This is a genomic window from Vibrio crassostreae (assembly GCF_041439375.1).
Taxonomy (GTDB): domain Bacteria; phylum Pseudomonadota; class Gammaproteobacteria; order Enterobacterales; family Vibrionaceae; genus Vibrio; species Vibrio crassostreae_D.
On sequence record NZ_JBGONY010000042.1, the window covers coordinates 1 to 46,467 of the forward strand.

The window sequence follows — 46,467 nt, forward strand, 5'->3', positions numbered from 1 at the left end:
TATTACCAAACGTGTAAAATTACTTGCAAACTGGGTGGGTCCATATATGACGAAATACAGTTAGAAATCGTCATTCCAGAACTAAGGAACGAAGTATCTGGAATCTCTCTAAAGCACTACGATAAAAATGTGTGGAGACAATTACGATTTAGCGAGGTTCTTGATTTGCTCAACGATCGCTTTTAATCCATTACCGCGAGATGGGCTTAGGTGTGTGATTAGACCGATTTTTTCAAAGTAGCCGTCAATATCGAACGCTTGAATCTGCTCTGATGTTTTGCCGTCATACGCAGCCATCACTAATGCAATCAGACCGCGCACGATACGAGCATCAGAATCAGCACAAAAGTGCCAAACACCATCGATATTCTGAGAAACCAACCACACTTGGCTTTCACAGCCAGAGACAATCACCTGTTCACTTTTCAGTTCATCAGGCATAGTTGGCAGTTTCTTACCCCATTGAATGACTTGGCGATAACGGTCTTCCCAGCCGCTGAATGTCTGCATCTTCGCGACGATATCATCACTGGTAATTTCAGTGCCGAATGGAGAGCTTGGGAATGTGGTCATTTTAATATCCAGTCGATTATTAATTGAATAGAAGACGTTACTTAGCGTGCTTTTGAATCAGCTTTTCTACAATACGCGAAACAGCCACAAAACCAAAAGTCGCCGTTACTACGGTTGCCGCACCAAAGCCCGTAGCACAATCCATGCGCTTTGGACCTTCAGCTGTTGCTTTCGCAGCACATACACTGCCGTCAGCTTGAGGGTATTTCAGCTGTTCAGTCGAGAACACACAATCGATACCAAACTTACGCGCTGGATTCTTAGGGAAATTATGATGACGACGAAGGGTATCTTTTAGCTTCTTCGCTAGCGGATCTTGAATCGTCTTGGTCAAATCGGCCACTTTGATTTGCGTTGGGTCGATTTGCCCCCCCGCACCACCAATGGTGATTACTTTGATTTTGTTACTGCGGCAATACGCCAACAACGAAGCTTTAGCTTTCATGCTATCGATCGCATCCAACACAAAATCGAACTCTTTCGATAAGTATTCCGCCTGATTATCAGGACCGATGAAATCGTCAATCAGGTTAACTTTACACTCAGGGTTAATCAGCTTAACACGCTCAGCCATCACTTCGATTTTGCTCTTACCAACCGTGCCCGACATTGCATGAATTTGACGGTTGATGTTAGTCACACACACATCATCCATATCGATCAAAGTAAGCTCACCTAAACCAGTACGAGCAAGTGCTTCAACAGCCCATGAACCTACACCGCCAATACCGATAACACACACGTGTGCAGCTCTAAGTATGTCGACTTCACTATTGCCATACAGACGACGAGTGCCACCAAATCGTTGGTCATAGTTTTCTGAAGCTGGAGTGGTCAATTCACGCATTGTTGCCGCCAATTTATTTCTGAGAAAAAGAAAAGAGTGCGTTTTATACGCACTCTTGAATAAAAAGTCTAGGGGATTAGCGATTCGCTTTCAATGCCCTATTTTATTGTCGCTTACTCAACCTTTTCAGGAGGCAAAGCCCAAGGCGCTTCGGTTGCGCTGCCATCTAAGCCGAGCTTCCACACGCGACCAAAATGCTTGTAGTGACCCGCTTCAGTGCCTGCTCGCGGCCCCATACCATGGTAGAGATCCAAATGGTTCTGCTTAACCGCGCCGCCCGTATCCAAAACCAATAACAATCTTAATTGGTGCGCACCGCTCCAAGTACCATCCGCATTCAATAAAGGAACCTCAGCCAAAATTGGAGTTCCCATAGGCAAGATAGAGCGATCGCCTGCTACTGCAGCCATTGGCAATAGCGGAATCCCAGCACTGCCCATTACTGACAAGTCGTCTCTCGCTTCAAAAAACACGAAAGATGGATTTTGCTCAAGCAACTCTTTGACCACTTCAGGATCGTTTGCCAACACCCACTCTTTGATTGCTTTTAGTGACATTTTTTCGCGTGGAACTAAGCCTCGCTCAATCAAAACACGGCCAATGCTCACATAAGCTTTATTGTTCTTACCTGCGTAAGCGAAATACTGCAGCGTATCATCATCACCGAAGTGCACGAACCCACTGCCCTGCACTTCCATCATAAATGGGTCTATACGGTTTGCTGAGTAACCTAACTCAAGGCCTTGACCTTCTAATGCGCCGTTGTAAATCTCTTCGCGTGTTGGACACTCTTTTCCACACTCAGGAAGCCCGTAAACTGGGTAACGGTATTCTTCATTCGCTTCGTGGCGCAGTTCCATAACAGGAGAAAAGTAGCCCGTAAACAAAACATTGCCTTGTTTATCACCACCACCTAGTTGAGCAGTTTGAACGCCAAAATTAGCGAGCTCGCTTGGATCTCCACTCAGCATCGCCCACTCATTGAGTTGTTGATAAAGCGGCTCATAGATTTTAGCCATTGAAGGGGATTTAGAAACCACCATCTCAGCTTGTTCTGCAAATGCGGTATAGTCTCTTGGTTTATTGGATTCAACCTGATCGACCTTATTCAAGGTACGAGGAAATTCGTCATCAAGGTGTTGTTGAGCAAGATCAGTGGGTTGGGCACAGCCAAATAACAAAGAGGCCGCGACTAGGGGAAGCCATTTTTTAATCACAAGAGTCATCCTAAAAATTCTATGCATCGAGGATGACAAAAACAGTCAGATAACACAATCGTAGATTGTAAGAGTTTACAATAAGATAACCTATCGGACGGAGTTATCGATGTGACCTTTAAGACGGAAGATGGGATTGTAATGACTGTCAGAATCGAGCACCATTTCTGTATTGTCAGAGTTGGTCATGCGGAAGCGATAGGTTTTATCACCCGCCTTGTATTCAAAGTAGTTACCGTCAAAATCAAAGGTCGTCGAAACAACAGATCCACGAACTGACACACCATTAGCATTCAGTACAAACTCATCTGTCGCATAATGTGCAACATCCTGCTCTATCCAAGTGCCATATATTAGATGATCAGACGTCGCCGCATCTTGCACTCGGGAAAGCACATCACCAAATAAAGAAACCACAGCAAATGAACCCACCAAGGCTAAAACCATTAAGCAGCGCTCAATGATCTTACGCTTCAACTTAGATTGATTGCGCTGATCTGCTTCACTATAGAGGCCTTTAGTGATCTCATCGATCTTGTTCTTTGTAGCTGGAGCTTGCTGCATTCGTTTACGACTCATAAGGATGCTATGCGCATTCTACACTGAGACAGTTTATATATTGAAGCCTACATAAGAATAGTTTGCGCTTTATTCCAAAAAGGTGTTGTTTAGATTTGAATTTAAATGCTAAATTAACGAATAAATAAACGCAAATGGACTTGTTCTGTGAAATTAAGAAGTACAGCGCTAGTAAAAGGTTTCAGACAATCAACCCCTTACGTGAATGCTCACCGTGGCAAAACCATGGTCATTATGCTGGGAGGCGAAGCTGTTGCCGATAGAAACTTTGGTAACATTATTAGCGACATTGCCCTACTCCACAGCCTTGGCGTGAAGATTGTTCTCGTTCACGGGGCAAGGCCACAGATCAACCAACTGCTAGCAAAACAAGATTGCCATACGCCTTATCATAAGAACATTAGGGTCACTGATGAATATTCTCTGGGTGTAGCAATGCAAGCTGCTGGACAGCTGCAACTTGCTATCACCGCGCGCCTTTCGATGAGTTTGAACAACACTCCGATGGCAGGTACTCAACTCAATGTGATGAGTGGTAACTTCATTACGGCTCAGCCGCTAGGTGTGGATGACGGTACGGATTATTGCCACAGCGGGCGTATTCGTCGAATCGATATCGAAGGAATAAATCGCACACTCGACCAAGGATCCATCGTACTGCTGGGCCCTATCGCTAGTTCCGTGACAGGCGAAAGCTTTAATCTGCTTTCTGAAGAAGTCGCCACCCAAGTTGCGATTCGTTTAAAAGCCGACAAACTGATTGGTTTTTGCTCCGAACAAGGGGTAACAGATGAAAGCGGCACTGTACTCGCCGAACTCTTCCCTAAAGACGCCAAGCAAATTCTAGAACGCTTAACGGAATCTCAAAAGCCTGCCGAAGACATGAGCACAGGAACACTGCGCTTCTTGAAAGGAGCGATCTCTGCTTGTCGTGCCGGAGTGCCTCGTTGTCACCTCATCAGCTACAAAGTCGATGGCGCATTAATCCAAGAGCTGTTCTCTTTTGATGGTATTGGCACGCAAGTGGTCATGGCGAGTGCCGAGCAAGTCAGACAAGCTCAGATTGATGATATCGGTGGTATCTTTGATCTCATTCGCCCTTTAGAAGAACAAGGCATCTTGGTTCGCCGATCAAGAGAACAATTAGAGCAAGAGATCCATCGATTTACCATTATCGAAAAAGACGGGCTAATTATTGGTTGCGCAGCGCTATACGCCTACCCGGAAGATCACATGGCAGAGATGGCATGTGTTGCAATTCATCCTGATTATCGTGATGGAAATCGTGGACAATTACTGCTGGATTACATGCGCCACCAATCAAAATCTCGCGATATCGACCAAATATTTGTCCTAACGACACACAGCCTTCATTGGTTCCGTGAACAAGGTTTTTACGAGATAGCAGTTGATGAATTACCGATGGAAAAACAAGGGCTATACAACTATCAACGTAACTCAAAGATCCTAGCACTTAACGTATAAATAAAGTTTTGGAGCAAAATCTCACTTCAACATAAAAATAATTGTAAACGTAATCGTTTTCTATATGAGATTTATTAACTATGCACTTTAACTCACACGTAAAATTGTATAGAATTTGGTCGCTTTAACAAAATAACAAATGTTTTTATTGGAATTACCATCTCGGTTGTCATATCACATGCATTGAGGTGGTCACTGCACGGATTGCTATACCCGTTGACGGTCAGCACGCTAACATTAGCTCTGCTCGTTAATATAAACAGCAAAAAGAGCAACATTGATATGAGAACCATTGTTTGTAACTCGCTGCAAAGTTTTTGGGATATGGCTGATAACCAATTCTTAGAAGGGCTAGACGTACACTGCGTGTTCCCTGTGAGCGAGAATCTAAAAGAGTTTATTTTGAATTGCCAAGCAAAATACAAGATAAACCACATATCGTTTACTCGAGCGTTTTTAAGCAAAGAGTCTTAATAACGTTCAAAGCAACCAGGGATGGTTGCTTTGTGTTTATCTAGCTTAAGTTCAAGTCCTTTCTAACAGTAATTAACAACTAATTCGTTAAGCGACTGCCTAAACCACTCACTCGCTCTGTTTTCACCTTAATCCCACGCTTCAACACATTTGTGTCGCTGAACATCATCAGTCGTTTCTTGGCACGTGTAATACCGGTATAGATAAGCTCTCGCGTTAAAATAGGGCTGAAATCCGGCGGCAAGATCATTAAGGTCAGATCAAATTCACTACCCTGAGATTTATGTATCGTCATCGCATAAGCTGTTTCATGATCGGGCACTCGGCTTGGTAGCACAGCTTTCACGCTGCCATCGGGCAACTCAAAATAGACCTTCAAGCGAGGAGTTGAATCAGGTTGGCTTGAATCCGCCTCAAGCATACAAATACCAATATCACCATTGTATAATCCCAAGCCATGATCATTTCGCGTCACCATGACAGGTCGCCCGTGATACCACAGCTCGTCGTTGTGTGGGTTCACTAAACGTCTTGCGGCAAGCGCTCTTTCAATTCGGTGGTTGAGGCCTTTAACACCAAAATCACCTTCACGAATAGAACACAACAGTCGGCATTGACTGAACAAATCGAGTACCGATTTGGCTCTCGCGTCTTGAGTCTCTAACTCTTCCAATGGCACATTCATTCGGTTGAGATACGCACCATACTCATTAACCAAGGTACGTAGCATCAAGTTATAGCTGTCGCTCGATAGAGGATGGTTCTCAATATCGCCAAATCCTTTGCCGAACACTTGGTCGACTTGATTTGCAGAGCCGTTATTGATTGCTTTTGCCAACTGCCCAATACCAGAACGCGCATCGAAACGGTAACTCTTCTGCAGCATACACAGACTATCTGCAATCGCCGGAGAATTAACGGCTCCCGCTTTTGCCTGCTGTGTATTGGCTATCGCATCAAAACCCGTCATCTCCGCAATCAAGTTGCCTTGTGCACTGCTGTAACCCGCAGAGTTGAATGAACAGATATCACCTAACACCGCACCGGCTTCAACGGAAGCGAGTTGGTCTTTATCCCCCAGCAAGATAAGCCTTGCATGCTCAGGAAGCGCATCCACCAGCTTATACATCATCGACAGATCGACCATCGATGCTTCATCCACCACCAAGATATCAAGGTGAAGTGGATTGCGTCGGTTGTGTCTAAACTCAGCCCGGTTAGGAATCGCACCAAGCAATCGGTGCAAAGTGCTCGATTCCGTTGGTATGTTGGCTTTTACTTCAGGCGCTAAAGGCAGTTGCTCAATCGCTTTACCAATCGACTCAGTTAAACGCGCCGCCGCTTTACCCGTTGGTGCCACTAGCTTAATCGTTGGGGTTTTACCTTGGCTGAGTGATTGCTCGACCATCGCCGACAATAACTTGGTTACCGTGGTTGTTTTACCAGTACCCGGTCCACCAGAAATCACCGCAAAGCGACGACTCAGAGCTACTGCTGCTGCCACTTTTTGCCAGTTCAAACATGCCGATAGCGGTACCAAACTGTCTAGAACACCTAAGTCCGCTACCTGCTTAGCTTGGACGATCGCTTGATCGATTGCGCCCCAATTCAGAGATTGATCATCGACGATATCAAGATGATCACATACCAGCTGTTGACGCAGTACCTGAGACGTTTGTTGGTTTGCTTCAGCCTTGGCTAAAGCGTTAAACAGAAAGTGATAACTACGTGCAAAGAGCTGATTGAGTGTTTCCGTCAGCGCCTTTTTCTGTTCAGTATTAAACTCTACCGGCTTACTTAAACGGTTTAACGTGTTTGCCAGTACCACCTCGTAGTTCCAATAACGCTGTAAGTAGACACGCTGTCCATCAAACATCAGCGGCTTAACGCAGTCATTAGTTGTTCCAACTAGGTTAGATGATTGCAGAACAGTCGCCCAGTCAATACCTAACAATTTCTGGTTCAGTTGCAGTGCCGTTTCACCATACAACCCAAGTAATTGGGCTAGATCTACCGTTTGCTCAAGGTCTACCGTATGTATCTGTATAAGCTGAGTACAGATATGCCCCTTGCCTAATTCATGACTCACCACCCCAGCGAGAAAGCCGACCTCTTGAGGGTGACTTGTCGCTTGCTGAGCAATAAAACGAGCAAATTGATAATCCAACTGACGAATAGAACCCTTGTCCGCAAGAAACTGGAGTACATCCACAAGTTGCTCAGGGATAAGTGAAACTGGCTTTGCTGTGTTCGCAGTCTCTATGCTGGTATTAGTGGTCGTTGTTGTCATTATAAGAGCCCCATCTGTCCAGTTTCATCGTCATTCAATTGTGCTGAACGTCGGTCTATCACTTTACCGTCAATCAATTGATCCATTTCATCAAGTAAAGCCAATGTTGGTTTCGCCGAGAAAATCCCTTGCTGAGATTGGCCGTCCATGCCTCGTAAGAACAAGTAATAAACACCACCAAAATGTTGTTCGTAGCTGTAATTGGCAACACGACTACGTAAAAAGCGGTGCAGAGCCAATGCATAGATTTGATATTGCAGATCATAGCGGTGGTCGGCCATCGCTGATTTCAATGCTTCGCCATGGTAGACAGCAACATCATCACCTAAATGGTTCGATTTCCAGTCGAGTACATAGTATTTACCTTGGTGCTCAAACACCAAATCGATGAAGCCTTTCAGCATACCTTGCACGGTTTGGAAACCTAGGTCGCCGGCTTTAGCCGATAACGGGTCGTGATATTGAATGGTTTGATTCAGTTCAGATGCGGCCAACACTTCGATAGGCAACAAGAACTCCATTTCGACTAATCGTTGAGTCGAGTCTTTCTCACTTAGCTTTAGATTTTTGCCATCCAACGCGGTGTTCAGCACCGTGTCGACCAGTTGCTGAAGCACAGGTAGCCACTCTAATTCATATTGCTCTGATTCTAATAAGTGAGTGATTACTTGCGTGTTATGCTCACTGGTTGCTGGTTCGGTAAATTCAACCTCCTCAAACAAGGTGTGCAAGAAAGTACCTGGGCGAGCACCACGTGGGAACGTAAAGATAGATCGTTCAGGTTCAATCAACTCAGATTCATCCTGCTCATCAGCCGAGTCAATATCAAAGCCAGATACCTCAATGGTCGCGTCATGACTCGCACCGTGACTGCCTTGCTTTACAAGCCCCGAGTAACTGGTGATACGCCAAGCCCTGTCGATTGAAGCCTTTAGCTCGTTCGCATGTAAGTCTTCGCTCACTTGCTCTGTCTGTACAAACACTTGCTCGTGCGCGGTTGGAGTTTCGGCTAGCAGCACACTTGAGTTCTTGCCCTCAATGGCTGCAAGAGCCTGATGCAATTCGGCAATACCTTGCTCTTGACCGTTTTGAACCAAATAGCCCATCGCACTCAAATGCACGCCGGTCGGCTCTTTGGTTGAACGCCCTTTACGCAGTGGTGCCATGCCAATGAAACAGCCATAAACCGCACGAGTCAGCGCTACATAAATCAAACGCAAGTCTTCCGCGAGTCGCTCTTTATCGGCTTGAGCTAAGGCACTATCACTACCTGTAATATCCAACACCGTGGTGTCTGAATCATGGTCGTAGAATTTGCCCTCGCTCGCTTCTCGATAACTCGCAACAAATGGCAGGAATACTAAGTCATATTCCAAACCTTTCGACTTGTGAATGGTAACGATTTGAACCAAGTTTCTCTCCGATTCAAGACGCTGAATGTCATCTTCACTCCCGCCTAAACCATTTTGAGCATCGGAAATCGCTTCTGCTAGCCAACGCAGCAAGCCATAGTCGCTATCAAGCTCTTGCCTTGCCTGTTGCAGCAATTCGCCTATGTGCATCAAGTCGGTGAGTGAGCGCTCACCATTTTCTTCTTCCAATAAGCGTTCCGCGAGATGTCGCTTGCTGATCACACTGCGCAGCATTGGTAGCACGCCACGCTGTAGCCACAACTTACGATACTCACGAAATTCGTTAACGACATTTTCCCAAACCACTTCATCATTGTTGAGTTCATCCAATGAAGCCGCATCCAGAGCGAACAACTCAGAGGCTAAACTCGCGCGCAATGCACGATCGTTTTCTGGTGTCAGCACCGCTTGCAATAGGCGTTGAATATCTTGTGCGACCAAGCTAATGAACACACTGTCTCGGTTAGACAAATACACACTTGCAATGCCTTGTTCAGAGAGTGCATTCTTGATCAGACGACCTTCACTACCAGTTCGAACCAAGACAGCAATATCACCCGCATTCACGGCATGTTGTTTTTTGCCGTTATCAAAATAGGCTTGCTGGTTTTGAGAAGCGGTCAGAATAGTTTGAATTTGACTCGCCGTCGCCTCAGCCATTGCCTTGTGATATTCGCCCTTTGGTAACGGCTTGTCTTCAGCCTCTTGTAGCCAAAAGGTGAGTGCGTGCTGAGTTTCTCCGTTCATCACCCATTGGCGCTTATCAGCCGATGGACTGGCTGCAACAGGCAAAAATGGAATGTCTTGATCATAGATAAACGGACTGTCTGAATTCATAAACACTTGGTTTACTGCACTGACCATATCAGCACTCGAACGCCAGTTAGTGCCTAAGGTGTAGTGAGCACTAACTTGGTTTCTCGCCTTGATATAGGTAAAGATATCTGCGCCACGAAAGCCATAAATCGCCTGCTTCGGGTCACCGATCATAAACAAGCCGCACTGCGGATTATCGAGATAGATTCGGCTAAAAATACTGTATTGCAGCGGATCGGTATCTTGGAATTCATCGATCATCGCCACCGGGTAGAGTGTGCGAATTCTTTCCACCAGCAAGGATTGCTCATCGACATCTATCGACGCGGATAACTGGGTCAGCAAGTCATCAAACGACAACCACTGCTTCTGCTGTTTAGCCTTGGCTAGCATAGTTCGACAATGGGTAATCGCATGCGCCAATAACGGAGCTTTCAAGTCGGCAGGGTTATTTAAGAAATCTTCAATCGCTTCGAAAACGGCGTGCTGCGGTGCGGTGCCTTTCGGTGTTTTCTCGATTAACGTGGCTTGTGAAAACTTCTCTAATTTATCTGGGTATTGATAATCATGGGTGTCGCTTTGCGCCCATGCCGTCACCGCCTCTAGCCATGTCGGCAGAGACTTCTTGGTGTAGCTACGTTTGTTCACATCCGAACCAGAGATCAAAGCTAAAAAATCCGCTTCAGACTCACACCACAGTGCTTTAAGTTGCTTCACTTTATCTAGGTTCTGATTGTGTAGAGTTTGCAAATCACCCGACATCGCGTCGACGGTTAGCTTCAATGGAGAGCCCGTCAGATAACGATTTACGTCCGCTAATAACGCAGCAGGGGAACCCCAAATGTTACGAACCTCACCAGCCAATTGAATAGGTAGCGGGTAAAACTGCTTACGCCAATAGTCAGCAACCACTTGCGCTTTTAGGTGACTTTCATCGGTCACAAATTCATTATCAAAGCGGCTGCCAGACTCGAAGGCATTTTGAGTCAACATTCGCTGACAGAAGCCGTGAATGGTGTAGACCGCGGCTTCATCCATTTGTCTTTCAGCGTTAAGCAGAGTTTTAGCTGCGCCAGCGTGGTCTTCGATCTCTTGCAACAAAGGCGCAATCACTGGGTCGTCACTTTGCCCGCGAGCAAACGCAATGCGCGCATCATGGATTCGTGCACGGATGCGATCTCGCAATTCTGCGGTTGCCGCTTCGGTAAAGGTCACGACCAAGATTTGATCTACGGTTAACGGCTCATGGTGTCGGGTAGCTTCCGTCAGCTCACCTTGTGGTACTGCCGTACCGTGTCCGAGCAGTAAGCGTAAGTACAAGCCAGCGATGGTAAATGTTTTACCTGTACCCGCCGATGCTTCAATTAAACGCGCGCCATGAAGTGGAAACGTCATGGTATTGAGTGTCTGTGGAGCAATTACCTGAACACTGCTTGTGGTCGTCATGCCTTACTGCCTTCTGATAAATATGTTGTTACAAATGTGACCTAGCGTGGAAAACGTCATTCAATTTACGTCCTACGCTGATTTGTTAATAGTTAGTGCGATCTCTCTCACGGATCAATTCGGATCGCCTCGCTACTATGCGCCCACGAGTTCAGGAGAGCGATTCGAGTCTTATACTCATTGCCTACTTAGAACCACAGAATAATGGTCCCTCTGACCTGTGGCCGTACAGCGAACGCCCTACACTAATAATGATTTACTGGCGGCCACTTTATTTCCTGTACCTAGCTTCTCTTCACCTTGATTCCCTTCACCAGGAAAATAAGCATCCCAAATGCTTACCAGCGACTCTCTTTGGTCTTTCATTAATTCAGCGCATCCGCCATTGATCTTGTCGATCACAGTCAGTTACTCCTGATCTTCCAGATCGGCAGCAGCCAACCTTGCCGCCTGTAACACAAGCGTTGAATACATGCGTGACTCAGCAGCTAGTTCATCATCCCACTTAGGCCAAATACGTGAGATGTAGGTATCTCTGCCCTCGCCCGTAAAGGCGAAGCTGTCGTTAAAGGTATCGGCCATTTTCTTGAGTGACTTCTCTTCATCATCGACCCATTTACCACGGCTAAAGCCCGCTTCAACACCAGCTAATGCCGTTTTCGGGAAGTAAGGCAGCGGTGCAGTCATGCCCTGATAAAATAATCGCACTAACTCAGCCAATAAGCTCTTCGCCTGCTGCGCATCAGCAATCGGTTGTAACGTTTGGTGAACCACGCCCTCTTTTCTGTCGTAGCCAATAATATGAGTCGTTTTTCCGTGCCCCATAACAGCGCAGGATAGATGATCAATCCACGCAGCCAAGTAATCTTGAGAGCGTATTTTGCCGCTACGGAAACGCACCAACCCTGATTGATAGTTTTGAGTAAGCCACCCCATCAAACGAACAGGTTTGCCCTCGCCTAGCACGTCAAATTCAATATTTACCTCAAGATCTTGTTGTGGCTGCCCACTTACAAATCGAATCTCTTTAGCTAAGTCTTCCGCTTGAACGCGGTTGGTTTCAAATTCAATGTCACCAAAAGCGCCAACCGGTAATCGACCTTGGGCTTTTTGTTCAGAAACAAACAAGCTAACCGCTTCGTCCGCCCCTTCAGGGTGATCAAGCAACACTTGCAACAAAGCATCTTTAAGCTGGAAGCTCTCCAATCCATTCAGCACAAACGGTTCATCGTCTTCCATTACCGGAAGCGGTGGTTCAAACACCACTTTTAGGCGGCGATTAAAGAAGTATTGCACCGGCAAGCGCCAGAAACGCTGCAGCTCAACCAAATCCAATTCCAGTGGATAGGTCGCACCAAGCAAATAGTCGCCCAACGCACGATTAAATTCACCACTGCGTTCACCAGAACGGTTAGCCGCAGGAAGCCACTCTTTGGCGTAGCTCAATACATGGCTTGCGTCACCTTGTGTAAAGGCTGTTGGGCTAAATGGTGTCATGGTGTGTTCAAAGCTGATCGCTTGAGTCAGCTTGATGCCTGAATCATCATTTGGTAGCGCTTGGTCTTCACTTAAACAGTAGTTCTGCTGGCAGTATTCAATCAACTCTGAAACCAATACCGACGGCACTCGCTCAGTATTATCTTGAATCGAGCGACCGACATAACTGATGTATAAACATTCTTGCGCCGACAACATTGCTTCTAAGAATAGGTAGCGGTCATCATCACGACGAGAACGGTCTCCGGGACGAGTGCGCCCGTTCATCAAATCAAAACCTTCTGGCGGCATTGAGCGCGGGTAAACACCATCATTCATACCTAACAAACAAACCGTTTTGAACGGAATAGAACGCATCGGCATCAGCGTACAGAAGTTAACTTGTCCCGCTAAGAAACGCTGACTAATACGCGCGCCCGACAGTTTATTATTCAAGTACTGATAGATAATGCTTGGCGATAGCTCTTGTTCGTACAAGGCATCATCAAGCTGTTCATTCAGTTGAGAAAGTGCATCGCGAATCGACTTAAGCACCACCTCACCTTCTAACTCAACCGCAAAGAAATCATCAATCATTTGCAGCAAGGTTTCACGCCACATGTCGATAGATTGCGTCTCAGCAAGGCGTTGACGGTAATGAGCAATGCGGTCAATAAAATGCGCTAACTTACCTGCAAGTTCGGCGTTAATGCCCTGAACTTCGTTATAAGCGGCAATTGGAGAGTGTTCAGTTTCAAACAAACCTGCAGAATCCGACATCGCATAGCCCAGTAGCATTCGCTGGATACCAAATAGCCAGGTATTTTGTTCAGTAGCAGGTAAGTCAAATTCAGTTGCGGTAGAAGAATCGACACCCCAACGGATACCCGCTTCTTCAACCCACTGCTTAGCTTGTTCAAATTGAAATTCATCAATACCGAAGCGTGCCATCATCGCTGGGATTTCTAATAACTCTAGAAGTTCAGAAGCTAAACAGCGCGTGTTTGGTAGCGCGACTAGCTGCATGAACGCCGTCAAAATTGGGCTCTCTTGATCTGCGGTTCTATCCGAGATCGAGTAAGGGATGTAACGCTCACCCGGAGCATTGCCAAATACCGCCTGAATCGCAGGGCTGTAGGCATTGATATCTGCCACCATCACGATGATATCGCGTGGCTTTAGTGTCGGGTCAGCGTCAAACATTGCTAACAGCTGATCATGAAGAACTTCAACCTCACGCATTGGGCTGTGACAAGCATGTACAGTCAACGAGCGATCGCCCAGCTCAACCACTTGTTTATGGTTGCTGGAGTCTAAGATGTGATCGTCTTGGTGCTCTTCTAACTCAAGAATATCAGCTTGCAGTTGATGCAGCAGGCTGTCTCTCTCGACATCAATAAAGAACTCATGCTCTTCGCTGTCTGATTGAGACAGCAAGAACAGGTTATCTCTGCCCAGTTTACCCATAGACGCAAGTAAGCTATTACCGACCGCTTGGCTGGTATGCAGTTCGTCTTCAATATTGGCTTCAATGCCATCTTTTAATGGTGAGACTTCGCCTTCTAGCTGAGGTAAACCATCAACCAAAGCAAACTGCTTACGACGCTGCGCTTCCACTCTCGCCAAGTATTTACGGTCACGAATATCGCCCCAGTAATGTTGGCAAGGGTTGGTAAACATCAGGTGGACATCAATCTGTTCGCCAAGTGCTTTCAAAGCATCCATGTAGCGAGGAGGCAGTGACGAAATACCAAACACAAACAAACGTTTCGGCAGGTGTTGTAACTGGCCTTGTTGATTAGCTAACGCTTCAATGAAGTCGTGATACAAGTTGCCACGGTGATACTTTGATTGGCCTTGAGAGAGCGTTTGCTCGTAGAGTGCCTTCCACAAAATTGGCTGCCAAGGGTGCTCTTGTTGCCCTTCACTATCAATCAATTCTGCAACGGGTTCTCCCGCTTCCCACATCGCCATCCACTCAGGTCGATACACCAAGTAACCATCGAAGATATCGGCAATTTTCTCTGCCAATTGATACAGCTTAGAGCCATCTTCGTCGTTTTCAAGATAGCGCTGTAGGGGTAAGAAATCAGGATGGTCAAGCTTCGCGGGTAGCAAATTCATTAGCTTCCACGTCATCGCTTCTTTATTAAAAGCACTGCGTTTCGGTACATCAGGAAGCACTTGGGTAAACATATCCCAAATAAAGGTTGCTGGGAGAGGAAAATCGATATTTGCTGCTACACCAAACTCTTTGGCGAGTTCCATCTTAAGCCATTGAGACATACCAGGGCTCTGAACCAAGATCTGCTCTTTTTCGAAAGGATTGGCTAAAGGGTCACTTTTGATTAAGTGAACGAGAAGGATTTTTAAAGTATCAACTTTATTGGAATGATAAACAGTAAACAAAGTGCACTCACGCTAATCTTGCCACAATATACAGCCAGATTAGCATAAGTGCTGAGTTTGGATGAGGAATATAAGCTTATGAAATACCGAAAGCTTAAGCTTCGTTTATCTTTTGAACTATTGCCTCTTACAATCTACCCGCTACCGCGCCTAAAACACGATGAGGTTTGTAGTTCATGTAGTAACGAACAGCGACATAACCCACAACCAACGTAGCCACAATCAATTCAAGATACGCTAGGCCAAACACTTGATTGATGTAATGCGCTTCAATACCTTGTGCTTGCATCCACGCAGCCAGTTTAAACAAGGCTGTTGCACCAATCACGATTGGGAAGGTAAACGCTGCATAACCAGGGCTAAATGGAAGACGAAGTAGTTTGAAAAACGCCATATAGATAATGAACGTCATCAACACTGCAATACCAAATAGTAAACCAATGATCACAGGTGAAGGGCTAGCAGTAACGGTTAAGTAACCCGCCAAAGATAGGCTTGCCGGTGCTGCCATAATCGCAATCGTTGGTTTTGCAGCATCTGGCACTTCGTGAGAGAAGATCAAACGGTAAACCATGATTGGTAGCATTACTGCGTAAACCAATAAGCCGAATACCAAAGTCGCGTTAGCTACTGGCTCTAAAACTGGATTACCAGAGAAAGAGACGTCAGCGACGATAATACCGATCGGTGGCACAAACCAGCTTGGCACCATGTGGTGAATCTCAAAGTTTTTAGCTCTGTGGTACAAAAAGCTCATTAGAAACACAACGTGCAAAGCCACAGAAGCCAACCACATAGCTTCTTGTAAGAATTGAGAGATTGGCGCCAAAGACGCTGACACCACCATGCACCCCATTGCAAATGTTGGTACCACACTGCCGACAACAGGGTGAGCAAGATCTTCACGCAATAGATGACCATGAATCAAAAATTTCACAGCTAAAACAAGAAGCAATACCGCTGCAATAGCTGCACTGATCCACTGCACTAAGCCTGGGGTGTGCAAAATACCTTGTGCGACTAAAACGCCATCCCAGCACCAGCCTAAGCTTGCGATTGCTAGCGCTAACCCTGCCATGGGTGTTGGAGCTCCTGTTAATCTATATTTAATACGTTGAATCATGTCAGCCTCTCTTAAACTTAATTCACTAAACTTGTGAACTCATCAGCTTGTTGAAGCCATAATACGCTTGCGCTTCGTTAAACAATATCCAATTATATATAACAAGTGTTCATTAATACTGAACAGAACCCGTTTTCACCAGCAGAGCAAAACTAGGAATCTGATGGCTAATATTTCAATTAAACAACTCAAAGTGTTTGTCACTATTACCCAGCATTCGACGCTTACCGCAGCATCAGAAGCGCTATTTTTGTCTAAAGCTGCGGTCAGCATGGCACTAGGCGAAATGGAGAAACAACTCGGCCACTCTCTATTTGACCGGGTCAACAACCGATTAATTCTCAACCAAGAGGGACATAAGTTACTTCCTTTGGCTGATGAAATACTTCACCGAGCTGCGGGTATTGATGTTTTGTTCCGTGACGACCAGCCTTTAAGTGGCAATTTAAAGGTCGGCGCGAGTGACACGATTGGTAATCAGGTCGCACCGTTTATTTTGTCAGGTTTTCGTAAACGAACTCAGCACCAGGATCAAAGCTTGTTCATTTCAAACAGTGCACTGATCTGTCAAAAGTTGGTGGATTATGAACTTGATATCGCGCTAATTGAAGGAAAAACATTACACCCTGAACTCATTTCGAGTCAGTTTAGCAGCGATGAAATGTGTATTATTGTTAGTAATCAACATCCTCTCGTTTCAAAAGAAAAAGTAACTTTAAGCGATTTAGAAGGCAGCCATTGGATTCTACGTGAATCAGGCTCAGGGACTCGCGAGTTTTTCCTTCGTGCCGTCGCACCACGTATCGAACACTGGTATGAATCTTTTGAACTCAACACGACAGAGGCGATCATCAATTCGGTTTCTGCCAATCTTGGATTCGCGTGTTTATCACGATTGGCGGCGCAACGAGCGATTGATTCAGGCCGGGTGAAAGCGCTCGATGTGCCACTCGACATGAAACGACGTTTCTGGATGCTGGTACATAAAGACAAATACCAGAGCCCGCTGCTGAAATCTTTCATGAGTTATTGTGAAGACTGGGCTACACATCAAGATTGAGGCCGCATAGTTGGGGCTCCAACTGGACTTTTAACATCAGAAACTGTATAAAAAGCCAGTAAAATTTATCAAACTTAGAGGATTAACCATGGCTGTTATCGTCAAGTACGTGGTGGAACGCAACGGAGAAGAGAAAATGACTTTTACCTCTAAAGCCGAAGCTGACGCATACGACAAAATGCTGGATATGGCTGATGAGCTTTTTGAACTGTTAGGCAAAAGCGATTTAGTTGAAGATGAAGGCAAGCAAGAAGAACTTGCAATGTACCTAGCGAAGAACAAAGAAGAAGTTCTTTACGCATTAGGTGCTAAGCGTAAGCCAGCTCCGAAAAAAGCTAAGAAGCTTGAAGCTGTTGAAGACGCAGAAGAAGATGCAGCATAACTAGCTGATCGCTTTCTAGAAAACGTCAATAACGCCTCTAATCAGAGTTCGTTATTGGCGTTTTTTTTATACTTATCGAAATATAATGAAGCTTGTTTATAGTCGAAATTGCTCTAAACATTCGCTTGCATGAAAGTGTGATAAAGATCTAATCTATAGCCATCAGGTGATGGGGTTCCACCTAAGCTTTTGCTTCAACCGCCCGTTCTTTTCGAACAGTGCTAATGACTCCTACAGAATCGAAAACAGGTAATACTGTTGGACGTATCGCTATTCTTCCATTTTGAAATGGACTTAGTCTATTAAGACCAAGATCCAAAACACCTTTGGATTATCGATACTCAAGATCTGTAGTGAATTAGCCGCACCTCTTCCAACACGTCCTGTTTTCTCAACGCCCTAGGTCTTAAATGGCTCTACAAGTGAGAAAACATTATGCACTACTCTTCAGAAATTCAATCAATGTGCCCTATTCAAAGGGGTGACCTTCACAATTCAGCTCCAATTCCAGTTGAAGGCGCAATGGTTAGCCCAAAAGATGTCATCGCTATTTCTGGCTTAAGCCACGGTGTTGGCACTTGTGCACCACAACAAGGTGCTGCAAAACTGACTCTTAACGTAAAAAATGGCATCATCGAAGAAGCATTAATCGAAACGATTGGTTGTTCAGGTATGACGCAATCTGCCGCAATGGCTGCTGAAATCCTCACAGGAAAAACCATTCTTGAAGCGCTTAATACTGACTTAGTATGTGATGCTATCAACGTAGCGATGCGCGAAATCTTCCTGCAGTTTGTTTACGGTCGAACTCAGTCTGCTTTCTCTGAAGGTGGTCTAGAAATTGGCGCAGCGTTAGAAGACTTAGGTCAAACACAACGCAGCCAAGTCGGCACCAGCTACTCAACCTCAGCAAAAGGTGTTCGTTACCTAGAGCTTGCAGAAGGTTACGTGACTAAGCTTGCACTTGATGATCACAGCGAAGTGATTGGCTATGAATATCTCAACCTCGGCAAAATGATGAAGGCGATTAACCAAGGCGTACCTGCGAACGAAGCTGCTGACCTTGCGACTGGGACTTATGGTCGCTTCGACGAAGCCGTGACCACGATTAACCCACGCCAACAATAATTTTTGCCAATTTAGAGGAAAGATATGATGAACACTCAATTTAATGAATCAGTAACTCGCGTATTGGCAGAAATGAACTTCGACTCTTTAGAGCAAGCAAACCAATACTGTCTATCACACAATGTCGATCCAAAAGCGCTGGTGATGGACACTCAACCTATCGCTTTTGAAAGCGCCGCTGACGCCTACACTCTTGGTGCAGCATTGGCTCTGTTCCGTAAAGCGAACAACGCTGAACAAGCAGCGAATATTATTGGTGAAGGTCTTCAAGCATTCACAAAACCCGGTAGTGTTGCGGAGCAACGTCAAGTCGGTATCGGCCATGGCGCACTGGCTGCACGTCTACTAAATGAAGAGAGCCACTGCTTTGCTTTCCTTGCTGGCCATGAGTCTTTTGCTGCTGCAGAGGGAGCAATCAAGATTGTACTGAACGTCAATAAATCACGCAAAACACCATTGAAAGTGATCTTAAATGGCCTAGGTAAAGATGCGGCTTATCTTATCTCGCGCATCAACGGCTTCACTTACGTGCGCACTCAATACGATTACCAAACAGGTGAACTTGTTGAAACTGAACGTCGCCGTTTCTCACAAGGCCCTCGCGGCGACATCTTGTGTTACGGCGCTGATGATGTACGTGAAGGTGTGGCTATCATGCACAGAGAAGAAGTGGATGTCAGTATTACGGGTAACTCAACCAACCCTACTCGCTTCCAACACCCTGTAGCGGGTATCTACAAAGCAGAACGTACTCGCCAAGGTTTGCCATACTTCTCAGTAGCTTCAGGCGGCGGTACAGGTCGAACATTACACCCAGATAACGTAGCAGCAGGCCCAGCGTCTTACGGCATGACAGATACCATGGGCAGAATGCACGCTGACGCTCAATTTGCAGGTAGCTCTTCTGTTCCAGCTCACGTCGCCATGATGGGCTTCATCGGCATGGGTAACAATCCAATGGTCGGTGCTACAGTTGCATTGGCTGTCGCTGTGAGTGAATCTCAAAACGCATAGCGCCAAAACGATCTCCACCGTCGGCCTGTTGTATAGAGGCAGTTGTGTCGAGCTTAATAATTGAGAAACTCGCAATAACGCGCGACCAAAACTCTACACCTATCACTAAAATCAAACAGCCAGCCTTATGCTGGCTGTTTTTTATTCACACTTGCTCTACTATCTATTTCTAATAATTATTTGTATCTAAGATTAAATACACTAGCCATTAGTATTTAACTGCATCTTTTCAAAGGAATAATATGAAAGAGCTCATCATTCATACCATTACCGTGTTCATGGGCTTTTTTGCCATCATGAACCCAATCGCTAATACGCCAATCTTTCTTGGATTAACCGGTGACAATGACAGGGAAACGGTCAAGTCCATCGCCTTCCGTTCAGTGTTTATCGCATTCGTCATCGTCAGTACGTTTGCACTCTCTGGCAAACTGATCTTTGACCTCTTTGGTATCACGCTTTACGCACTGCGTATCACGGGCGGTATTCTGGTCTTTTTGATTGGCTTTCACATGCTACAAGGCGACTCAACACACGCCAAAGCGAAAGAGAAGGTCAACTCAGATGCCCAACGAGACGCGGCGCTAAGTATCGCAGTTTCACCTTTAGCTATGCCAATACTGGCCGGCCCGGGCACCATTGCCACTGCGATGAACTTTGCCAGTACCGAGGGGATTTACGAGACCATCATCACCATCGTCGCCTTTGGTCTACTGTGTACTTTAACCTATGTATTATTTGTATTCGGCGAACGCTTCGTGAAAGCCGTTGGGCCAAGTGCACTGAATGTGATTACTCGAATGATGGGTTTGATACTAGCGGTAATCGGTATGCAGATGTTGATTGAAGGTATTGAACAAGCTCATAAGGCGCTGTTTGTTTAAGCTCAGACTACAAAAATCTAAAACAAAAATAGCCAGCGATTCGCTGGCTATTTTCTTTTACTGTTAATCTATACCCTTGTCTTTTAAGGCTTTGAATAACAATAAATAACGCTCCGACAAGTGCGGTATCAGTACTATTTATATTCCATCGTTGTTGTTTCAAACCCTAGTGGTTCTAGTACTTTCTTATGCTCAGCCCAAGAGATAAATGATTCAGCATCAGTATTACATATGTCACCTGAGCCTTCCGCACATGGTTTAATACCACCGTCATAGATGACGCTATACTTCTCGGTACTTCCATCGTATGACAAGTTGTTAACTTTGTAAGTTTTAAAACTATCGCCTGAAATAACTATGTCTTGACGATCTGTTGATGTTAATTGAGCATCGCCTAATACATTCCAACCATCACTACCGCTTGCATTATAGTTATTAACGATAACAGTGTAGTCAGCGGCATCGTTCATTGTCGCCCATACTGGGTTTACTTCTGTTCCAGTATTTACCTCTAGATTCGTAACTGTACCTGATACACCTTTCACATCTTCTGTAAACGTGTAACGCATACCCGATACATACGGGAACTTACCAGCATGAGCACCTTCAGCAAGCGTCGGCTCAATTGTGCTGTCAATAAGGTTTCGAATCACCTCGCCTTTCACTGTTAAAATCGACAGGTAGTTCGAGAATGGTAATAATTCTAGCGTAGCGTTACCTTCCCTGAAATCACCTGACGCGATATCCGTTCGAACACCACCAGCTCCCACCAAACCAATCTGGACATTTTTACCGGTAACAGTTGCTACCGACGCTTGATTTGCCCAATAAATCATACCTTGAGCTATCATAGGTGCAACATCAGAACCGTGCACATCTGTTCCAGCATCACCAGGACGACGCTCATGACTGATTTCAGTCGGTGCGGCTGCAACAACATCACCATATGCAGCTTCAAGAGCAGGCTTATAAGTCGCGTCGATACGGGTTCTTAAATCAACATCTTCATTTTTAATCGTGATTTTATCGTTATCATCAATAAACGAAGTTACATCATCTTTATCAGAGCTAACCATTTGATGTTCTCGATGAGAATCATGATAAAACTCATCATTTGATAATAAAGTATTATTCCCAACACATGATAGGAGGTTGCCATTTATATCAAATGCTACATCAACGTCTCCGATAGCTTCGGCATACTGACCAGCTTGAACCACACAAGTATTTTGTGCCTTATCTTTTTGCGGGATCATTTCGGCGTAAATACCATTATTACCTTGGTCAAGGTCGGTAAAATCACCAAGTAAAGTATGAGAATGACCGCCAACAATAATATCGATACCCGTTGTATTGGCAGCTAGATCCTTATCGGCAGCATTTCCTATATGTGATAGAACAATGATTTTATTCACACCCTTGGTTTTTAAATCATTTATAGTGGCTTGAGTTGCTGTAATTTGGTCACTAAATGTCACATCACCAGTCCCGGTAGCTATCGTTGGCATATCCCCCAAAACAACACCGATTACCGCAACAACTTTCTCATCATCACTTGCATCAGAAACAGAGGTAATTGCTCTTTTTTCTGAGCCTTCAAATGCAAACAGTTGATAAGGGTATAAATTATCTACATTACTTAAAGACTGATCTTTTGATGCATCCATATTATTTGCTAATATCGGAAAACTAACCGTATTGATGAACGATGCGAGCTTGTCGGTATCTAAGTCGAATTCATGGTTCCCAAGTACCATTGCATCTAACCCCATCTGGGACAATAAGTCTGCGTTTGCAGCACCTTCATTTAGCTTAAAGTAAGCGGTACCTTGCCATGCATCACCACCATGCAAGAATAACAAAGGTTCTTTGTCTGCTTTAGCCCCTGCTTTGATATCGTCAGCGGCTTTCAATAGGCGAGGATAGCCGCCAAATTCGTTATAAACCTTCTTGCCATCAGCACCCATAGTAAAACTGGATTTTACAGGATCAAAATTTGAGTGAGTGTCATTCACATGTGCTATGCGCAATGTCATATCGGGAACAATAATATCGTCACTGTCCGAGCCACAACCAACCATCGCTACGCCGATAGAGAGCACCAGTAAAGACTTAGTAAAATTCATAGAAGATCCTTTATTAATCGTTTTAATGTCGTTATGGCTGGAAATATACTTATATCCTTAAGTGTTTTAGTGATCGCTTTCTTAATTACACAGCGGAAAAACTGAGTAATTACTCAGACTGTAGGCACAAGCGATTAATCAACAGAACTCGATTAATTCCGATACTAAACAGATATTTATAAAGAATTTGTGACTAGCTCTATTGATATAGCGAACAAGAGACTTCTTTCTAAGTGCAGATTTGGGATGAGAATGGAGCGGTGCAAAGCAGCTTAAGCAATGATCAATACAATAAGCTCAGAGAGTAATATCCGGATAATGAAAACTATCGCCAGAAAGACAAGCAATATCATTTTACAGACTTTATCCCGATACGCCCTTTCATAACGAGAGCGCTCTCTTTATGATGAACGCAATTAAATTAACTTTGCTAACGGCAGCGCTTGTTATTCGAGCCGCTGTTATGAAATAGCAAAATCAAGACTCAACACATGGAGATTCAACATGGCTTACTTTTCACTAGCCTTCGGTACGGCAACCAAAAACCGCGACAATAAAATCATTGAAGCGTTCTTCCCTAACCCACTTCTAAACCCAAGTGACGCTCTTGTTGCGGCTGTTGGTGAAGTTGCAGGTTACACTGAAGGCAACCAAGCTATCGAAATCTCTGCTGCACAGAGCGCGGAACTAGCGAAAGCATTCGCAGCAAACGACGATTCAGCAAACGCATCTTTAGCAGAAAAAGCAGCAGCATCTGAACAGCCACTTGTTCTTGTTGTTCTTGCTACTGACGAGAAGCCAGCATCAGTTGCTGAAGGCTTCCTAAAACTACAACTTATCTCTAACCGCCTAGTACAACCACACGGTACGGTACTGGACGGCATCTTCGGCCTACTGCACAACATCGCATGGACTAACGAAGGCCCAATCGACCTTCCTGAGCTGGCTGAGCGCCAAATCGAAGCTCGCCTTGCGGGTCGCGCTCTGTCTGTAGATTGCGTAGACAAGTTCCCTAAAATGGTAGATTACGTGGTACCAACAGGTATTCGTATTGCTGATACTTCTCGTGTTCGTCTTGGCGCACACGTAGGCGAAGGCACAACAGTAATGCACGAAGGTTTCATCAACTTCAATGCAGGTACTACCGGCGTGAGCATGGTTGAAGGTCGTATCTCTGCGGGTGTTGTTGTGGGTAACGGTTCAGACATCGGCGGCGGCGCTTCTATCATGGGTACTCTGTCAGGTGGCGGTACTATGGTTATCTCTATCGGCGAAAACTGCCTACTAGGCGCAAACGCTGGTCTTGGTTTCCCAATGGGCGACCGTTGTACGGTTGAGTCTGGTCTTTACGTGACTGCGGGTACTAAGGTTCGCATGTTAGATAAAGAAGGCAACGAAGTAGAAATCATTAAAGCTCGTGACCTTGCTGGTGTTTCTGATCTTCTGTTCCGTCGCAACTCGATCACTGGTCAAATTGAGTGCCTAGCGAACAAGTCTGCTGTTGAACTGAACAGCGAGCTACACAGCAACAACTAATCTATGCGCTAGATGCTAGATGCTAGATGCTAGATGCTAGATGCTAGATGCTAGATGCTAGAAAATACGAAGCCGCTGGAGTTGAATCCAGCGGCTTTTATTTTATTGGTATATTACTAGAAGGATTACGCTTTCTCTGCGGCTAGCTGTTCAAGAGCTTGAATCGAAGTCTCTGAAACCAATGTTCCATCCATGTAGTAACTGACCTTGTCACCATCACGAACCCCCGTCAGAACAGCCTTCTGGCCATCGTTATAGGTGATGTCCATTTGAATGGTGTTCTCATCGATCTGCTGCATCTCACCCCATTCAATATGGCGATTATTGAACCCAAGTGGGGCATCTTTCAATGAGTCGTCAAGGCTATCGTTCACATCAATCATAGTATCGACTTTACTATCGAATATATGAGGCGCGCCAGTCAGTGGGTTTTTTCCTGCCCAGAATTCGATCGAGTTAAATACGATGTAATCGGCTGCGAATGTTAAAGCGTAAACTGGAGCAAGCAAGAAGTTGACCCCTGCACGAGCGTAACGGTTATCTACAACCTCGACGTTGAACTTCATTAATTTACCAGTAACGGCATTACTACCGACACACCCAGCTAACGACATGACAATCGCTGCCACTGCAACTGCTTTTGTGATTGTTGTTTTCATAGATCCCTCTTATGCCACGATGATTGATTCAGTTTTTGAACGGCCAAATTGAATTGTTCTTGTATGAATACAAGAAATGATGGCCTAACAAATTGATTCCATAACATTTAGCGTAGTGGAGATTTTTAGAACAGCAAACTGCAAACCAAATTATTTAGCCTTAGTTCCTAAAATTTTGTGCAATAAAAAAGCGCAGACCTTTCGATCTGCGCTTTTAGCTTTTTAGCTTTTAGTTAATCCAATCTAGATTAACGCGGCATGTAAGTAAGTGATTAACCCACATTCTTACGTGCGTTTTGGAACATACGCATCCAAGCGCCGTTCTCGCCCCAACCTTCTGGAGACCAAGAGTTTGCAACCGTGCGGAATACACGCTCTGGGTGCGGCATCATGATAGTCACGCGGCCATCGGTCGTTGTTAGACCTGTGATAGCGTTTGGCGAACCGTTCGGGTTGTTCGGGTATTGCTGCGTTTGGTTACCGTTGTTATCAACGTAACGTAGAGCAACCGTACCTGAGTTTTCAATCGCGTTTAGGTGGTCGTTGTCACGCACTTCTACGCGGCCTTCACCGTGAGAAACAGCGATTGGCATACGAGAACCTTCCATGCCGTTGAAGAATACAGAATCAGACTTCTGAACTTCAACTAGGCTGAAACGAGCTTCAAAACGTTCTGATTCGTTACGAACGAAACGTGGCCAGTACTCTGCACCAGGGATAAGTTCACGCAGGTTAGACAACATCTGACAACCGTTACACACACCTAGAGAGAAAGTATCTTCACGCTTGAAGAAGTTTTCAAATTGGTCACGAGTAGAGTCGTTAAATAGAACCGACTTAGCCCAACCTTCACCAGCGCCCAGTACATCACCGTAAGAGAAGCCACCACATGCCACAAGGCCATTGTACTCTTCTAGTACCGCTTGACCCGTTAGGATGTCGCTCATGTGAATATCGGTTGCTTCGAAGCCTGCGCGGTCGAATGCTGCTGCCATTTCAACGTGAGAGTTAACACCCTGTTCACGTAGAATTGCCATCTTAGGCTTAGCGCCTGTATTTATCATAGGAGCATTGATGAATGGTGCTGCAATGTCTTCGTTTACGTCAAAGCTTAGTTTCACGTTCAGACCAGGGTCTGAGTTGTCTTTCTTCGCTTCATGTTCTTGATCTGCACAGATTGGGTTATCACGTAGACCTTGCATCTTGTGCGTCGTCTCAGCCCAGATAGTACGTAGTTCAGTACGATTACGTTGGATTACAACATCTGCGCCTGACTTAATCACTACTTCGTCTGATGCTTCCCCTTCACCAACAACGCTGCCAATCACATGAGAACATGCTTCTAGGCCGTTTGCTGCAAGAGTAGAAAGTACTGCGTCTAGGTCATCGTTGCGAACTTGGATTACCGCACCTAGCTCTTCGTTGAATAGTGCTGCTAGCGTGTCTTCACTGTTCTCTGATGCAGATAAAAGCGCTTCAATGTTTGCGCTAACACCACAGTGACCTGCGAACGCCATTTCAGCTAGCGTTACGAATAGACCGCCATCGCCTTTATCGTGGTAAGCGACAACTTGGTCATTCGCTACAAGTGCTTGAACGCCTTCATAGAAACCTTTTAGCTGTGCTGCGTTGTCTACGTCAGCTGGCTTATCACCAAGCTGCTTGTAAACCTGTGCTAGTGCCGTTGCACCTAAACGGTTTTTGCCATTACCTAGGTCGATAAGAGCTAGTGAAGTATCACCTTTGTCAGTGCGCAGTTGAGGCGTAATCGTCTTACGAACATCTTCAACACGTGCAAACGCAGTGATAACAAGAGATAGCGGAGACGTTACTTCTTTCTGCTCGCCATTCTCTTCCCACTTCGTCTTCATCGACATTGAGTCTTTACCCACAGGGATAGTTAGACCCAGTGCTGGACATAGTTCTTCACCCACTGCTTTCACCGCTTCGTAAAGACCTGCATCTTCACCTGGGTGACCCGCAGGTGACATCCAGTTAGCCGACAGTTTAATGTATTTGATATCGCCGATGTTAGTCGCTGCAATGTTTGTGATTGCTTCACCAACTGCTAGACGAGCCGATGCGCCGAAGTCTAGTAGAGCTACTGGCGTACGCTCACCAAGAGACATCGCTTCACCGTGGTAAGAGTCGTAACTTGCTGCCGTTACCGCACAGTTAGCAACAGGAACCTGCCATGGGCCAACCATTTGGTCACGAGCAACAAGGCCAGTTACCGAGCGGTCACCGATCGTGATTAGGAATGTTTTCTCTGCGACAGTTGGTAGGCGAAGAACACGGTCAACCGCTTCGTTCATTTCGATACCAGAGCGGTCAATCGCTGGGTTGTTCGCTTTTAGCGTTTTCGCGTCACGGTGCATCTTAGGTGTTTTACCTAATAGGATGTCCATAGGCATATCGATTGGCGTGTTGTCGAAGTGTGAATCTTCTAGTTTAAGTTCACGCTCTTCCGTTGCTTTACCAACCACAGCGTAAGGTGCGCGTTCACGCTTACAAATAGCGTCGAACGTTGCCATGTCTTTGTCAGCAACCGCCATTACGTAACGCTCTTGAGATTCGTTACACCAGATCTCAAGTGGGCTCATGCCCGGCTCATCGTTTGGCACGTCACGTAGGTTGAAGATACCGCCACGCTCACCGTCGTCTACTAACTCAGGAAGTGCGTTCGAGATACCGCCCGCGCCCACATCGTGGATGAATGCGATTGGGTTCGCATCACCTAGCTGCCAACAACGGTCGATAACTTCCTGACAACGGCGTTCCATCTCTGGGTTTTCACGTTGAACAGAAGCGAAATCAAGATCTTCAGAAGAAGAACCAGAGTCCATTGAAGATGCCGCCCCGCCACCAAGGCCGATGTTCATTGCAGGGCCACCAAGAACGATTAGGCTTGCACCTACTGGGATCTCTTTCTTCTGAACATGCTCGTCACGGATGTTACCAAGACCACCAGCCAGCATGATTGGCTTGTGGTAACCACGTATTTCTTCACCCGCGTGAGAATTTACTTTCTCTTCGTAAGTACGGAAGTAACCTAGTAGGTTTGGACGACCAAATTCGTTGTTGAATGCCGCGCCACCAAGAGGACCTTCAAGCATGATATCCAAAGCAGTAACGATACGGCTTGGCTTGCCAAAGTCAGTTTCCCAAGGTTGAACGAAGTTCGGGATCTTAAGGTTAGATACAGAGAACGCCACCAGACCAGCTTTTGGTTTACCACCAATACCTGTTGCGCCTTCATCACGGATTTCACCGCCTGAACCTGTAGATGCGCCCGGCCACGGAGAGATTGCCGTTGGGTGGTTGTGCGTTTCAACTTTCATCAAGATGTGTGTTTTCTCTTGGTGGTAGTTGTACTGGCGAGTTTCTGGATCAGGGAAGAAACGACCAACTTCAGAGCCAGTCATAACTGCTGCGTTATCTTTATATGCAGAAAGTACGTTATCAGGAGTAACTTCAAACGTATTTTTGATCATTTTAAACAGTGATTTTTCTTGTTTAACGCCGTCGATAGTCCAGTCAGCGTTGAAGATCTTGTGACGACAGTGCTCTGAGTTCGCTTGTGCAAACATCATTAGCTCGATGTCAGTCGGGTTACGACCTAGCTTCTCAGTGAAGCTTTCAAGAAGGTAATCAATCTCATCTTCTGCAAGAGCAAGACCTAGGGTAACGTTTGCTTTTTCAAGCGCTTTACGTCCGCCAGCTAATAGGTCAACTTCCGCATAAGGAGCAGGCTCAGCAACAGTGAAAAGCGCCGCCGCTGATTCGAAGTCAGTGAAAACGACTTCCATCATACGGTCGTGCAGGATTGCTTTCAGCTCAACAAGTTGAAGCTCAGAAAGTTCAGCAGAGGTTTCAATGTAGAAAGCAGTACCGCGCTCTAGACGTGACACTTTAGCCAGTCCACAGTTATGTGCGATATCTGTTGATTTTGAAGACCAAGGCGAGATAGTGCCCGGGCGTGGCGTTGCAAGCAGCAGTAAACCTTCAGGTTCATGCTCTTCAATCGTTGGACCGTAAGTCAGTAGCTTTTCTAGCTTCTCAACTTCAGACTCATCTAGGTCTGCCGTTAGATCAGCAAAGTGGGCAAACTCAGCGTAAATACCTGTTACAGGTAAGCTTAATTCACGACAAAGCTCTAAAAGCTTGTTAACACGAAACTCAGATAGAGCTGGGGAGCCACGCAAAATTCTCATGTGCTTACGTCTCTTATGCAGTTGATTAAGGTAGTATTGGAATAAATTCAGTGGGTTATAGGAGCAACCTAACTGTTTTCTTCGAAGCTATTCCCGAAGGTTGCCAAACCTATGCCGATTCCACCTCTTCAATGCGAGCGCATTATAAAGCATTTCTTTTTGTGACGTAACACCAAAAGCAACCGTTTGCGTGATTTTTTTTATCTTTCTCCGTAAATGGTACTTTTGCTGCATTTATCACCACTTTTACAACTGTTTAATTAAACCTGCTTTGCCAGCCTTGCGGGGTTTGGTATAAAGGGGCTTCCACTTTTCGAGATTTCATTTTGATGCCTAAATTTACGCTCATCTTTTCGTCTAAGTTCCTTCTGCTCACCATCGCCCTATTTGGGTTGGCTGGATGTCAGATTGAATCTGAACCTAAAAGTGTCCTTGAGCAGATACGAGATCGTGGCGTTCTTCGTGTCGGCACCCTAAATAACCAACTCTCTTATTACATCGGTCCTGATGGCCCTGCCGGCTTAGATTACGAATTAGCTCGTGAGTTTGCGCAAGAGCTTGGTGTAAAGCTTGAGGTTAAACCCGCTTACCGTTTGTCTGGCTTGTTCCCTGCACTGCAGAAAGGTGAGATCGATCTTATCGCGACTGGCTTAACGCAAAATAACAACCTGACACGCGCTTATCGCGCCGCACCTGCTTATTACTATGTAAGCCAACAAGTCGTGTACAAGAAAGGTCAATGGCGACCAAGAAACCTCGATCAACTGATCAAGTTTGAGAACGAGCGTCAGGCCGAATTTGTAAAAGAACAATCTGAATCAGAAGAAACGGCATCAAATGAAACACTGACGCCATCTTTAGTTGTGGTGAAAGACTCACACTTTGAACCAACACTAAAACAGCTTCAGAACATACACGATGACTTTATCTACGATGCGGTCGGTAATGCGGACATCAATGACCTGCTAAAAGAAGTATCAACCGGAGAGCGACTGTTTACCGTTGCAGACTCCATTGAGCTCTCGTTGGCGCAGCGTTTATACCCTGATGTAGCTTTGGCTTTTGAACTAACAGAAGACCAACCTATCTCTTGGTACTTAGAGCGTTCAGAAGATGAGAGTCTGTATGCATTGCTGATTGAGTTCTTCGGTAACCTTAAACAGTCTGGTGAACTGGCTTCACTGGAAGAGAAATACATCGGCCACATTGGTACCTTTGACTACGTTGATACTCGTGCCTTTATCCGCGCATTGGATAGCAAGCTACCTAAATGGTCACCACTATTTCAGCAATACTCGCAAGAATTTGATTGGCGCTTGATTGCTGCTTTGGCATACCAAGAGTCACACTGGAACCCAGTCGCGCGTTCTCCTACTGGTGTTCGAGGCATGATGATGTTGACGCTGCCAACTGCGAAGAGCGTAGGTGTTACCAATCGTCTTGACCCGAAACAGTCAGTACAAGGCGGGGTCGAGTACCTGCGCCGTATCGTTAACCGAGTTCCAGACTCTATTACTCAACATGAAAAGATCTGGTTTGCCCTCGCGTCATATAACGTAGGTTACGGTCACATGATGGATGCTCGCCGCTTAACCAAAGCACAAGGCGGCAACCCTGACGCTTGGGGTGATGTAAAAGATCGACTTCCTCTGTTGAGACAGAAGAAGTACTACGGCCAAACTCGATACGGCTATGCGCGTGGTGATGAAGCAAGGAATTACGTTGAGAACATTCGCCGCTATTACCAGAGCATTATTGGCCATGTAAATCAGCGTAATAAAGAACAAGAAGCAAGCCTTGAAGGTTTGGTGGTGATCCCACCTTTAGAAACCTCAGGTGCTGAATCAAGTATCAGCGCAGCTCAATCGACAGTAAGCAGTTCTGAGCCTTCGCAGTAAAAACCAAAAGAGCAATGCCATCTAGCATTGCTCTTTTTTATTGCTTTTTTCGACTCTTCTTTCGTCGCTACGGGATAAGGGACGCAAGCAGGAAAATAATGGTGAGATCTCGAGTGTCATATTGCAGTAACAATCGAACCTTATAACGGCACACCACAATCAAGATTAAGCTCTGCTGCACTGCGATGCTAGCTTTAGACTAGAACAGCTATTCTAAGTAAGCCAAGTGTGCGACAGGCCAAACAAACGAATAACACTATAATTAAATCGTTAGTCCAAACTAAAAAGTCAGACGACACATAGGAAATCATTGAAATGATGAAGAAACTGAAATCGAAACGCCTTGATAAGACCGTTGCTGCAAACCGTCGTAAGCGTATGCTTTCAAATAATAAGAAGAAGATCATTTGGCGAAATCGCGCTTTCATGCAGATGATTGCTGAGTAAATGTAATTACCAAGTCAGTTTGCTTGGCACTCGTGCGATTGAGAGTGCCGATAGCTCACTGCTACTTCTTGTTACCAGCCTTCATATCTGCTTCTACACGCTGCTCTTCCAGCAGACGTTCTTGCTTGCGCTTCTCTTTTATCTCTTTTCTACGACGCTTGAAAAACGATTGTAATTGCTCACGGCACTCTTCCTCTAACAAGCCATGTTCAACGTCGGCATAGTGGTATGAGGCCTGACTTTCAAACAAATTCAACACTGTACCTGCAGCGCCCGCTTTTAAGTCTGGAGCGCCAAACACAATGCGCTTTACTCGGCTGTGTAGCAAAGCACCTGCACACATTGGGCAAGGCTCGAGCGTGACGTATAAAGTGGTATCGAGCAGGCGATAGTTTTCTAAGGTTTGGCCAGCTTTACGCAAAGTTTCAATTTCTGCGTGTGCCGTTGCATCATGGCTGCCAATCGAACGGTTCCACCCTTCAGAGATAATCTCCCCATCTTTCACTAATATAGCACCCACAGGAACCTCTCCCTCACTCTCTGCTTGCTTAGCTACCTCGATGGCGCGTCGCATGAAGATTTCATCTTGAGGGGTGAATTGATGGTCTGACAAAGGAAACTCCAGAAAACAAAGGATTAAAACGAAATTAGGTATGCGGTGAAGCATACCTAATCTTCGTGATAATGAACAATAAAGAGATAATAGACAACAAGAGACAATGAACGATTGCCGCTTGCTAGTTGGTCGAACTGTTAGCTATTAACGTCTTCTATGCTATCGGCTATTGGCGTCGCTTTGATGCTCACAATGCGATTGTTCTCAACAGAGATAATTTCAAACTGCCACTGTTGGTATTGAACAACCTCGCCTGCATCAGGTAATCGTCCTATTAGCCAAGTCACAAGGCCATTCAACGTTTGGAAGCTCTCGCTTTCACCCTCAGAATCCGACAGCTCTAAACGGTTTTTCAGTTCACTGATCGGAATCAGTCCATCCACCAGCAAACCGTCTCCCACTTGCTCAGTCCAAAGATCTTTCGGGTTATTCGATAGTTCGCCAGCAATCGCCTCAAGAATATCGTAATGAGTCACAAGACCTTGAACATCGCCATACTCGTCGACAATGAATGCCATCTCAGTACCCGACTCTTTAAAGTAGCCAAGTAAACGCAGAGCTTTCATCGATTCTGGAACATAGATCGGTGAGCGAGACAGCCCCATGATCACTTGAATGCTTAGATTGCCTGCCTGATTCAGCAAGGCTTTGGCTGACACCGTACCCACCACTTTATTGAGGTGGTCTTGGCACAATGGAAACACACTGTGCTTTGATGAACGTAGTTTCTTTAAGATTTGCTCTACTGGTTGGTCGACATCCAAAAAGTCGATGTCTCGACGCGGAGTCATTAAAGAGCTCACAAGGCGATCATCAAGCTGCAAGATATTACGAATCATCTCTTGTTCGCCGCGTTCAATCACACCCGATTCAGAACCCTCTTTCACAAGTGCATGGATATCATCTTCAGTTACGCTATCTCCTTCACCACCTCGCCCCATCAACTTGAGAATGCCTTCCGTAGAAGCCGACAGCGCAAACACAAACGGCGTCGCGATTTTAGATAACCAGAAGATTGGCAGCGCGACTAACACAGCAATGTTTTCAGCTTGAGATTGAGCAAAACGCTTTGGTACCAACTCACCGACAACGATGGCGAAATAAGTAATACCCACCACCACAACCGCAGTAGACAAGATATTCGCTTGTGTTGGATCGAGTCCCCATAGTTCAAGTTGAACGGCCAGTGGAGCCGATAGCGTTGCCTCGCCCACAATACCGCTGAGCAGGCCGATTACTGTGATACCGATTTGAATAGTCGAGAGGAAGCGGGTTGGGTTTTCTTTGAGCTCAAGAGCAATCTGAGCGGAACGGTGTTTTTCGGCTAAGCGTTTCAGCCGACTATTTTTTGCTGCTACCAATGCAATCTCTGACATGGCAAACAGACCATTTAAAACAATTAACCCTACTAAAAGCAGAATTTTCATGTGGCTTGGATTTCCTAAATTTACCGGCCAACAATTAGCCGTAATCCGGAGTATAAGCTGAGTGCCTTTATTTGGGATATAAAAAGTTTTGGATATAAGAAATCTTGGACATAAACAGAAGTAGAAAAAGATAGCAAAAAAAAGCCCGCACATTTCGGTGCGGGCTTCGATGATTTAATCTTACTGACTTTTGCTTTAAGTACTTAGCTTACATTGTGTAAGTGTAAGGAGCTTGGATACCTAGTGGGATACCAAGAGCCCAGTAAGCTAGCAAGAAGATAGACCAACCGATTAGCATAGCAATCGAGAATGGCATCATTAGAGAAGCTAGAGTACCGATACCTGTCGACTTAACGTAGCGCTGACAGTAAACAACAACCAGTGGGAAGAACACCATTAGTGGAGAGATAATGTTAGACACTGAGTCTCCTACACGGTAAGCCGCTTGAGATAGCTCAGGAGAGATACCCACAACCATTAGCATTGGAACTAGGATTGGACCGATAAGAGCCCACTTAGCTGAAGCCGAACCTACAAGCAGGTTAACTGAAGCCGTTAGTAGAATCATACCAACAACCGTTGCTTCACCAGGAAGGTCCATCGCTTTCAGGCCTTCAGCACCGTAAAGCGCAAGCATAGTACCGATGTTCGATTGACCGAATGCAGATAGGAACTGTGCACAGAAGAACGACATTACAATGTATGCGCCCATCGTAGCCATTGTCTCTGACATTGCTTTGATTACGTCATTGCTGTTCTTGAAAGTACCCGCTACACGGCCGTAGACGATACCTGGAATGATGAACAGGATGAAGATCAGAGGAACGATAGACTTCATAACTGGAGCAGAGAACGCTGTTAGCTCACCTTCAGGTGAACGAAGCGCTGAGTTTTCAGGAACTAGAGCCGCGATAAGCAGACCAATACCCGCAACCATTGCCCAACCAGCGTAACGGAATGCTTTAGATTCGATTGCAGTGAACGTACCAAGATCAGGTGCCGCTTCTGCATCTTCATCAACTGGCGTATTAGCAAGACGAGGCTCGATAATTTTCTCAGTTACGTACCAACCGATAGCAACAATAAGAACTGAAGATAGGCCAGTAAAGAAGATGTTCGCTAGAGGGTTAATCACGTATTCAGGGTCAAGAACGTTTGCCGCTGTTTGAGTGAAACCAGCTAGTAGCGGGTCAATACCTGAAGGGATGAAGTTCGCAGAGAAACCACCTGATACACCAGCAAACGCTGCTGCAATACCCGCTAGAGGGTGACGACCCGCAGCGTGGAAGATGATACCGCCAAGAGGGATGACTAGAACGTAACCTGCATCTGCTGCTGTGTGAGACACGATAGCAACAAGGATTAGCATTGGCGTTAGTAGCTTAGCTGGCGTGAAGTTAAGCATCTTCTTAAGGCCAGTCGTAATGAAGCCTGAAGAGTCAGCAACGCCTACACCTAGCATAGCAACAAGTACGATACCTAGAGGTGCGAAGCCTGTGAACGTGGTAACCATATTCGCTAGGAAGCTAGCAAGTGCTTCACCAGTTAGTAGGTTGTTTACTTCAAGAGCAGCACCCGTTTGAGGGTTGATTAAGTCGAATGAAAGATTCGATAAAAGTGCAGATGCTACCCATACAATAACTAGAGCCCAGAAGAACAGAATTGCAGGATCTGGAATTTTGTTGCCGGCGCGTTCAATGAAGTTTAGAAAGCGGTCCATACCACTGATCTTCTCAGTCGATGGTGCTTTTTTTACGGCTTGGTTACTCATTGTAACTCCATATGTGATGTTGTTTTGTTTAGGCCTAATATAAGTTTTGACCACGGCCTATTGGTACAGCACATATTCTATTAAAGTCGTTGTTAAAAAGCACAAGATTCCACCTAATTTTCCATAAATGGAGACATATTTTGCAAAAATACCATACAACCACAACAATATAAAAACACAAAAAACACCATTCCATATACAGAGTTTTAACTAGCACGCAAACAATGTCCGAGGAGTGAAAATTATCAGTAAAAGAAGTAGCATGAGCCTTGGCATGCAGTAAACGTTTGCTTGAAGGTCAATCAAACTCACTGTATTTGGAGAGCATAGTTTCGAGGTAAATACTTTGCGCATGGTTCATACGATCTCGCCATGCAATTGTGACAGTAATATTTTTTAACGCATCGGACAAAGCACCTCCTGCATTAGTCACTTCACAGGTCATGGCATAGGCAGAACCCGACAAACCGGATAAAGGATCTGAACTGCCTCTATTGAGACAGTGACTCGCCTGATTTAGTTCCGAAAAAGGAATTAAACCTACCGCCCCACTCGCATTAGATACCCGAGTTCGATAATACTCCATCTGACTTTCAGCAAAATGCAGCGCCTCTACGCTGTGGAGCGCAAAATCCGATTTTTGTTCAGCGTAGACCTGCAATTTAACCAGACCTAACGAGGCAACGCCAATCAACAGAAAAGAGATAAGAACCTCTATCAAGCTAAAACCTGAGTTCTTAGAAATCATTCCATGATCCTCGCTTCCACTGATAAGTTGAAGGCAGATCAATCGGATTAGAATCCGCACGAAAATCTAAGTCCATGTCACCAACAATGGTCGTCACACCTGCAGGTGAATCAAAAATAAGGCCACCAGAAGGCAAACCAGATGCAAACTGAATCCCGACACTTTTTTTGACGACACTGGCGTTATCTATGTCTTTGATAAAAGGTGCAAATACATTAGGAGTAACAAGCGCTTCCCAGAAGTCATCTATACGAGTTTTAACATGACTCTTTTGATAATCGACCAAATGATAAATCACACCGTTGTAAGTCATGGCACCATTTAACGCGAGCACACCATCTTGAATCACTAGAAGTTGAGATTGATTGTTGGCGGCGGCAACCGCTGAATTGATATAGCAATTTCCCTCAACCCACAATCCCTTGGTTTGCCCAGGAGTAAAATGGTCCATGATTTCGGTGCCACACTCTGTCGCATTCAGTATCTGTACGTGCTTAAAAAGGTCAGTGTCTTGAGATAAGTCGACAATATTTTGCTCGGTTTTAACAATACCAAAAAAGGTATAAAACGGGTTCATATTAGGATCAGGATTAAAATCTTTTTTGAAGGGAAGCGGATTCGTTCCTTGATAGGAATCAGGCGCATAGATTGAATAACTACTTCCCGAACTGCCTTTAGGGATCTCCGTCTTATAGTCGCTATCACACACGCTATCAAAACCAGAAAACGGACCATCCGCACTTGGGTCAAGCACTTCTAAGCCTAACGTTTGTCCTGAATCACCATGTGTTGAATCGTATTGGTAAGTAAAAAGGTCGGCAAAAGTAACACTAACACACTCATATTCATTACCGCTGATTGGTTCTTCTTTTACTGTCGGCTTCAGGCTTAATGTACCAATGATCTCAATCGGCCCTGTTGATTGAATCGCGCCACTTCCAAGTTGGGAGCTTTCTCTTATTGTCTTAAAAAGAGACTGCGCATTCGAGGATGACGCCACAACGTAAGCGCTAGAAATCGCACTATCAGAGATTTCAATTTGCGGTTGATTTTCGTATGGGGAACACCAATCAGAAAAATCTGTAGGACGGGCACCCGCGTCTTTGATATCAGCAATGGTTTTATCTAATTCAAGTAAGTAGGAGTAGGTACATTCTAAGCCGCCTTCCGAACGCCAATGTTCTTTACGTGCCAGAACTTCATTTTGTGCTCGCTTGATTTGATAGAAGAGAACCTTAAAATTTCCAAACGAAGCGATTAATGTCCCTATAAGAAGAACACTAACCAACAACAGAGTGATAAAGCCTCCTTGCTTACACCGCTTCATTGCCAGTTCCTCTGAACGACGGAAGTTCTCACTTTATGACTAACATCCGCATTTACTAAAGACGCCTCTAACTCAATATCTACTTTTTGAGAAGCCGAAGATCCTGTTGAAAGCTCTGCAACCGCAACAAATAAAGCATCAACTTGAATTTGACGATCAAAGAACACGTTTTCACACTTCATTGAAACTGCGCCACTAGCCGTCCCAAATGGTTTTTCATTAATTGCCAAGAGCTGACCGGACTCTCCTAAGCAATAATTGAGTTTGTTTTCTTTGAATTGATAGACAATGTTTCGATACGCCGACGATCCACCATCCCGCAAATAAGCAAAACCAATATACACCTCATCAATACTTACCTGATTAACATAAATTGTATTTGTAGCTCCCGATAACTTAACCGATATTCCCGAATCTGAGTCATAACCAGCGCGCCAAACTTCCTCTTTCATCATTTGAGTTGCGGAAAATAAGTTTTGTGATAACAAAAGCTCTAAGCTATTTTCTGAAGCGATTCGTTGATTAGTAATGAATACCGAACCTATAGTCCCAATTGCGATGATTCCAATAACTGAAGCCACCATCATTTCGACTAGTGTGCTTCCCTTAACATACGAGTTAACAGATCTCATAACCGTGGTGACCTATACTGTTACGTCCATTGTCATTGGGATCGCTACTACAAACCCTAATCCTCCCCGAAACATTCGATGCTTTTATTGACAACACCTCCGTTAATTTACTTGTAGATGCTATCGAAATATTGCCATTGCTGAAGCGACCTCTTACACCCTCGATCGATATTGAATTTTGATTGAAGAAGTTAAAGGACACTTCTATATCCTGATAGGGAGAGCCATCCAACAGCATAAGAACATTTGTAGGGTCATAAGATGCAGAACTACTTAGTACCAAATCCCAATCACCATCAGAGTTATTAACAGCCCCTGAGTTGCCGGATACTAAAAAGAACAAATAAACGTCTTGATTCCGAGTAATGGCTTCTGACCTCGCAGCAATTAATAAGCCATGAACCTCAGGTGCAAGCCTCTTGATTTTCGTTGAAGCTAGCACCGAACTAAAACTCGGGGCAGCCGTCGCTATCAGTATCGACAGTACCGATACCGTTATTAACAGCTCTAACAAAGTAAACCCGCGAGTCATTTCCCAAATTCCTATGTAACTCAATGCGTAACCGCATTTAATCTTGCAGCGATGCTACCACCGGAGAAGAATGGGCTGAGCTATGAAAGGAAACTACTCGCGATGATTCGAAAAAATATATGCAACAGCAACAACTTAAGCATGAGAGGGATGACATTGATCGAGTTATTGCTCGCTGTCGCTATCGTGGGGATACTCGGTGCAATTGCTTACCCAAGTTATACAAACCATGTCATCAAAGCGCATCGAGTCACAGCAATGGCCGATATGACCAAGATGCAACTGGAGATGGAGACCTTGTACACGGGGAACTATGCATCGGCAGCAGAGAGTATAATTTCAGGAGGGACATGCTTGTTTTGTGATACCGATACTAACCGGTACACGCTAGCGATATCTGCGAGTAGCTCCACCTATTCAATTCAAGCTGAACCACTCTCACCACAAACAAACGATGATTGCTTAGATTCGACGACCGATATTTTGGAGCTACACCATTCTGGCGTTTCAGAGCCAGAAGCGTGTTGGAAGTAACAAGAGCAACCACCAAAGGGCTCTAGAATTTATCTGTGCAACCTCAATTCTTTCCTCTATGAGCTTCTTTTCTCTAACCTACAAACACAAAAAAGCCTGCTACATGAGCAGGCTTTTCTACTGTTATCAAAAACTTAAAGTATCAACAACCTAAAGTATCAATAATCTAATACATCAATGAATTGATTACTTAGTTAGGTCATCGAAGAAGTTTTTAACGCCGCTGAAGAAACCTTCAGATTTTGGCTTGTGCTTGCTTGCCGCTTCGCCACAACATGTTTCTTCGAATTCACGCAGTAGTTCTTTCTGACGAGAGCTTAGCTTAACTGGCGTTTCTACCACTAGCTTAACGATTAGGTCACCCACACCGCCGCCACGAACACCTTTCACGCCTTTGCCACGCATACGGAACATACGGCCCGTTTGTGTTTCTTCTGGCACTTTAAGGTTTACACGACCATCCAGTGTTGGAACTTCAACTTCACCGCCTAGAGCAGCCATAGAGAAGCTTACTGGAACTTCACAGTAAAGGTTGTTGCCGTCACGCTCAAAGATGTTGTGCTCTTTTACGTGTACTTGTACGTACAGGTCGCCAGCTGGAGCACCTTGCTCTCCCGCTTCGCCTTCGCCAGATAGGCGAATACGATCGCCAGTATCAACACCAGCAGGGATCTTAACGTTAAGTGTTTTCGTCTTCTGTTTGCGACCTTGACCATGACATGAGTTACATGGGTCTTTGATGATCTTGCCTTTACCGTTACACGTAGGACAAGTCTGTTGAACCGCAAAGAAACCTTGGCGCATTTGTACTTGGCCGTGGCCATGACAAGTGCCACATGTTTGTGCAGAAGAGCCCGCTTTCGCGCCGCTGCCGTCACAAGTATCACACTCTACAAGTGTTGGTACTTCAATTTCTTTAGAAACACCACGAACCGCTTCTTCTAAAGAAAGTTCCATGTTGTAACGTAGATCTGAACCACGTTGTGCACGCTGTTGACCGCCACCACGACGACCGCCGCCGAAGATGTCACCAAATACGTCACCGAAGATATCGCCGAAGTCACCTTGGCCACCGCCGCCGAAACCGCCGCCGCCGCCCATGCCGCCTTGTTCAAAAGCTGCGTGGCCGTATTGGTCGTAAGCTGCTTTCTTTTGAGAGTCAGTTAGGATCTCGTACGCTACTTTTACTTCTTTAAACTTATCTGCTGCGGTCTCGTCACCCTGGTTACGGTCCGGGTGGAATTTCATCGCTAAGCGTTTGTACGCTTTTTTAATATCGCGCTCTGATGCATCGCGGCTTACGCCTAATACTTCGTAAAAATCACGTTTTGACATGTTCTAGGTCACCAAAATAATTGCTACTACCGAATGATCACTTCAGTAGTCTGTGTATCAATCTAGATAAAAGTTCTGCCGGCTGAAATGCCGAATAAAGCTATTATCTAGATCGACAAGTCTAAATACAAATTTACGGGCGTGAGAGTTACCTCTGACGCCCGTATTAATAAGTCTTCGAGACAAATTTCTAAGCAGATAGCTTGAGTTCTAGGAGGAAGCGCGGAGCCTACGCTAGTAGGTGAGCACTTCCGACAACGAAATCAGGCTACTCTGCGACGAAATTATTTTTTGTCGTCTTTAACTTCTTCAAACTCTGCGTCTACCACATCGTCGTCTTGCTTAGGTTGTTCACCAGCGTCAGCACCAGCTTGTTCAGCTTGAGCTTTCTGTTGAGCAATTTCCATTAGCTTCTGAGCTGCTTGCATAAGTTCTTGAACTTTAGCGTCGATAGCTTCTTTGTCGTTACCAGACTTAACTTCTTCTAGTGCCGTGATAGCCGCTTCGATTTTAGCTTTCTCGTCTGCAGGTAGAGCTTCACCAGCTTCTTCTACTTGCTTCTTAGTGCCGTGAATCATTTGGTCAGCTTGGTTACGTGCAGTTACTAGCTCTTCGAACTTTTTGTCCGCTTCTTTGTTAGCTTCTGCTTCTTGTACCATTGCTTCGATCTCTTCCTCAGACAGGCCGCCTGATGCTTGGATAGTGATCTTCTGCTCTTTACCTGTTGCTTTATCTTTAGCTGATACGTTCAGGATACCATCAGCATCTAGGTCGAATGTTACTTCGATTTGTGGCATGCCACGTGGTGCTGGTTGGATACCTTCTAGGTTGAACTGACCAAGAGACTTGTTGTAAGTCGCTTGCTTACGCTCACCTTGAAGAACGTGGATAGTTACTGCGTTTTGGTTGTCTTCAGCTGTAGAGAACACTTGATCCGCTTTAGTAGGGATAGTTGTGTTTTTCTCGATAAGCTTAGTCATCACGCCACCCATCGTTTCGATACCGAAAGATAGAGGAGTAACGTCTAGTAGTAGAACGTCTTTAACGTCACCAGCTAGTACACCACCTTGAACAGCAGCACCCATTGCAACAGCTTCGTCAGGGTTCACGTCTTTACGTGGCTCTTTACCGAAGAATTCAGTTACTTTAGCTTGAACCATAGGCATACGAGTTTGACCACCAACTAGGATAACGTCAGTGATTTCGCCTACAGATAGGTCAGCATCTGCTAGAGCTACTTTTAGTGGTTCAAGAGAACGTTGAACTAGGTCTTCAACTAGAGACTCAAGCTTCGCACGAGTCACTTTGATGTTCATGTGCTTAGGACCAGTCGCATCAGCAGTAACGTAAGGTAGGTTTACGTCAGTTTGAGTAGTAGAAGAAAGCTCGATTTTCGCTTTTTCTGCTGCTTCTTTAACACGCTGCATTGCTAGTGGATCAGCTTTAAGGTCGATACCTTGCTCTTTCTTGAACTCATCTACTAGGTAGTTGATCATGCGGTTATCGAAATCTTCACCACCAAGGTGAGTGTCACCGTTAGTTGAAAGAACTTCGAAAGTTTTCTCGCCTTCTACTTCATCGATTTCGATGATAGAGATATCGAATGTACCACCACCAAGGTCGTATACAGCGATAGTGCGGTCACCACCTTGCTTGTCTAGGCCATAAGCTAGAGCAGCAGCAGTTGGTTCGTTGATGATACGTTTAACATCTAGACCAGCGATACGGCCAGCATCTTTAGTTGCTTGACGTTGAGCATCGTTGAAGTAAGCAGGAACAGTAACAACTGCGCCAGTTACTTCTTCGCCTAGGAAGTCTTCAGCTGTTTTCTTCATTTTCTTAAGAACTTCAGCAGATACTTGAGGAGCAGCCATTTTTTGGCCTTGCGCTTCAACCCATGCATCACCGTTATCAGCTTTAACAATGTTAAAAGGCATGATTTCGATATCGCGTTGAACTTCTTCATCTTCAAAACGACGACCGATTAGACGCTTAATTGCGTATAGCGTGTTTTGAGGGTTAGTAACTGCTTGACGTTTCGCAGGTTGACCAACTAGCGTCTCGCCGTCAGTGTATGCGATTACCGATGCTGTTGTGCGTTCGCCTTCAGCATTTTCTAGTACGCGTGGTTTGTCGCCGTCTAAAACAGCAACACAAGAGTTAGTAGTACCTAAATCAATACCAATGATTCGACCCATCAGGCTATCTCCGAAATATAATCTATATTAGTTTTTTGCTATACCCACATATGTGGGGGGCGGTAATCAGGGATTCAACCCTAATACACAAAATTTAAGTGCAAATGTAATTTGCTTTCGTATGCACCATAGATAAGGGCTCACGAAGCCTTTTCAAGGGTGAAAATGGATTTTTTTACATTTATTTTAATAAAAGGAATGATTAGGCACGAATACATATCATTACCGCCTATATAAGTCCCATAACTGGGTTTATTCACCCTCGACTATCCTTTCTTGTAGCAAAGTCTTGTTTCTGTAAACGGGCTCTCAAAGAGGCTCCCTCACACAACAATTAAGGCCGCACTATCGTTTGTTGAGTAAAAGTAGATAAAGTGACCTTCTCACCCAATAAAAAACGGAGCCACTTGGGCTCCGTTTATCTACTCAGGGTTTCAGCTCAGATTAAATCTATAGCGGAAAGAGTCTCTGAATTAAGCTTCTGCTTTCTGTAGCTCAGCTTCTTCATTAGCTTCAACGCCAATTTCGTTTTCAGATTTAGCAACGATAGTGTTCACCGCTGTATCACCTACTACGTTTGAAGAAGTACAGAACATGTCACAGATACGGTCAACAGCAGCAACAATCGCTAGACCTTCTGGTGGTAGACCTAGTTGGTGCAATAGAACACCTACCATTACTACACCGCCACCTGGAACACCACCAGCACCGATAGAAAGAAGCAGGATAGTTAGACCTAGAGTGAAGATATCAGCAGTGTTGATTGGCTGACCAAATGCGTTTGCTACGAACATAGTTGCCAGTGCGATGTAGATAGATACACCAGACATGTTCATTGTTGCACCTAGTGGTACACCGAAACCTGCTACTGACTTAGATACGTTTAGTTTGTCAGTAAGAGTACGCATAGTTACTGGGATTGTTGCATTCGAACTTGCTGTAGATAGTGAGAATAGAACTTGCTCACGCGTTGCACGTAGGAACTGCTTTGGAGAAATACCAGTGAATGAACCAACCATCATTGGGTAGAAGAAGAAAATCCAGAACACTAGCATTGCAACCACAAGCGCCACATAGCCAGCAACTGACATTAGCGTGTCTGCATCCAGTGTTGCGCCCAGTTGAATCATCAGAGCAAATACACCGTAAGGCGCCAAGCTCATTACTAGGCCGATAAGCTTCATCATGATTTCGTTAGCCATCTTGAATGTCTTGATAGCTGGGCCACCACGAGAATCAAGCGCTTGAATAGCAAGACCTGTCAAAATTGCCATGAAGATGATTTGTAGCATGTCGCCGCTTGCAAACGCTTCTACAGGGTTGCTAGGAACGATGTTAACAACAAGAGAGAAGATGTCTGGTGTTTCAGTTGTTGTAAGCGCAATTGTCTCAGAAACCGTACCCGCCAGATTCGCACCTGCACCTGGTTGGAAAATAAGACCAATCGTTAGCGCTGCTGAAATCGCAATGATGGTGTTAATAATGTAAAGACCAAAGGTTTTACCACCAAGACGACCAAATGAACGAATATCTTTTAGCTCAACAATACCGCAAACAATAGATACGTATACAAGAGGAACTACAAGCAATTTGATAAGTGATACGAACATACCACCTGCACCTTCGGCAGCGCCAAGTAGATACGTATCAAAAATAGCAATACCGCTGAATAGGTACTGAATAGCAGTACCAATAAGTAGACCGGCGAACAAGCCTACAAAAATTTTACTTGAGAGCGATTTATCCATCGTTCTTCTCCAGTTTGTTGTGTTTAAAATTTGTACTTTTATAGTTATATATGCGACCAAAATCGCTATATGGCAGTGGATTTTACATACAAAGATAACAATTAAAAGTATTTATTTACAAAAACATCACAAATGTGACATCAAAACATTTACTCAATCACAACAAGTTTCATAACACAAAACTCTAAATCGCTGATCTGAATGAAATAAAAAGAACGACATTCTTAATGCGGTTTTGATGCTTATTTACGTGGACTCTCAAGTTATAGGCACAAAAAAAGAGAGGCCTATGCCTCTCTTTTTATTTTACGCAAACCAGTGATTTATTTTGTCGCCTCGGCTGACTCAGTTAATGCGCCAGTCAATCACTTGGCAACGTAATTCGTCATTACTTAGCAACCATAACCATCGCTGGGCGAACCACACGACCGTTTAGTTCGTAGCCTTTTTGCATCACAAACATAACTGTGTTTGATTCGTGATCTGGGCTTTCTTGAATAGACATTGCTTGGTGGAATTCAGGGTTGAACGCTTCACCTTCAGGGTTGATCTCTTTAAGACCAAACTTAGCAACTGTGTCTACAAACGTTTTGTGCGTTAGCTCAACACCTTCATACAGTGGCTTAACCACTTCGTTTTCAGCGTCTGCCGCTTGCATTGCACGCTCTAGGTTGTCGATGACAGGAAGCAGACCTTCAGCAAATTTGTTCAAAGCGAATTTACGCGCTTTATCAATTTCTTGTTCGCTACGGCGACGCATGTTTTCAACTTCAGCTTTCGCGCGAAGAACAGAATCTTGCTGCTCTTTCACTTTAGATTCACTAGAAAGCAGTGCAGCTTCCAGTTGAGCGATTTTTGCTTCCTGCTCATCAGCAGCGTCTTCATTCAGTTCAGCTTCTTCAACTTTCTCAGCTTCAGCGATGATCTGATCTAGCTCTGCTTCGGTTACTTTGTTTTCTTCGTTGCTCATGATATCTCCAGAATTCGTTTTCAATGCAAGTGACAGGCGTGTTTGCGCCCCAAATTGATATAAAACACTCGCATAGACGTTCAACTTGCCTTTATTATGGGGATGAAGAATTTTGATTCAAGCCTAATTCGTTTGGAAACGTTATGAAAAAGCCATTTGAAGTCATCGCCATTATCGGTAAACCTCGAGATCAGCAAGCAATTCAGACTCATAGAGAGCTCTATCAGTGGTTAAGTGCTGAGGGTTATCAAGTGTTTGTTGATGACAGACTCGCCACTATTTTAGACGACATCCCAAAAGAACATTTTTCTAGCCTGATTGAATTAGGTAAACGCGCCGATCTCGCCATTGTGGTCGGCGGTGATGGAAATATGCTCGGTGCCGCTAGAATCTTGTCACGTTTCGACATTTCAGTGATTGGTGTTAACCGAGGCAACCTTGGTTTCCTAACCGATCTCAACCCCGAAAACTTCCAGAGTGCGCTTACTGATGTACTCAAAGGCGAGTTCATGGAAGAAGAGCGCTTCTTACTTGAAACGGAAATTCATCGTCACGGCCAGATAAAAAGCCACAATGCGGCACTTAATGAGGCTGTACTTCACCCAGGTCAAGTTGCACACATGATCGAGTTTGAAGTCTATATCGACGACAGCTTCGCTTTCTCGCAGCGTTCTGATGGCTTGATCGTTTCTACGCCAACAGGTTCTACCGCTTACTCGCTTTCTGGCGGCGGCCCTATCCTGTCATCAAGCCTAAATGCGATCTCACTAGTACCAATGTTCCCACACACCCTTTCAAGTCGCCCACTTGTGGTGGATGGCAAGCGTCGTATCAAGCTGATCGTATCGCCTGATAACCGCGGAACTCAGGAAGTCAGCTGTGATGGTCAAATCTCGCTGCCTGTTTCCCCTGGCGATGAGATCCACATTTACCAAAGCCCAAATGTACTCAAACTGATCCATCCTAAGGACTACAATTACTACCACGTTCTACGTAACAAACTAGGCTGGTCGAGTAAGCTGTTCTAACTAAACAGCTCTAGCAATAACCGAAAATTTCAAAGGCTGACGACATTCGTCTAATGCCGTTCGGATAAGCATTATTGCTTGAACCTGAACGGATATTTGGCTGGGA

Annotated in this window: 35 protein-coding genes and 1 riboswitch; of the genes, 12 read left to right on the top strand and 23 right to left on the bottom strand. The window is 45.0% G+C overall.

The features are described 5' to 3' along the window. Window positions 1–141: 141 nt before the first annotated feature. The 4 genes from csdE to ACED45_RS16485 all read right to left on the bottom strand — a co-directional run bounded on the left by csdE (window position 142) and on the right by ACED45_RS16485 (window position 3,201). The gene (gene csdE, locus ACED45_RS16470) at window positions 142–573 is read right to left on the bottom strand and encodes a cysteine desulfurase sulfur acceptor subunit CsdE (protein WP_371714492.1); all 432 of its coding nucleotides are present in this window, start codon (window positions 571–573) and stop codon (window positions 142–144) included. Between the two features lie 37 nt (window positions 574–610). Further along, complete coding sequence (gene tcdA, locus ACED45_RS16475) at window positions 611–1,420, bottom strand: tRNA cyclic N6-threonylcarbamoyladenosine(37) synthase TcdA (protein WP_371714493.1); 810 nt, start codon at window positions 1,418–1,420, stop codon at window positions 611–613. Between the two features lie 113 nt (window positions 1,421–1,533). Next, entirely contained in the window at window positions 1,534–2,646 is a 1,113-nt protein-coding gene (mltA, locus tag ACED45_RS16480) for a murein transglycosylase A (protein WP_017059898.1), read from the bottom strand. 81 nt (window positions 2,647–2,727) lie between these two features. Then, window positions 2,728–3,201 carry a DUF2850 domain-containing protein gene (locus ACED45_RS16485; protein WP_371714508.1) on the bottom strand — a complete coding sequence of 158 codons (474 nt, stop codon included), beginning with the start codon at window positions 3,199–3,201 and terminating at the stop codon, window positions 2,728–2,730. 162 nt (window positions 3,202–3,363) lie between these two features. Here ACED45_RS16485 and argA point away from each other — a divergent pair, with 162 nt between their 5' ends. Together argA and ACED45_RS16495 are read left to right on the top strand one after the other, a co-directional pair. After that, window positions 3,364–4,701, top strand: coding sequence for an amino-acid N-acetyltransferase (argA, locus tag ACED45_RS16490; RefSeq protein ID WP_146491375.1), 1,338 nt, complete (start codon window positions 3,364–3,366; stop codon window positions 4,699–4,701). A gap of 282 nt (window positions 4,702–4,983) precedes the next feature. Next, window positions 4,984–5,175: a hypothetical protein gene (locus ACED45_RS16495; protein ID WP_004735192.1), complete on the top strand. Its 192-nt coding sequence runs from the start codon at window positions 4,984–4,986 to the stop codon at window positions 5,173–5,175. A gap of 79 nt (window positions 5,176–5,254) precedes the next feature. Here the strand turns inward: ACED45_RS16495 and recD are convergent, their stop codons facing one another. The 5 genes from recD to ACED45_RS16520 all read right to left on the bottom strand — a co-directional run bounded on the left by recD (window position 5,255) and on the right by ACED45_RS16520 (window position 16,102). Next, window positions 5,255–7,465: an exodeoxyribonuclease V subunit alpha gene (gene recD / locus ACED45_RS16500; RefSeq protein ID WP_371714494.1), complete on the bottom strand. Its 2,211-nt coding sequence runs from the start codon at window positions 7,463–7,465 to the stop codon at window positions 5,255–5,257. Further along, window positions 7,465–11,139 carry an exodeoxyribonuclease V subunit beta gene (recB, locus tag ACED45_RS16505; protein ID WP_371714495.1) on the bottom strand — a complete coding sequence of 1,225 codons (3,675 nt, stop codon included), beginning with the start codon at window positions 11,137–11,139 and terminating at the stop codon, window positions 7,465–7,467. Before recB ends, recD begins: the two co-directional genes overlap by 1 nt. A 240-nt stretch (window positions 11,140–11,379) precedes the next feature. Continuing rightward, window positions 11,380–11,541: a hypothetical protein gene (locus ACED45_RS16510; protein WP_371714496.1), complete on the bottom strand. Its 162-nt coding sequence runs from the start codon at window positions 11,539–11,541 to the stop codon at window positions 11,380–11,382. Between the two features lie 6 nt (window positions 11,542–11,547). Next, the gene (gene recC, locus ACED45_RS16515; RefSeq protein WP_371714497.1) at window positions 11,548–15,024 is read right to left on the bottom strand and encodes an exodeoxyribonuclease V subunit gamma; all 3,477 of its coding nucleotides are present in this window, start codon (window positions 15,022–15,024) and stop codon (window positions 11,548–11,550) included. A gap of 127 nt (window positions 15,025–15,151) precedes the next feature. Beyond that, on the bottom strand, window positions 15,152–16,102 hold the full coding sequence (locus ACED45_RS16520; protein ID WP_170960774.1) for a TDT family transporter: 951 nt from the start codon (window positions 16,100–16,102) through the stop codon (window positions 15,152–15,154). 208 nt (window positions 16,103–16,310) lie between these two features. On the opposite strand from ACED45_RS16520, the gene ACED45_RS16525 reads away from it, so the two are divergent. From ACED45_RS16525 to ACED45_RS16545, 5 genes are all read left to right on the top strand, one after another. Next, window positions 16,311–17,207 (top strand): LysR family transcriptional regulator, encoded by an 897-nt coding sequence (locus ACED45_RS16525; RefSeq protein WP_102530434.1) that lies wholly within the window; start codon window positions 16,311–16,313, stop codon window positions 17,205–17,207. An 88-nt stretch (window positions 17,208–17,295) separates the two neighbouring features. Then, a complete protein-coding gene (locus tag ACED45_RS16530; protein ID WP_008223840.1) occupies window positions 17,296–17,589 on the top strand; it encodes a YebG family protein in 294 nt (97 codons plus the stop codon). Between the two features lie 156 nt (window positions 17,590–17,745). Beyond that, window positions 17,746–17,830, top strand: a riboswitch (Fluoride riboswitch). Window positions 17,831–18,024: 194 nt separating this feature from the next. Beyond that, complete coding sequence (locus ACED45_RS16535) at window positions 18,025–18,717, top strand: iron-sulfur cluster assembly scaffold protein (RefSeq protein ID WP_017068533.1); 693 nt, start codon at window positions 18,025–18,027, stop codon at window positions 18,715–18,717. A gap of 24 nt (window positions 18,718–18,741) precedes the next feature. Further along, window positions 18,742–19,731 carry a GGGtGRT protein gene (locus ACED45_RS16540; protein WP_371714498.1) on the top strand — a complete coding sequence of 330 codons (990 nt, stop codon included), beginning with the start codon at window positions 18,742–18,744 and terminating at the stop codon, window positions 19,729–19,731. Between the two features lie 242 nt (window positions 19,732–19,973). Next, entirely contained in the window at window positions 19,974–20,615 is a 642-nt protein-coding gene (locus ACED45_RS16545; RefSeq protein WP_065676366.1) for a MarC family protein, read from the top strand. A gap of 134 nt (window positions 20,616–20,749) precedes the next feature. Here the strand turns inward: ACED45_RS16545 and ACED45_RS16550 are convergent, their stop codons facing one another. After that, on the bottom strand, window positions 20,750–22,741 hold the full coding sequence (locus ACED45_RS16550; RefSeq protein WP_102478362.1) for a bifunctional metallophosphatase/5'-nucleotidase: 1,992 nt from the start codon (window positions 22,739–22,741) through the stop codon (window positions 20,750–20,752). 504 nt (window positions 22,742–23,245) lie between these two features. On the opposite strand from ACED45_RS16550, the gene dapD reads away from it, so the two are divergent. After that, window positions 23,246–24,277, top strand: coding sequence for a 2,3,4,5-tetrahydropyridine-2,6-dicarboxylate N-succinyltransferase (gene dapD, locus ACED45_RS16555; protein WP_102478363.1), 1,032 nt, complete (start codon window positions 23,246–23,248; stop codon window positions 24,275–24,277). Between the two features lie 125 nt (window positions 24,278–24,402). Here dapD and ACED45_RS16560 read toward each other — a convergent pair whose 3' ends face one another. Continuing rightward, window positions 24,403–24,936: a DUF3332 domain-containing protein gene (locus tag ACED45_RS16560; protein ID WP_004735180.1), complete on the bottom strand. Its 534-nt coding sequence runs from the start codon at window positions 24,934–24,936 to the stop codon at window positions 24,403–24,405. 272 nt (window positions 24,937–25,208) lie between these two features. After that, window positions 25,209–29,150, bottom strand: a complete 3,942-nt coding sequence (purL, locus tag ACED45_RS16565; RefSeq protein ID WP_371714499.1) for a phosphoribosylformylglycinamidine synthase — start codon at window positions 29,148–29,150, stop codon at window positions 25,209–25,211. A gap of 329 nt (window positions 29,151–29,479) precedes the next feature. On the opposite strand from purL, the gene mltF reads away from it, so the two are divergent. Further along, window positions 29,480–31,048 (top strand): membrane-bound lytic murein transglycosylase MltF, encoded by a 1,569-nt coding sequence (mltF, locus tag ACED45_RS16570; protein ID WP_371714500.1) that lies wholly within the window; start codon window positions 29,480–29,482, stop codon window positions 31,046–31,048. A 315-nt stretch (window positions 31,049–31,363) separates the two neighbouring features. Then, complete coding sequence (locus ACED45_RS16575; RefSeq protein ID WP_017059878.1) at window positions 31,364–31,495, top strand: hypothetical protein; 132 nt, start codon at window positions 31,364–31,366, stop codon at window positions 31,493–31,495. 61 nt (window positions 31,496–31,556) lie between these two features. Here the strand turns inward: ACED45_RS16575 and tadA are convergent, their stop codons facing one another. The 7 genes from tadA to ACED45_RS16610 form a co-directional block, all read right to left on the bottom strand. Further along, a complete protein-coding gene (gene tadA / locus ACED45_RS16580; RefSeq protein ID WP_371714501.1) occupies window positions 31,557–32,162 on the bottom strand; it encodes a tRNA adenosine(34) deaminase TadA in 606 nt (201 codons plus the stop codon). 86 nt (window positions 32,163–32,248) lie between these two features. Further along, a complete protein-coding gene (locus tag ACED45_RS16585; RefSeq protein ID WP_371714502.1) occupies window positions 32,249–33,538 on the bottom strand; it encodes a hemolysin family protein in 1,290 nt (429 codons plus the stop codon). A 208-nt stretch (window positions 33,539–33,746) separates the two neighbouring features. Further along, a complete protein-coding gene (locus tag ACED45_RS16590; protein WP_371714503.1) occupies window positions 33,747–35,309 on the bottom strand; it encodes an AbgT family transporter in 1,563 nt (520 codons plus the stop codon). Between the two features lie 298 nt (window positions 35,310–35,607). Next, on the bottom strand, window positions 35,608–36,057 hold the full coding sequence (locus ACED45_RS16595) for a type IV pilus modification PilV family protein (protein ID WP_371714504.1): 450 nt from the start codon (window positions 36,055–36,057) through the stop codon (window positions 35,608–35,610). Continuing rightward, on the bottom strand, window positions 36,047–37,384 hold the full coding sequence (locus tag ACED45_RS16600) for a hypothetical protein (protein WP_371714505.1): 1,338 nt from the start codon (window positions 37,382–37,384) through the stop codon (window positions 36,047–36,049). The genes ACED45_RS16595 and ACED45_RS16600 overlap by 11 nt, the downstream gene beginning before the upstream one ends. Then, entirely contained in the window at window positions 37,381–38,016 is a 636-nt protein-coding gene (locus ACED45_RS16605) for a PilW family protein (protein ID WP_371714506.1), read from the bottom strand. Before ACED45_RS16605 ends, ACED45_RS16600 begins: the two co-directional genes overlap by 4 nt. Next, entirely contained in the window at window positions 38,003–38,548 is a 546-nt protein-coding gene (locus ACED45_RS16610; protein ID WP_102445245.1) for a GspH/FimT family pseudopilin, read from the bottom strand. Before ACED45_RS16610 ends, ACED45_RS16605 begins: the two co-directional genes overlap by 14 nt. A gap of 102 nt (window positions 38,549–38,650) precedes the next feature. On the opposite strand from ACED45_RS16610, the gene ACED45_RS16615 reads away from it, so the two are divergent. Further along, window positions 38,651–39,082 carry a type IV pilin protein gene (locus tag ACED45_RS16615; protein WP_371714507.1) on the top strand — a complete coding sequence of 144 codons (432 nt, stop codon included), beginning with the start codon at window positions 38,651–38,653 and terminating at the stop codon, window positions 39,080–39,082. 186 nt (window positions 39,083–39,268) lie between these two features. On the opposite strand, the gene dnaJ is transcribed toward ACED45_RS16615, so the two are convergent. The 4 genes from dnaJ to grpE all read right to left on the bottom strand — a co-directional run bounded on the left by dnaJ (window position 39,269) and on the right by grpE (window position 45,333). After that, entirely contained in the window at window positions 39,269–40,417 is a 1,149-nt protein-coding gene (gene dnaJ / locus ACED45_RS16620; protein WP_048608049.1) for a molecular chaperone DnaJ, read from the bottom strand. Between the two features lie 284 nt (window positions 40,418–40,701). Then, window positions 40,702–42,615, bottom strand: coding sequence for a molecular chaperone DnaK (gene dnaK, locus ACED45_RS16625; protein WP_019823919.1), 1,914 nt, complete (start codon window positions 42,613–42,615; stop codon window positions 40,702–40,704). A gap of 473 nt (window positions 42,616–43,088) precedes the next feature. Continuing rightward, window positions 43,089–44,363 (bottom strand): dicarboxylate/amino acid:cation symporter, encoded by a 1,275-nt coding sequence (locus ACED45_RS16630; RefSeq protein WP_019823920.1) that lies wholly within the window; start codon window positions 44,361–44,363, stop codon window positions 43,089–43,091. Between the two features lie 388 nt (window positions 44,364–44,751). Beyond that, window positions 44,752–45,333 (bottom strand): nucleotide exchange factor GrpE, encoded by a 582-nt coding sequence (gene grpE, locus ACED45_RS16635; protein WP_017069543.1) that lies wholly within the window; start codon window positions 45,331–45,333, stop codon window positions 44,752–44,754. Window positions 45,334–45,476: 143 nt separating this feature from the next. On the opposite strand from grpE, the gene nadK reads away from it, so the two are divergent. Beyond that, window positions 45,477–46,361: an NAD(+) kinase gene (gene nadK / locus ACED45_RS16640; RefSeq protein ID WP_017066747.1), complete on the top strand. Its 885-nt coding sequence runs from the start codon at window positions 45,477–45,479 to the stop codon at window positions 46,359–46,361. The last annotated feature ends 106 nt before the right edge of the window (window positions 46,362–46,467 follow it).

Excerpts from the sequence above, each read along its gene's own strand:
- csdE (WP_371714492.1), bottom strand. The coding sequence starts at position 573 with ATGACCACATTCCCAAGCTCTCCATTCGGCACTGAAATTACCAGTGAT.
- tcdA (WP_371714493.1), bottom strand. The coding sequence starts at position 1,420 with ATGCGTGAATTGACCACTCCAGCTTCAGAAAACTATGACCAACGATTT.
- mltA (WP_017059898.1), bottom strand. The coding sequence starts at position 2,646 with ATGACTCTTGTGATTAAAAAATGGCTTCCCCTAGTCGCGGCCTCTTTG.
- ACED45_RS16485 (WP_371714508.1), bottom strand. The coding sequence starts at position 3,201 with ATGCAGCAAGCTCCAGCTACAAAGAACAAGATCGATGAGATCACTAAA.
- ACED45_RS16495 (WP_004735192.1), top strand. The coding sequence starts at position 4,984 with ATGAGAACCATTGTTTGTAACTCGCTGCAAAGTTTTTGGGATATGGCT.
- recD (WP_371714494.1), bottom strand. The coding sequence starts at position 7,465 with ATGACAACAACGACCACTAATACCAGCATAGAGACTGCGAACACAGCA.
- recB (WP_371714495.1), bottom strand. The coding sequence starts at position 11,139 with ATGACGACCACAAGCAGTGTTCAGGTAATTGCTCCACAGACACTCAAT.
- ACED45_RS16520 (WP_170960774.1), bottom strand. The coding sequence starts at position 16,102 with ATGGCAGGGTTAGCGCTAGCAATCGCAAGCTTAGGCTGGTGCTGGGAT.
- ACED45_RS16525 (WP_102530434.1), top strand. The coding sequence starts at position 16,311 with ATGGCTAATATTTCAATTAAACAACTCAAAGTGTTTGTCACTATTACC.
- ACED45_RS16530 (WP_008223840.1), top strand. The coding sequence starts at position 17,296 with ATGGCTGTTATCGTCAAGTACGTGGTGGAACGCAACGGAGAAGAGAAA.
- ACED45_RS16535 (WP_017068533.1), top strand. The coding sequence starts at position 18,025 with ATGCACTACTCTTCAGAAATTCAATCAATGTGCCCTATTCAAAGGGGT.
- ACED45_RS16540 (WP_371714498.1), top strand. The coding sequence starts at position 18,742 with ATGATGAACACTCAATTTAATGAATCAGTAACTCGCGTATTGGCAGAA.
- ACED45_RS16545 (WP_065676366.1), top strand. The coding sequence starts at position 19,974 with ATGAAAGAGCTCATCATTCATACCATTACCGTGTTCATGGGCTTTTTT.
- ACED45_RS16550 (WP_102478362.1), bottom strand. The coding sequence starts at position 22,741 with ATGAATTTTACTAAGTCTTTACTGGTGCTCTCTATCGGCGTAGCGATG.
- dapD (WP_102478363.1), top strand. The coding sequence starts at position 23,246 with ATGGCTTACTTTTCACTAGCCTTCGGTACGGCAACCAAAAACCGCGAC.
- ACED45_RS16560 (WP_004735180.1), bottom strand. The coding sequence starts at position 24,936 with ATGAAAACAACAATCACAAAAGCAGTTGCAGTGGCAGCGATTGTCATG.
- purL (WP_371714499.1), bottom strand. The coding sequence starts at position 29,150 with ATGAGAATTTTGCGTGGCTCCCCAGCTCTATCTGAGTTTCGTGTTAAC.
- mltF (WP_371714500.1), top strand. The coding sequence starts at position 29,480 with ATGCCTAAATTTACGCTCATCTTTTCGTCTAAGTTCCTTCTGCTCACC.
- ACED45_RS16575 (WP_017059878.1), top strand. The coding sequence starts at position 31,364 with ATGATGAAGAAACTGAAATCGAAACGCCTTGATAAGACCGTTGCTGCA.
- tadA (WP_371714501.1), bottom strand. The coding sequence starts at position 32,162 with ATGCTTCACCGCATACCTAATTTCGTTTTAATCCTTTGTTTTCTGGAG.
- ACED45_RS16585 (WP_371714502.1), bottom strand. The coding sequence starts at position 33,538 with ATGAAAATTCTGCTTTTAGTAGGGTTAATTGTTTTAAATGGTCTGTTT.
- ACED45_RS16590 (WP_371714503.1), bottom strand. The coding sequence starts at position 35,309 with ATGAGTAACCAAGCCGTAAAAAAAGCACCATCGACTGAGAAGATCAGT.
- ACED45_RS16595 (WP_371714504.1), bottom strand. The coding sequence starts at position 36,057 with ATGATTTCTAAGAACTCAGGTTTTAGCTTGATAGAGGTTCTTATCTCT.
- ACED45_RS16600 (WP_371714505.1), bottom strand. The coding sequence starts at position 37,384 with ATGAAGCGGTGTAAGCAAGGAGGCTTTATCACTCTGTTGTTGGTTAGT.
- ACED45_RS16605 (WP_371714506.1), bottom strand. The coding sequence starts at position 38,016 with ATGAGATCTGTTAACTCGTATGTTAAGGGAAGCACACTAGTCGAAATG.
- ACED45_RS16610 (WP_102445245.1), bottom strand. The coding sequence starts at position 38,548 with ATGACTCGCGGGTTTACTTTGTTAGAGCTGTTAATAACGGTATCGGTA.
- ACED45_RS16615 (WP_371714507.1), top strand. The coding sequence starts at position 38,651 with ATGATTCGAAAAAATATATGCAACAGCAACAACTTAAGCATGAGAGGG.
- dnaJ (WP_048608049.1), bottom strand. The coding sequence starts at position 40,417 with ATGTCAAAACGTGATTTTTACGAAGTATTAGGCGTAAGCCGCGATGCA.
- dnaK (WP_019823919.1), bottom strand. The coding sequence starts at position 42,615 with ATGGGTCGAATCATTGGTATTGATTTAGGTACTACTAACTCTTGTGTT.
- ACED45_RS16630 (WP_019823920.1), bottom strand. The coding sequence starts at position 44,363 with ATGGATAAATCGCTCTCAAGTAAAATTTTTGTAGGCTTGTTCGCCGGT.
- grpE (WP_017069543.1), bottom strand. The coding sequence starts at position 45,333 with ATGAGCAACGAAGAAAACAAAGTAACCGAAGCAGAGCTAGATCAGATC.
- nadK (WP_017066747.1), top strand. The coding sequence starts at position 45,477 with ATGAAAAAGCCATTTGAAGTCATCGCCATTATCGGTAAACCTCGAGAT.